Consider the following 48,337-nt stretch of genomic DNA (forward strand, 5'->3'; position numbering starts at 1 on the left):
CACGTCAACACCAGGAGAATCCACTCCCGTGGCAGTCAAGATCAAGCTCAAGCGTCTCGGCAAGATTCGCTCCCCGCACTACCGCATCGTCGTCGCCGACTCGCGCACCAAGCGTGACGGTCGCGCGATCGAGGAGATCGGCATCTACCAGCCGACCTACAACCCCTCGAAGATCGAGGTCGACAGCGAGCGCGCCCAGTACTGGCTGTCCGTCGGCGCCCAGCCGACCGAGCCGGTGCTCGCCATCCTGAAGCTGACCGGCGACTGGCAGAAGTACAAGGGCCTGCCGGCCCCGGCCCCGCTGCTGGTCGCGGAGCCCAAGGTCGAGGACTTCTCGCACCTGTTCGCGAAGGCCGTCGCCGGCTTCGAGGACGCCACCACCGGTGTCGCCATCACCCCGAAGGCCAAGAAGTCGGACAAGGTCGAGGCTGAGGCCGACGCCGCCGTCGAGGCCTGAGCGTGATCGAGGACGCCCTCGACCACCTGGTGAAGGGCATCGTCGAGCACCCCGACGAGGTGCAGGTGCGCTCGCGCAACCTGCGTCGGGGGAACACCATCGAGGTGCGAGTGCACCCCGATGACCTCGGCAAGGTGATCGGCCGGGGCGGCCGCACGGCTCGCGCTCTGCGCACCGTGGTCGGCGCCCTCGGCGGTCGCAACGTCCGGGTCGACCTGGTCGACGTGGACAACATCCGCTGACGTAGCTGCTCGTTCAGCCGTCAGGGCTTGGGGCCGACCGGGACGCATGTCGTCCCGGTCGGCCTTTCTCGTTTCCCGCACCACCCCACTCCCCGCACCGCCCCACCAGGAACTCCAGGAGAACGATCACCGTGCAGCTCGTCGTCGGCAAGATCGGCCGTGCCCACGGCATCAGGGGGGACGTCAGTGTCGAGGTCCGCACCGACGAGCCGGAGCTCCGGCTCGGCCCGGGTGCCGTCCTGCTCACCGACCCCGGATCGGCCGGGCCGCTGACCGTCGAGTCCGGCCGGGTGCACAGCGGCCGGCTGCTGCTGCGCTTCGCGGGCGTCAAGGACCGCAACGCGGCCGAGGCCCTCCGGGGCACCCTGCTGATCGCCGAGGTCGACCCGGAGGAGCGCCCCGACGACCCGGAGGAGTACTACGACCACCAGCTGATCGGCCTGGACGTGGTGCTGCTCGACGGCACCCTGGTCGGTGAACTCACCGAGGTCCTCCACCTGCCGTACCAGGACCTGCTCACGGTGGAGAAGCCCGACGGGACGGAGGTGCTCGTGCCCTTCGTCACCCAGATCGTGCCGACCATCGACCTGGAGAACCAGCGCGCGGTGATCACCCCGCCGCCCGGGCTGATCGACCCGGAGCAGGCCGACGTCGCCGGCACGTCCGCGGCCGAAGGAGCCGAGGGCGCGGAGGGTGCCGAGGGCCCGGAGGAGTCGGAGTGACCGTCGAGGGGAACGGCGGCGTGCAGGGCGACGAGACGCAGGCCGGTGAGGTGCAGGCGGGTGACGCGCAGGCGGGTGGCGTGCAGGCCGGTGGGGTGCAGAGCGGCATGCGGATCGACGTCGTCTCGATCTTCCCGGAGTACCTGGAGCCGCTGAACATCTCGCTGGTCGGCAAGGCCCGGGCGCGCGGCCAGCTGGACGTGCACGTCCACGACCTGCGCGAGTGGACCCACGACGTGCACCGCACGGTGGACGACAGCCCGTACGGCGGCGGCCCCGGCATGGTGATGAAGCCGGAGCCGTGGGGCGAGGCGCTGGACGCGGTGGTCGCCGGCGGGCCCGAGGGTGAACTGCCCACGCTGGTCGTGCCGACCCCGAGCGGGCGCCCGTTCACCCAGGAGCTCGCCCAGGAGCTGGCCGGCCGCCCCTGGCTGGCCTTCACCCCCGCGCGGTACGAGGGCATCGACCGCCGGGTGATCGAGGAAGCGGCCACCCGGATGCCGGTGGTCGAGGCCTCGATCGGCGACTACGTGCTGGCCGGCGGCGAGGTCGCGGTGCTGGTGATGGTCGAGGCGATCGCCCGGCTGCTGCCCGGGGTGCTCGGCAACGCCGAGTCCCACCGCGACGACTCCTTCGCGCCCGGCGCGATGGCCGACCTGCTGGAGGGCCCGGTGTACACCAAGCCCGCCGAGTGGCGCGGCCGGACCGTGCCGGACGTGCTGCTCAGCGGCAACCACGGCCGGATCGCCCGCTGGCGGCGCGAGCAGGCCTTCGCCCGCACCCTGTCCAACCGGCCCGACCTGGTCGAGCGCTGGCAGTACGGCTCCTTCGACAAGAAGGACCGGGAGGCGCTCAGCATCCTCGGTCTCGCCTGGGACGAGCGGCTCGGCCGATTTCGGTCCGCGGCCGGTGATGTGGAAGAATAGGCCGCTGCTGTCTGTCGCTGGTCCCCTCCCGTAGGGGGCACGTGGACCGGCGCCCTCGCCACGGGGGGATCGTCGTCAGCCGATGCGGCCCGCAGCAAACCCCATTGTGACGACTTTCCGTGGGCGGCCCGTGGCGCCTGCGATGGAGAGCACCATGAGCAACAAGCTCGCTGCTGTCGACGCGGCCTCGCTGCGTAGCGACATCCCGGCCTTCCGCGCCGGTGACACCCTGAAGGTTCACGTCCGGGTCATCGAGGGCAACCGCTCCCGTGTCCAGGTCTTCCAGGGCGTCGTCATCCGCCGCCACGGCGCCGGCATCGGTGAGACCTTCACCGTTCGCAAGGTCAGCTTCAACGTCGGCGTGGAGCGCACCTTCCCGGTGCACACCCCGGTCGTCGAGAAGATCGAGGTCGTGACCCGCGGTGCGGTTCGCCGCGCCAAGCTGTACTACCTGCGTGACCTCCGCGGCAAGGCCGCGAAGATCAAGGAGAAGCGCGACCGCTGATCCACCGACCCCCGGCCTCGCCGGGGGACCGGAGTTCTTCGGGGGGCCGAACGGCCGCACGGTAAGCTCACCCCCCGATGAGCACGCACGAACCACCCGCGGACCGCGACGGCAGTCCCGCACCGACCGGTGCGGACTCGCTGTCGCGGTCCGCGGTCGTTTCCGGAGTGGGTTCCGGGGTCGCTTCCGGTGCCGCCGCCGAGAGCCCGGAGCGGGGCCGTGAGCGGGCTGGCGATCGGGACAGTGAGCCGGCCGGCGACCGGACCGGCGACCGGACCGGCGACCGGGCCGGTGATTCCGTTGGTGATCCGGTTGCGGATCCGGTCGGCGATCCGGACGAGGCCGAGGGCCCGGAGCAGGAGGACCAGAAGTCCGGCCGGCCCGGCCACTCGCGCTCGCGTGACCTCCTGCTGTTGGTGGGGATCTGCCTGGCGGCCCTGCTCCTGGTGAACGCCTTCGTCGCGCGCCCGTTCTCGGTGCCCTCCGGGTCGATGGAGGACACCCTGCGTCCGGGCGACCGGCTGATCGCGAACCAGTTGGCGTACGCCTTCGGCGGCCACCCCCAGCGGGGCGACATCGTGGTCTTCGACGGGACGGGCTCCTTCCTGCGGGAGTCGGCGAAGCCGACCGGCTTCTGGGACGGCGCTCGGTCGCTCGCCCGGGACCTCGGGCTGGCCCCGGCCGGGGACACCCTCTACGTCAAGCGCGTGATCGGGGTCGGCGGGGACCGGGTGACCAGCACCGGCCCGGGGGCGCCGATCACGGTCAACGGCGTGCCGGTGGACGAGACGTCCTACCTCTCCCCGGGGGACGACCCGTCGAGCGTCGCCTTCGACGTGGTGGTGCCGACCGGTGAGCTGTGGGTGATGGGGGACCACCGCAGCGCCTCCAGGGACTCCCGCGACCACCTCGGCGAGCCGGGTGGCGGCTTCGTGCCCGAGGAGAAGGTGATCGGCCGGGCGGACTGGGTGGTCTACCCGTTCTCGCGCTGGACCGGTCTGGACCGGCCGGCGGCCTTCGCCGTGACTGCGGGGACGGGTGGTCATGGGGACCAGAGGTAGAGGGCGGCTCGCCGACCGCCCGTCCCGCGAGCCGGCCCGCCCGCGGGCGGGTGGCACGGGGTCGGGTAGCACTGGCGAGGGTGGCACGGGCGCGAGTGGCGCCGATCGCGGCACGGAGGGCGCCGGCCCCGGGGCGGAGGGCACCGGTCCCGCCGCGGTCCCGCCCGTGCGCGGCCGGGCCGATCGTCGTCGCAGCGCCCGACGGGCGGCCCGTCGGCGCAAGCGGTCGCTGGTGCGCGAAGTGCCGCTGATCATCCTGGTCGCCCTGTTGGTGGCGCTGGTGATGAAGACCTTCCTGATCCAGGTGTTCGTGATCCCCTCGGGCTCGATGGAGCAGACCATCCGGATCGGCGACCGGGTGCTGGTGGACAAGTTGACCCCCTGGTTCGGCAGCGAGCCGCAGCGCGGCGACGTGGTGGTGTTCAAGGACCCGGGCGGCTGGCTGGAGAGCGACCGCAAGCGCTCCGACGACGGCCCGGTGCTGGGCGGGGCCAAGCACGTGCTGACCTTCGTCGGGCTGCTGCCGTCCGACAACGAGCAGGACCTGATCAAGCGGGTGATCGGCGTCGGCGGGGACACCGTCGAGTGCTGCGACGCTCAGGGGCGGCTCAGCGTCAACGGCCACCCGGTGGACGAGACCTACCTCGCGCCCGGCAACCCGCCGTCCCGGCAGCCCTTCAAGGTGAAGGTGCCGAAAGGCCGGCTGTGGGTCATGGGCGACCACCGGGACGTCTCCGCCGACTCCCGCTTCCACATGGGCAATCCGGGCCAGGGCACGATTCCGCTGAGCGGCGTGGTCGGTCGCGCGTTCGTCATCGCCTGGCCGCTGGACCGCTTCCATCAACTCGATGTGCCGGGTTCACTCTCCTCTCTCGCCCCGGCTCCGCAGGCCGGTGGAACTGCCGCGGAATCCGTGGGCGTTGGGCCGGTTCCGATGGAACCCCCGCTCGTTATGGGTGTGTTGGGCATCCTTCCGCTTGTCGTACGCCGGCCGGGGCGGCCTCCGGAGTGAGCCTCGCAGGCCGCTGACCGGCCGGGCCTCGCGTGTGGGACCGCGAGCCGGATGCCCTGGAGTGATAGAGAAGTGCAGGTGCGGCCGGGAGTGGTCCCGGCCGTGCGCCGAGGCTGTGCTGGTGTCAGGGGAGCCCGCGGTGGGCAACCCTGATGCGTTCATGGTCGTGGCGAGCGTGGTGCCCGCTGTGCGGCACTCTGAGCGCGGGCGCGCGGGCGTCCGCACAGCAGGGAGGAGACGTTGTGGGGGATTTGGTGATCGGCGCCCGCTCGGGCGCCGGAGAGCCCGAGGGCCCAGGCCGTCGGGCGGCCCGGTCCGCCGAGCCGTCGGCGCCCTCGGCCGCGGTCGACGACGCCGCGGCCCAGACCGCCGACGAGCAGGGCACCGGGGCCGAGGACTCGCCGGAACCCTCGCACCCGGAGACCGGGCCGGCGGACGGGTCGGAGTCGGATGGGCCGGCCAAGCCGCGCAAGCAGCGCTCCTTCTGGAAGGAGCTGCCGATCCTGATCGGCATCGCGCTGATCCTCGCGCTCGTGATCAAGACCTTCTTCGTCCAGGCGTTCTCCATTCCGTCGGAGTCGATGCAGAACACGTTGCAGGTCGGCGACCGCGTCCTGGTGGACAAGCTGACCCCGTGGTTCGGGGCCGAGCCCGAGCGCGGCGAGGTCGTGGTGTTCCACGACCCGGGCGGCTGGCTGAACGACGAGCCGACCCCGCAGAGCAGCAACTCCTTCGTCCGTGGTGTGCAGGACGTGCTCAGCTTCGTCGGCCTGATGCCCTCCGCGAACGAGAAGGACCTGATCAAGCGGGTCATCGCGGTCGGCGGGGACACCGTCGAGTGCGAGGGCGAGGGACCGGTGAAGGTCAACGGCGTCGCGCTCAACGAGCCGTACGTCTACCAGGGCAACACCCCCTGCGGTGACCACCCCTTCGCGCCGGTCAAGGTGCCCGAGGGCCGGATCTGGGTGATGGGCGACCACCGCGCCAACTCGCTGGACTCCCGCTTCCACATGGACCAGCCGGGCGGTGGCACCGTTCCGGTGGACAACGTGATCGGGCGCGCCTTCGTGGTGGCCTGGCCGATCGACCACTGGTCGACGCTGCCGGTGCCGGGCACCTTCGACCAGAAGGGGCTGGCGGCGGCCGCGCCGATGGCGCCCCCCGTGGCCGGTGCGGTGGGGGCCGTCGCGCTGCTCCCGCTGGTGCGTCGGGTGCGGGGCCGGAAGGAGCGCCGGCAGGAGTCCTGAGCTCCACCGGATCGTCCCCGACCCTTGCGCGGGCCGTGGTACCGACGAGTAATCTGCTCGGACGTGCCACGGCCCGTCGGCATTCCCGCCGGTGCCTCCGGCGTGCCAGTGGTGTTCTCCGGTCGGCCAGAGGTGGACGGTGACGATGAGCAGTGTCGTGGAGCAGACGGCCGATCACCCGGTCGCGCCCGCCCGTGAGCGCCGTCGGCCCGCCGCGGTGCTGCAGGGCGTCGCGCTGGCGCTCGGGCTGGTGCTGATGATCGGCGGGTTCGCCCTCATCGCGATCGACTACCGGCCGTACAACATCCCCACCCCCTCGATGCACCCGACGCTGCAGGCCGGGGACACCGTGCTCGCCCGCAAGACCGACGGCGCGGCCGTCGGCCGGGGCGACGTCGTGGTCTTCCGGGACCAGGCCTGGGGCGGCGAGCTCATGGTCAAGCGCGTGGTCGCGGTCGGCGGGGACACCGTCGCCACCAGCGGGGACAACCGTCGGCTGACGGTCAACGGACAGCCGGTCGACGAGCCCTACCTGGCGACGCAGGGCCGCCAGGGCGAGTCGTTCAGCGTGACGGTGCCGCAGGGCCGGCTGTTCCTGCTCGGCGACAACCGGGTCGGCTCGCTCGACTCCCGCACCCACCTGGAGGTCGACGGCGGGACCGTCCCGGCCGACGCCGTCGAGGCCAGGGTCGAGGCCACCCTGAAGCCCTTCGGCCGGACGGGCCTGCTCGACCGGAGCACGGCCTTCGACGCCTTCACGGGGCCGAGGGCGTCGCAGCCGGGCCCGCTGGAACCCGCCGCCTACGCCACCGTCGCCGGTGCCGCCCTGATCCTGCTGACCTCGGCGGTCGGCGGGGTGGCGGGCCTGGCCCGCCGACTGCGCCGGGGGCGCAGCTCCTGAACGGGGCCGTCGCGGCGCGGGCCGCTCTGCCGAACATCGCCCCGGACGGCCGCGCCGGGTGGCAGGATCGGTAGCACCACCGATGCGGACGGAAGGAGCGTGGAGCGCTGCCATGACAGCACAGCGTCGCCGGGCGGCGCGGATCCTGCTGCTGGACGGGCTGGACCGCATCCTCCTCTTCCTGGGCGCCGACCCGGCAGTCCCCGGGGAGACGTGGTGGTTCACGCCCGGTGGCGGCTTGGAAGCGGGGGAGGACGTGCGCGAGGCCGCCGAGCGGGAGCTCGCGGAGGAGACCGGCTTGCGAGGTGTGGACCTGGGGCCCTTGGTGGCGTACGGCACGGTGTCGTTCTCCTTTCGGGGACAGCGCTACGAGCAGGAGCAGTGGTTCCACCTGGCCCGGACCACGGACACGGGGCTGGACCACTCGGGAATGGGCGCGGACGAGCACGCCCAGCTGCTGGCGGTGCGCTGGTGGACGGTCGAGGAACTGAGGGGGACCGCCGAGACGGTCTATCCGGCCGGCCTGGCGGAATTCCTGGAACGGCTGCTGGTCGAGGGCCCGCCGGTGGAACCGGTACGGCTCTGACCGTGGGTGCGGTGGTCCACAATGGGTGGACGTGACAATTGAGGGGACGCCTGGATGAGTGCCGAAGATCTCGAGAAGTACGAGACCGAGATGGAGCTCAAGCTCTACCGGGAGTACCGGGACGTCGTCGGCCTGTTCAAGTACGTGATCGAGACCGAGCGACGGTTCTACCTCACCAATGACTACGAGCTGCAGGTGCACTCGGTCCAGGGCGAGGTGTTCTTCGAGGTGTCGATGGCGGATGCGTGGGTCTGGGACATGTACCGGCCGGCCCGGTTCGTCCGCAAGGTCCGGGTGCTGACCTTCAAGGACGTGAACATCGAGGAACTCGCGAAGAGCGATCTGGAGCTGCCCTCGGACGAGTCCGGCTTCGGGAACTGACGTTGGACGACTCCGTACCGCGTTGTCCAGCCGAATATCGCGGGAGCGGGGTCTCTCACCCCTGCGGGTGACAGAAGTTCTCCGCAGATCCGAGTTATCCACAGGCGAAGGGAATTTCCGGGCCGCGACGTGCGCGGTGGGGCAGCCTCCTCGGCGGAGGTGGTCACCATGCAGCACACCGTCGTGCAGGACCAGGCCGTACCGAACGCGGCCGCGCCGGCCGGTGCAGTGCCGGCCGTGGCAGTACCGGACACGGCCGCACCCGGGAAGAAGCCACGGGCGGTCCCGGACCGCAACACCAGGACCGGGCTCGGCCGCTACGGGGAGCGGGTCGCCGCCCGCCGCCTGACGGAGGCCGGGCTCCGCATCCTGGACCGCAACTGGCGCTGCGTCGAGGGCGAGCTGGACATCGTCGCCCTCGACGGCGACACCGTGGCGGTCTGCGAGGTGAAGACCCGCTCCGAGCGGGGCTTCCAGCAGCCTACCGAGGCCATCGACCAGGCCAAGGCCGCCCGGCTGCAGCGCCTGGCCGAGCGCTGGATGGCCGAACGCTGGCCCGGCCACTTCGCCCGGCTGGCCGGCGCAGACGAGGACGCGGCGCCGACGGATCCGCACTGGCCCCCCGCCCCACCGGGCGGGGTGCGGATCGACCTGGTCGCCGTGGTCAACCGGGCGCGGGGTGCGGCCCTGGTCGACCACCTGCGGGGGGTGGTCTGAGATGGCCTTCGCCCGTACCTGTTCCGTCGCACTGGTCGGTGTCGACGGGGTGGTCGTCGAGGTCCAGGCCGATCTGGAGCCCGGGGTGGCCGCGTTCACCCTGGTCGGCCTGCCCGACAAGGCGCTCACCGAGGCCCGCGACCGGGTCCGCGCCGCACTGGTCAACAGTGGCGAGGTCTGGCCGCAGCGCAAGCTGACGGTCGGCCTCAGCCCCGCCTCGGTGCCCAAGAGCGGCAGCGGCTTCGACCTCGCGGTGGCCTGCGCCGTGCTGGCCGCCGCCGAGCGGCTCGACCCGTCGTCCATCGCCGACCTGCTGATCATCGGCGAGCTGGGGCTGGACGGCCGGGTGCGGCCGGTGCGCGGGGTGCTGCCGTCGGTGCTGGCCGCCGCGGACGCCGGCTACCAGCGGGTCGTGGTCGCCGAGCAGACCGCTCCCGAGGCCTCGCTCGTCCCCGGGGTGACGGTCATCGGCGTCCGCAGCCTGCGCCAGCTGGTCGCGATCCTGACCGGCGCGACGCCGCCGGAGGAACCGCCGGATCCGATCGGCGGCCGCCCGGATCCGCTGATGGCCGGGCTGATGCTGCCCAGCGCGAGCGTGCGGGGTCTGCCCGACGACAAGGCGGCCCGCCTCGACATGGCCGACGTGGCCGGCCAGTACGAGGCGCGGCGGGCCCTGGAGATCGCCGCCGCCGGCGGGCACCACCTCTATCTGAAGGGGCCGCCGGGTGCGGGCAAGACCATGCTGGCGGAGCGGCTGCCCGCGCTGCTCCCGCCGCTGACCCAGAAGGAGGCGCTGGAGGTCACCGCCGTGCACTCGGTGGCGGGCCTGCTCCCGGCCGGGCGCCCGCTGATCGACACCGCGCCCTACTGCGCCCCGCACCACTCCACCACGATGCCCGCGATCGTCGGCGGCGGCAGCGGCCTGCCGAGACCGGGCGCCGTCTCGCTGGCCCACCGGGGCGTGCTGTTCCTGGACGAGGCGCCGGAGTTCCCGGTCCGGGTGCTCGACGCGCTGCGCCAGCCGTTGGAGGCGGGCGAGGTGGTGATCGCCCGCTCGGCAGGGTCGCTCCGGCTGCCGGCCCGCTTCCTCCTCTGTCTGGCCGCCAACCCGTGCCCGTGCGGGCGGTACTCACGGCGGGGCGAGGGGTGCGAGTGCACCCCGGCGATGGTCAGCCGCTACCAGGGGCGGCTCTCCGGGCCGCTGCTGGACCGGGTCGACCTCCAGGTGCAGGTCTCGCCGGTCACGAGGGTCGAACTCATGGAGCGGGACGCCTCGGCGGAGACCACCGAGACCGTCGCGGCCCGGGTGCTGGCCGCACGGGAGCGGGCGGCGGCCCGGCTGGCGAACACCCCGTGGCGGACCAACGCGGAGGTGCCGGGCCACGAGTTGCGCACGCGCTGGCAGCTCGCGTCCGGCGCGCTCAACGACGTCGCGCGCCAGCTGGAGCGGGGGCTGCTGACCGCCCGGGGCCTGGACCGGGTGCTCCGGGTCGCCTGGACGGTCGCCGACCTCGCCGGACGCGACCGGCCGGACCAGCGGGACATGCGCACCGCCCTGGTCCTGCGGACCGGGGTGGAGCACGGGCTGCCGTGGACCGAACGGGTCTTCGGTCGGCTCGGAGGCATCCCGGCCCAGCGCAACGGCCCTCCGGACGACGGTCGGCCGGACGACGGCCGGCCTGGGCGTGACGAACCTGCGGAGAACACGGAGGGCGAGGCATGAACCAGCTGTTGCGGCACCCGCGGACAGACGGTGACGTCGGGGCCGGGGTCGGGCCCGGGCCCGCCGGAGGGCCCGCGGTCGGAGCCGGCACCACCGGCACCACCGGCGCCTCCGCGGCGCCCGACGCCGAGCGCGTCGCCCGCGCGCTGCTCAGCCGTCTCGGCGAGCCCGGGGACGCGGTGATCGGTCGCTGGCTCGCCCGGCTCCCTGCCGTCGACGTGGTCGAGGCGATCCGGACCGGGGCGGTCCCCGACCACCCCGGGCTGGACGCCGCCCGGCTGAGCGGGTACCAGGCGAGACTCCCGGGGCCGGACCCGGAGACGGACCTGAAACGGGTACGGCACGTCGGTGGCCGGTTCATCATTCCGGGGGACACGGAATGGCCCAGCCAACTCGATGATCTGGGCGACGGACGGCCCATCGGGCTCTGGACGGTCGGCACCGGCTCGCTGCGGCTGCTCGCGCTCCGCTCGGTCGCGATGGTGGGCTCCCGCGCCTGCACGGCCTACGGCGCCCACGTCGCCGGGGAGCTGGCGGCCCAACTGGCCGAGCGCGGTTGGGTGGTGGTGTCCGGCGCCGCCTACGGGATCGACGCGGCCGTCCACCGCGGGGCACTCGCCGTCGGCGGGATGACGGTCGCGGTGCTCGCCTGCGGAGTCGACGTCGCCTACCCGAAGGGGAACGCCGAGCTGATCAGGCGGATCGGCGTCCAGGGCCTGCTGGTGAGTGAACTCCCGCCGGGGGAGCACCCGAACCGCTTCCGCTTCGTCCTCCGCAACCGGGTCATCGCGGCGCTCACCCGCGGCACCGTGGTGGTCGAGGCGGCCGTGCGCAGCGGGGCCCTGAGTACGGCCAGACGGGCGCGGGACCTCAACCGCCACACCATGGGTGTCGCCGGCCCGGTGACCTCGGAGCTCTCGGCCGGGGTGCACGCCCTGATCCGCAGCGGCGGCGCCACGCTGGTCACCGACGCGGCCGAGATCACCGAGCTGATCGGGGCGATCGGGGACGATCTGGCCCCGCAGCGCAGCGGTCCGGTCCTGCCGCGGGATCTGCTGGAGCCGCCGGTGGCCAGGGTGCTGGAGGCCGTACCGGCGACGGCGGAGGGTGCGCCGGTCGAGCGGTTGGCCCGACAGTCGGGGCTCCCGCCGGACGAAGTGCTCCAGCGGCTCTACGAGTTGAGCTCGCTCGGCTACGTCGAGCGACACGGCGCGCACTGGCGCATGGTGCGGAGGAGGTGAGTGTCAAGACGGAGAACGAGTGTGCGCCCTGGGAGGGCGTGTCCGGACCGCCCGGCTGACCTGCTGATCCGGTTCTTCCGCTCGCGTGGCCGGATCCGGTGAGTGAACGCCACCGGATCGGGGGACGACCGAGTGGCGGTAGCGCTTTGCAGTGAGTCGGTCACGCTACGCTCCACATGCCTTCCCTATCAGCACATGACTCGGCAGAACGGCGCAGACCAACGCATGCCCACACACATTCCCGGACACAGAGTGACCGGTGGCGCTCGGTCCTCGGGAGGGCCGCGGACCGAGCGGCGCCCGGCAACGGAGTTCCCGCCCAAGCCGGCGGGGACGATGGGCGGCCTGTCGCGCCAGGGCGGCCGGCCGACGGTGGTGCCAGGCCAGCCCGCCGACGCGGCCCGGGGCGCGGAGACGGACGGTGCCGCCGACGCACCGACCGACGCGCACGCAGACGCGCACACCGGCGTGCTCACCGACACGGCGGCGGTCACGGCGGCGGACGCGCCCCCGGCCACCTCCGCCGGCAGGCCTGCCGACCCTTCCGCCGGTACTCCGGTCGGCACCTCCTCGGACACGGCCGCTGGCACCTCCGCCGGCACCTCCGCCAGCACGGCCGCCGGCACACCCGCCGGCACCTCCGCCGACCCGGGGCAGGCCGGCCGGGGCGCCGTGGCCCAGGGGCGCAGCGCGCTCGAAGAGCTCTGGCGCTCCTACAAGGAGACCGGCGACCAGCGGCTGCGCGAGCAGCTGATCCTGCACTACTCACCGCTCGTCAAGTACGTGGCGGGGCGGGTCGGGGTCGGTCTGCCCTCCAACGTGGAGCAGGCGGACTTCGTCTCCTCCGGGGTCTTCGGACTGATCGACGCGATCGAGAAGTTCGACATCGGTCGCGCCATCAAGTTCGAGACCTATGCGATCAGCCGGATCCGCGGCGCGATCATCGACGAGCTGCGCGCCCTGGACTGGATCCCGCGTTCGGTCCGGCAGAAGGCGAAGGCGGTCGAGCGGACGTACGCGACGCTGGAGGCCCGGCTGCGCCGGACGCCGCACGACCCCGAGGTCGCGGCCGAGATGGGTATCGCGATCGAGGACCTGCACGCCATCTTCAGCCAGCTGTCGCTCGCCAACGTGGTGGCCCTGGACGAGTTGCTCCACCCGGTGGGGGAAGGCGGCGACCGGCTGAGCCTGATGGACACCCTGGAGGACCACGGCGCGGACAACCCGGTCGAGGTGGCCGAGGACCGCGAGCTCCGCAGGCTGCTGGCCCAGGCCGTCAACACCCTCCCGGAACGGGAGAAGACCGTGGTGACGCTCTACTACTACGAGGGGCTCACCCTCGCCGAGATCGGGCAGGTGCTGGGGGTGACGGAGAGCCGGGTGAGCCAGATCCACACCAAGTCCGTCCTCCAGCTGCGCGCCAAGCTCTCGGACATCCGGTAGCACGCCGGTCCGGGAGTCGGTAGCCGGCAACCGGCGACCGGCCGTCGACAGCCGGGCGCTCGTCGGCGCGGGCCGGACCCGCCCGGTGGGGCCGTGCTCCCGTTCGGATGCGCGGCGCCGTTCCGGCCGTGGGTAGGGCTCCGTACAGTGGGAGCGTGCCGAAGATCCGAGCGGCCACGGTGGCCGAGCATCGCCAGCTGCAGCGGGCAGCCCTCCTCGACGCTGCCCGCGTCCTGCTCACCGAGGGCGGCAAGGAGGCCTTGACCTTCCCCGCGCTCGCGGCGCGCACCGGGCTGGCGCGCTCCTCGGTCTACGAGTACTTCCGCTCCCGCGCCGCCGTGGTGGAGGCGCTCTGCGAGGTGGACTTCCCGCTCTGGGCGGCCGAGATCGAGGCCGGGATGGCGAGCAGGGACACCGCCGCCGAGCGGATCGAGGCGTATGTCCGGGGCCAGCTGGCGCTGGCCGCCGACCCGCGCCACCGCGCGGTCGTGGCGATCTCGGCGCTGGAACTCGACGAGGCCGCGCGGGAGCGGATCCGGGCGGCGCACGGCAGGCTGGCCGGTCTGGTCGTCCAGGCGCTGGAGGACCTGGGCCACGAGCAGCCCAGGCTCGCCGCGGTGCTGCTGCAGGGGGTCGTGGAGGCGGCGGTCCGTCGAGCGGAGCAGGCGGCCTCGGGTGGCCGGGCAGGCCGGGCCGGCTGCCTGTCCGAGAACCCCGAGGAGGTCGCGGACGCCGCTGTCGCTTTCGCGCTGCACGGCCTCAGTCGGGCGTGACGGTCCGCTCGTCCTCGGCTGGGCCCGGGCCCAGCGGCAGCAGTCGTGCCCGGCCCGCGCCGAACAGGGCCAGCGGGTCCAGGTAGCGGCCGCCGCGCAGCAGCCCCCAGTGCAGGCAGTCGCGCCCGGCGCAGTGCCGCCCGTCCGGGGCGAGCCGTCCGATCACCTGCCCGGCGGCCACCGCGGTGCCGACCGGGAGGACGCCGGTGACGGGCAGGTAGGTGGTCCGCAGCGGGGGAGAGCCCGAGCCCGGGTGGGAGACGGTCACCACCGGGCGCCCCGCCACCTGCCCGGAGAACACGACCACCCCGGCTGCCGCCGCCCGTACCTCCGCCCCGGGAGCGGCGGCGAGGTCCACGCCACGGTGCCCGGCGGCCCAGGGCTTCGCCGGCGGCTCGAAGCGCTCCAGAACCCCGCCGGGCCCACCCACCGGCCAGGCCCGCGCAGCCCCGGAACCACCACCCCCGGACCCGCCCACGCCCACACCGCCCACACCGACGCCGCCCACGCCCACACGGCCCACGCCCACACGGCCCACGCCGGAGGCCCCCGCCGCCCCCGGTGCGCCGAGCGCGCCGACCGCCCCCAGCACCCCCGTCGCCACCCCCACGGCGACCAGCCCCCGAACCCCGACGAACCACGCGCGAGCACCCATGCGCGAAGGCTCGCCGCTCCGGCGCCCCCGCACCACCCACATCGGGACTCCTGTGGACAAACCGTCCCCGCGCCGGAACCCCGTCCCCCGGACGGGTGTACGGGTGCCGCCATCCGGTGTACAAGCGGCATACCGGCGACCGGCCGCGGGCAGGCAGCCCGTCGGAGCCCGCCGCTCCCCAGTCGTCGCCGGGAGCCGCCGCCTCCCCGCCCGTTCCGGCCGTTCCCAGGCTCTTCCCAGGTCCCCGGAGGGTCGCCGGCCGCTCGTGAAGTCGCCCGCCGCTCGGCGCTTCCCGTACACTTCACACGCGACCCGGTCCGCCGGGTCGACTTCGCACGCCCCGCCACCGGTGGTCGGACGCGGTTCGTCCGCAGCCCCGCCAGGTGCGAGTGCCGCTCGGTCCGCCGAGCCCGACCGGCCCCTGGCCGACCGGGCAGAAGCGGCTCGGCACGTTCGGGGCGTCAGGCGTGGCTGTCACCTGGCCGCCACGGACAAACCGAGAATGACCCGGCTGTGAGCGTCGCTCGCAGAGCTGCCGCCGCTGGGCCGTAACACCTGAGGAGCACGGCAATGGCCGTCGTCACGATGCGGGAGCTGCTGGAGAGCGGCGTCCACTTCGGTCACCAGACCCGCCGCTGGAACCCGAAGATGAAGCGCTTCATCATCACCGAGCGCAACGGCATCTACATCATCGACCTCCTGCAGTCGCTGAACTACATCGACCGCGCCTTCGAGTTCATCAAGGAGACCGTTGCCCACGGCGGCAGCGTCCTCTTCGTCGGCACGAAGAAGCAGGCCCAGGAGGCCATCGCCGAGCAGGCCACCCGCGTGGGCATGCCCTACGTGAACCAGCGCTGGCTCGGCGGCATGCTGACCAACTTCTCGACCGTCTACAAGCGCCTGCAGCGCCTGAAGGAGCTCGGCGAGCTGGACTTCTCGGATGTGGCCGGTTCCGGTCTCACCAAGAAGGAGCTCCTGGTCCTCCAGCGCGAGCACGACAAGCTGGAGAAGACCCTCGGCGGTATCCGCGACATGCAGCGCGTTCCCAGCGCCGTCTGGATCGTGGACACCAAGAAGGAGCACATCGCGGTCGGCGAGGCCCGGAAGCTCAACATCCCGGTCGTCGCCATCCTCGACACCAACTGTGACCCGGACGAGGTCGACTACAAGATCCCGGGCAACGACGATGCGATCCGCTCCGTCACCCTGCTGACCCGCGTGATCGCCGACGCCGTCGCCGAGGGCCTGAAGTCCCGCGCCGGTGTCGCCAAGGGCGACGTCAAGGCCGAGCCGGGCGCCGACCAGCCGCTGGCCGACTGGGAGAAGGACCTCATCGAGGGCGAGAAGAAGGCCGAGGAGGCCCCCGCCGCCGCCGAGGCCCCCGCTGCCGCTGAGGCCGCTGCCGAGGCTCCGGCCGTCGAGGCCCCCGCCGCCGAGGCCCCGGCCGAGCAGGCCTGACGTACCAAGGGTGAGGGGCGCCCGCCGGTACGACACCGGTAGGTGCCCCTCTCTCCCGCGCCGGGACCGAACCATCGGTCCCGGCGCATCCCCACGCAGACACGCGAGACGCGAGAAGAGATTCACACCATGGCGAACTTCACCGCCGCGGACGTCAAGAAGCTCCGTGAGCTCACCGGCGCCGGCATGATGGACTGCAAGAAGGCCCTGGACGAGGCCGAGGGCAACGTCGAGAAGGCCGTCGAGCTCCTGCGCATCAAGGGCCAGAAGGGCGTTGCCAAGCGCGAGGGCCGTGACGCCTCCAACGGCGCCGTCGCCGCGCTGATCGCCGAGGACAAGAAGTCCGGCGTTCTGGTCGAGCTGAACTGCGAGACCGACTTCGTCGCCAAGGGTGACAACTTCGTCAAGGTCGCCGACGCCATCGCCGCCCACGTCGCCAAGACCGCCCCGGCCGACCTGGACGCCGCCCTGGCCTCCGAGATCGAGGCCGGCAAGACCGTCCAGCAGTTCGTGGACGAGGCCAACGCGACCCTGGGCGAGAAGATCGTCTTCCGCCGCTTCGCCCAGTTCGACGGTGACGGCTTCGTCGCGGTCTACCTGCACAAGACCAGCCCCGACCTGCCGCCGGCCGTCGGCGTCCTGGTCGAGCTGGACAAGGAGAACGCCGAGGTCGCGAAGGACGTCGCGCAGCACATCGCCGCCTTCGCCCCGAAGTACCTGTCCCGCGAGGACATCCCGGCCGAGGACATCGAGAACGAGCGCCGCGTCGCCGAGGCCACCGCTCGCGAGGAGGGCAAGCCGGAGGCCGCCCTGCCGAAGATCGTCGAGGGTCGCGTCACCGGTTTCGTCAAGGAGTTCTCCGTCCTGGAGCAGGCCTTCGCGAAGGACAACAAGAAGACCGTCGCCAAGGTCCTCGAGGAGAACGGCGTCACCCTCAAGCGTTTCGCGCGTTTCCGCGTCGGCGCCTGAGCCACGTTCCACCTGGTCCCCGGCCCCCTTACGCTGGGAACCGCCCCCGCCCGCTGACCGGGGCGGGAGGAACGCCGAACGGGCTCACCCAGCGCCAACCGTCCACGGGCGGGCTCGCGTCGGCACCATGAACGACGAGGAGGCCATTGCCGTGCAGGACACCGAACCGGTTCCCGCGGCAGTGGCCTCCTCGCGTGTACGCGCAGGCGGGGCATCCGCACACCCACGCCTGTGACCAGTAGGTGCAAAAAGGAGAAGTCCATGCAGGAGACGCAGGAGACCGCGCAGGACCCCAAGGACGGCTCGCGCCGCCGGGTGCTGCTGAAGCTGTCCGGTGAAGCCTTCGCCGGTGGCGGCGGGCTCGGCGTCGACCCGGACGTCGTGCACGCGATCGCCCGGGAGATCGCCACCGTCGTCCGCGCCGGTACCGAGGTCGCGGTGGTCATCGGCGGCGGGAACTTCTTCCGGGGCGCCGAGCTGCAGGTGCGCGGCATGGACCGGGCCCGGTCCGACTACATGGGCATGCTCGGCACCGTCATGAACTGCCTGGCGCTGCAGGACTTCCTGGTCAAGGAGGGCATCGAGACCCGGGTCCAGACCGCGATCACCATGGGCCAGGTCGCCGAGCCGTACCTGCCGCTGCGGGCCGTCCGGCACCTGGAGAAGGGCCGTGTGGTGATCTTCGGCGCCGGTATGGGCATGCCGTACTTCTCGACCGACACCACGGCCGTCCAGCGCGCGCTGGAGATCCACGCCGACGTCCTGCTGATGGGCAAGAACGGTGTGGACGGCGTCTACGACTCCGACCCGCGGACCAACCCGGACGCCGTCAAGTTCGACGCGCTGGAGTACTCCGAGGTCATCGCGCGCGACCTCAAGGTGGCCGACCTCACCGCGATCACGCTGTGCAAGGACAACAACCTCCCGATGCTGGTCTTCGAACTGCTGGCGGAGGGCAATATCGCGCGTGCGGTGAAGAGTGAGAAGATCGGCACACTCATCAGCCAGGATTCCGTCCGGGCCTGAGCCGCAACCAGCCGTACGGAACGGCGCGGGAGCCGCGACCGGCCTCCGCGCCGACACCGGTCGGGACAACAGCAGATGAACCGGACAGGGAGACCACAGTGATCGAAGAGACCCTCCTCGAGGCCGAGGAGAAGATGGAGAAGGCCGTCAGCGTCGCCAAGGACGACCTCGCGGCCATCCGCACCGGCCGCGCGCACCCGGCGATGTTCGCCAAGATCGTCGCGGAGTACTACGGCGCCATCACGCCGATCAACCAGCTGGCCTCGTTCTCGGTGCCGGAGCCGCGGATGGCGGTCGTCTCGCCGTTCGACAAGACCGCGCTGAAGGCCATCGAGCAGGCGATCCGCGACTCCGACCTGGGCGTCAACCCGTCGAACGACGGCTCGATCATCCGCGTGGTGCTGCCGGAGCTGACCGAGGAGCGTCGCCGGGAGTTCATCAAGATCGCCCGTACCAAGGGCGAGGACGCCAAGGTCTCGATCCGTTCGGTGCGCCGCAAGGCCAAGGACGCCATCGACAAGCTGGTCAAGGACGGCGAGGTCGGCGAGGACGACGGCCGCCGCGCCGAGAAGGAGCTCGACGACACCACGGCCAAGTACGTGGCGCAGGTCGACGAGCTGCTGAAGCACAAGGAATCCGAGCTGCTCGAGGTCTGATGAACGACGCCCCTGACGCCCCTGGCTACTGGGGCTCGTCCGACCAGCAGTTCCAGCCCTACCGTCCGGCGCCGCAGCCGCAGCCGCAGCCGCAGCCGCCGCCGCAGGCACCCCGTACCCCGGCCCACCCGGCGCCGGGGTACGGCGAGCCGCCGGCGCCGGTCCAGGGACACCCCGGCCGCCCAGGCGGCCACGCCGTGCCGCCCGGCGCGCCCGGCGGCGTCCCGGGGGAGCGGGGCCTCCGTTCGGATCACCCGCAGCAGCCTCCGGTGTACTGGGGTGGCGACGCGGAGGAGACTCAGGTCATGCCTCCCGTACCGGCCGACCCCGGCCCGCTGCCCGGCGCGCCCGCCCACGGCACGTCAGCTCACGGCGCGTCAGCCCACGGCCCGGCCGACCCCGCCGCGGGACCGGCCCGGGAGGCCGGCCGGCTGAGCGGCCCGCTGTTCCGGGACGAGCAGCCCGGTGCCGCACAGCCCGGTGCTCCTCAGCCCGGTGCCGCACAGCCCGGTGCCCTGCAGTCCGGGAACGCGCAGCCCGGCGTGACGGAGACGGTCGTGTTGCGCGCCATATCCGACGCCGCCGCCCCCGGCCACGGCACCCCGCCGTACTCGGGGGCATCGGTGCATCCCGCGCCGCCGCCCAGCCACCCGGCGGCCGGCCGGCCCCACTTCGTGCCGTCGTCCCATCCAGGGCAGGAGACACCCGTGGCCGCCCAGCCCGACCCGCAACCGCAGCCGCGCAAGCAGCGCGGTGGCCGTAACCTCCAGGCCGCCATAGGCGTCGGGGTCGGCCTCGGGGCGGTGATCGTCGCCTCGCTGTTCGTGGTGAAGGCACTGTTCCTGGTCGTCGTGATGGCCGCGGTCGCGGTGGGCGTCTGGGAGCTGACCAGTCGGCTCGCCGAGCGCAAGCAGATCAAGGCGCCGCTGGTCCCGCTGGTCGTGGGCGGCATCGCCATGGTCGCCACCGGCTACTGGTCCGGGATCCAGTGGGCCGCGGCCTCGCTCGCGCTGACCGGGCTGGCGGTGATGGTCTGGCGGATGGCCGAGCCGCCGGAGGACTACCTGCGGGACATAACGGCGGGGGTGTTCACCGCCTTCTACGTGCCGTTCCTGGCCACCTTCGTGGCGATGATGCTGGCGGCCGACGACGGCCCCCAGCGGATCGTGCTGTTCCTGATCGTCACGATCTGCAGCGACACCGGCGCCTACGCCGTGGGCTACAAGTTCGGCAAGACCAAGCTGGCCCCGACGATCAGTCCCGGCAAGACCCGCGAGGGCCTGGCCGGCGGCATCGCGCTGTCGATGCTGGCGGGCGCGCTGCTGATGCAGCTGATCATCGACGACGGCAGCTGGTGGCAGGGCCTGATCCTGGGCGGCTGCGCGGCGGTCACCGCGACCCTGGGCGACCTGGGCGAGTCGATGATCAAGCGCGACCTCGGGATCAAGGACATGGGCACGCTGCTGCCCGGCCACGGCGGCATCATGGACCGGCTGGACTCGCTCCTGCCGACCGCCCCGGTGGTCTGGCTGCTGCTGGCGGCCTTCGTGGGCAGCTGATCCGCGCGTAGGAACGCAGGGCCCCGGACGTCTGACGTCCGGGGCCCGCGCGCGTCCGGACACCGGAGCACCGGTATCCGGACCGGGGAGGCGCCCCCGGTGGGCGAACCGGCGCCAGCCCCATTCCCACGGGTATTCCGGCGGCCGGCGGTCTTCCTCGTGCCGGCGGTCTTCGTACCGGAACGGTTGCGTCCTGTTTCCGATGGTCTTCGCACGCACGGGAGCGGTCGCGTCCTCCTGCCGTTCGGGGACGTTCCGACCGGCGGGAAACGGCCCGCCGACGGCCTTGGGGACGCGGTCGCGCCCGTCCGGCAAGCACGCGCGAGGAGAGCGGGCGGGGAGCGAACCGGGACGTGAGCTGGGCCGCGGGGCAGCCGGGAACCCGAGCGGCTCCGACCAGGCCCCACCGGGTCCTCGCAGGCCGGAGCGCTGATCGCACCCCCAGGCGTGGCCGGTGAGCGGTCGTCGGGGAGAATCCGCCGGTCCGGTCCGCACGACCGGGCGGCGGTGATCGGCACAAAGGGGACGGGTCCCCAAACGGACGCGTGATCGTTACCTGAACTCAATGAAAAATTCTCCCGGTCGCATACGATCTCCGGCAGCGCAATGGGGCTCCCGTCAGGGGCGATGGGTGGAGAGGAAGCCGGTGAAAACGGACCTTCAGGCATAAGGCACTTTCTCCCCGCCATTTCGCGTCGTCGCCCCTCAGCCCCCCCTCTTGGAGTTTCCGTGTCCGTACGCCCGGCCCGTCTCAGCACCGCGATGCGCCCGTTCGCCGCGCTGGCACGCCGTCGCCGGCCCGCCGCGGGCGAGGGTGTCGGCCAAGGGCCGGTCCAGGAGCGGACCGCGCCGGAAGCCGCGCCGGAAACCGGGCCGGAGGCCGCGGTGGAGGAGCCGCTCGCCGCGATCGAGCGGCTGGCCCAGGAGCGTGCCGCGCGCGAGGCGGAGCTGATCTCCTCGCTCCCAGGGGTGGCCCGCTGCGGCGACCTGCTGGCGGAGCCGCACCGCACGCTCCTGCCGGGGCAGCGCCGGGACGGAAACCTGGCCGAGGTGGCCGGGGTGCTGAGCGGCACGGGCATCGCGCACGGCATCGTGCCCGACCGGCACCCGCGTCACCGGCTGGCGATATCCCCCGGCGACCGGCCGGCGGTCCTGGAGGCGCTGGCCGCCTCGTTCGCCGGGCAGGCCGTCTACGCGGACCTGCTGGAGCACGGGCGCACCCTCGGCACCGTCCTGGCCGAGCAGCTGCCCGCCGCGGTGGCCCTGGTGGAGGACGCGCCGGGCTCCCCGGACGACGCCCCGGCCGGTGAGCCGGACGGGGACCGGGCGCCGGACGGCGAGGCCCAGGTCGGTCCGATCTGGCCGGAGGACCGGGTCAAGGGCGTGCGGATCTACCGGCCCGCCGCTATCGGCACCCTGCTGTACGGCTCCGACACCGGCTGCGACGTCGAGTTCTGGGACTCCGCCGCCCCCTCCGAGGGCGCGATCGCCTCGATCGACGAGACCCCGCTCGGCTGGTGGGTGCCCTCGTTGGAGGCCACCGCCACCACGACCGTCGACGGCCGGCCCTACCCGCTGCTCGACATCTTCGCCACCGACCTGCCGGACCGGGTCACCTTCCCCGTGGACGTCGTGATCACCTGGGTGGACGACGCCGACCCCGCCTGGCAGGAGCGCCGCGCCGCCGCCCGGGCCCGGCTCGCGCACACCGCGGCCCCGATCGCGGAGGAGGACGGCGTCGCGGCCAGCGGCATCGCGGGCGACGCCGACCAGCGCTTCCGCAACCGCGACGAGCTGAGGTACTGCCTGCGCGCCCTCGCCGCGCACGCGCCGTGGATCCGGCACATCCACCTGGTCACCGACGACCAGGTGCCGCACTGGCTGGACACCGACCAGCCGGGCCTGTCCGTGGTCCCGCACCGCGAGCTGTTCGCCGGCACCGACGCCGGGCCGGTGTTCAACTCGCACGCCATCGAGAGCCGGCTGCACCTGGTCCCCGGGCTGTCCGAGCACTTCCTGTACGTGAACGACGACGTCTTCCTCGGCCGCACCCTCGTGCCGGAGGACTTCTTCCTCGGCAACGGCCTGCCGCGCTGCTTCCCCGACAGCCGAATCGTTCCGCCGGGCGCGGCCGCCGCCGACGACTCGGTCTACGTCGCCGCCCTGAAGAACACCCGCGCCACGCTGGCCGCCGCCGTAGGCAAGACCTACCCGCGCACTCTCAAGCACTCCCCGCACCCGCTGCGCCGGAGCGTGCTGGCCGAGAGCGCCGAGCGGTTCGCGGACGAGCTGGACGGCACGGTCCGGTCGGCCTTCCGGGCCGCCACCGACCTCGCGCCGGTCACCCTGGCGGTCCACTACGCCCACGCGACCGCCCGCGCGGTGGAGGGGCACCTCTACGACGGCTACTTCGTCACCGACAGCGCCGAGGACCTCGCCCGGCTCACGGACCTGCTGGACGAGCGCTGGGCGGACCACTTCTGCCTCGCCGACGGCACCCGTGACCACATGCCCCCGCAGGAGCAAGAGGCGGCCGTCACCGCCTTCCTGCGGGCTTACTTCCCGGTGCCCTCCCGCTTCGAGGCCCAGCTGCCCGAGGAGGCCGGTCCGGCCCGCCCGGCGGTCCACGCCTCCGCCGCCGCAGGGGAGTAACGCGGGCCGCGCCGCCTCGACCCGCCGCCCCGCCTCGACCCGCCGCGTCGCACGGGGTCCGCAGAGGCGATCGGGCCGCCCCGGAGCCCGCCCCGGACCCCTCTCCGCACCGCCCCGCTCCCGTTCGCGACCGGCGGTGTCCGCCACGCACTGACGTGGTGTGATAATCCCTTCGGAATCGCCCCAGGGGCGGACGCGACCGGGACGGGCGAAGGGGCGGGTGCGGGGTGGGGCGGGTGACGACCGCCATGGCGGCGCTGGCCTTGGCACTGTCGCAGACGTGGACGGCACCGGCGGCGCTGACGGCCGGACCGAGGCACCGGCCCGCCGTGGCCGACGAGCCCGCGGGGGTCGTCCAGATCGTCGCCCACCAGGACGACGACCTGCTGTTCATGAACCCGGACCTGTCCAACAGCATCCGGGCGGGCCTGAAGGTGACCACCGTCTACGTGACGGGCGGCGCCGCCGGCAGCGGGGCGGCCTTCGCCGCCCACCGGCAGGACGGCGCCCGGCTCGCCTACGCCCGGATGGCCGGCGAGGCCGCCGGGACCGGGGCCGGTGACTGCGCCGACGACCCGGGCCCGGCCTGCTGGGACCGGGACGACTACCGGCCGATGCCGGACGGTCCGGTGGCCGAACGCTTCACCCTCAAGACGAACCGGTCGCTGCAGCTCGTCTTCCTCAACCTCCCCGAGTTCGCCGACTCCGCCTACCTCGGCGGGAACGCCCTGCGCCGGCTCTGGGACACCAGGGCGAGCGCCGAGCCCGCCCGGACCGGGACGCTGGACATGGACGGCCCCGGCACCGTCTGGCCGCAGACCTACGACGGCGCGCGGCTGATCGACATGCTGCACGCGGTGCTCGCCGACCAGGGCCCGACCCTGGTCAGGGTGCAGGACCCGGCACCGGACCCGACGCTGTGGGCCTCCCACGCGGAGCACGACCACGCGGACCATATCTCCGCCGCGTGGTTCGGGGACGCGGCGGCCGCGGCGTACACGGCGGCTGGGCACCGGGTGGTGATCGAGCACTACCGCGCCTACAACATCTGGTCCTCGCCGGCCGTCCTCTCCTCCGAGGAGACCGCCGACAAGTACGCCACCTTCCGCGAGTACGCCGGGCGGGACACCAAGCTGCCCACCGGAGCGGCCTTCGCCGCGGGCGCGTACGCGGGGTGGCTGTCCCGGCAGTACCAGCGCTCCCCACGGTCCACCCAGGTGGTGGCCGCGGACCGGAGCGGGGCCCTGCACGCCTTCGTGGTGGAGAGCGGCTCGCTCCTGGAGTGGGCCGAGGACGAGAACGAGGCGTGGCACGGCCCGGTCGCGCACGACGGCCCGGGCGGGCCGCTGGCGGCCGGCGTGACCGTCACCCGCCGCCCGGACGGCGGGCTCGCGGTGTTCGGCCAGCGCGCGGACACCGGCGTGATCGTCTCCGGCACCCAGGACCCGGCCGGCGGCTGGACCTGGTCCGACCTGGGCAGTCCCGACCCCGTCGCCGCCCCGGCGGTCTCCAAGCTCGCCAACCCCGCGCTCCAGGTGAGCATGCCCGTGGTGGCCGCCGACGGCGAGGGGCGGCTGCACCTGTTCGTCCGCAACCGGGGCGGCGGCGTCAGCGCCCGGGCGCAGACCGGTCCCGACGGGAGGTGGGGCGCGTGGGCCGCGCTCGGCGGTACGGACGTGCAGGGCGCGCCCTCGGCCGTCACCACCGCGGACGGCCGGATCGAGGTCTTCGCCGTCTCCGTGAAGGCCGCCGGCACGCGCCCGGTCGTACTGCACTGGTCCGGGTCCGGGTCCGGGTCCGGGTCCGCCGACGGCGCGCTGCTGCCCGACCACGACTTCCCGGCCGTCTCCCCGTCCGGCGGCATCGGGGTGGGGACGGACCCCGACGGCCGTCCGGTGCTGTTCTACCGGCAGCTCCCGAGCGGCCCGCTGCCCGGGCCGACCACCCGGTCGGCCCTGATGCGCCTCGTCTGGAGCGCCCCGGACGGGCGCTGGGCGCCGGCCGGGCCGGTCGGCGGCGGGGCCGATCCCGGCGGCAGCGGCGAGCCCGCCGCGGTGGCGCCCGCCGCCGCCGGGCACCCGATGGTGGTGGCGGTGCGCAACGGGGACGGCGGCGTCAGCGTGACCCGCCAGGGCGCCGACGGACAGTTCGGCGACTGGAGTGCCCTGGACGGCTTCACCGTCGGCGCCCCGGCCGCCGGGGTCGACCGCGACGGCCGCACGGACCTGGTGGCGCTCGGCGCGGACGGCCGGCTGCGCCACAGCCGGGAGCGGGCGGACGGTTCGTTCGGCGACTGGAGCACCGTCGAGGAGCCGTGACCCGGCCGCGGCCGGACCCCGCCCCGGCCCGGGCGGGGCCGACTCCCGACGTCTGCGACACTGGAACAACCATGCCTAAGCCCGGAGAACTCACCTTTGTCGCGCCGCGCGGCGCCAAGCCCCCGCGACACCTCGCCGACCTGAGCCCCGCCGAGCGCAAGGAGGCCGTCGCCGAGCTGGGCGAGCAGCCGTTCCGCGCCAAGCAGCTCTCCAACCACTACTTCGGCCGGATGTCGAACGACCCGGCGAGCTGGACGGACATCCCCGCCGCCAGCCGGGAGAAGCTCACCGAGAGCCTGCTGCCCGAGCTGATGTCGGTGGTGCGGCACGTCTCCTGCGACGACGACGCCACCCGCAAGACGCTGTGGAAGCTCTTCGACGGCACGCTCGTGGAGTCCGTGCTGATGCGCTACCCGGACCGGGTCACCATGTGCATCAGCTCGCAGGCCGGCTGCGGCATGAATTGCCCGTTCTGCGCCACCGGCCAGGCCGGTCTGACCCGCAACCTCTCCACCGCCGAGATCGTCGAGCAGATCGCGGCCGGGATGCGCTCGCTCAAGTCCGGTGAGTTCGGGGGGCAGGGGGAGTCGTCCTCCGGGGACGGCAGCGGCCCGGGCGGGGAGGCGCGGCTGTCCAACGTGGTCTTCATGGGCATGGGTGAGCCGCTCGCCAACTACAACCGGGTGCTGGCCTCGATCCGCCGGCTGACCGACCCGGCGCCGGACGGCTTCGGCCTGTCCCAGCGCGGCATCACCGTCTCCACCGTCGGGCTCGTCCCGGCGATGCACCGCTTCGCCGACGAGGGCCTCAGCTGCCGTCTGGCGCTGTCGCTGCACGCCCCGGACGACGAGCTGCGCGACGAGCTGGTGCCGGTGAACACCCGGTGGAAGGTCGCCGAGGTGCTGGACGCGGCGTGGAACTACGCGGAGAAGTCCGGCCGCCGGATCTCCATCGAGTACGCGCTGATCAAGGACATCAACGACCAGGCCTGGCGGGCCGACCTGCTGGGCCGGCTGATCAAGAACCACCGGGTGCACGTCAACCTGATCCCGCTGAACCCGACCCCGGGTTCCAAGTGGACCGCGTCCCGGCCCGAGGACGAGCGGGAGTTCGTCCGCCGGCTGCGGTCGTACGGCGTGCCGACGACCGTCCGCGACACCCGCGGCCAGGAGATCGACGGCGCCTGCGGCCAGCTCGCCGCGGCGGGCTAGTCCCGGCCGGCCGGACCCGGCGGGGACCGACCCGCCGCGGCGCCGGCCCTCACCGGGGCCCGGTGGTCACCGCAGTCCGGCGGCCGCCAGTGCGGCGGTCGCCCCGCCGGTCAGCAGCAGCGTGGTGCCGACCGCCAAGGTGCGCAGCGCGACCGCGCCGAAGAGCAGCCGGGGCGAGGTCCCGAGGCGCAGCAGCGCCTCGGCGACGTCCCGGCGGTCGCTGCGCACTTCGGCGAGCCGGACGGCCACCGCGGCGGCCGTGCAGCCCAGCACCAGGCAGGCCTCGACGGCGGGCAGCGCGTCGGCGCTGTCGGGGGTGCCGATCCAGTAGCGGACGGTGGTGAGCACCAGCGCGACGGCGAGGGTGAGGACGGCGAGCGGCGCGCCGAGGCGCGGGGCCTGGGCGGTGAGCCCTCGCCCGGCGAGCAGCCGCAGCGGGGTGGGCCGGCCGAGTGCGAGCAGCCGTCCGGCCCAGGCCAGCAGCGGTCCGGTGAGCAGGGCGAGGCCGAGCGCGCCGGCGGCCCAGCCGCCGAGGGCGGCGGTGCTGGTGGTGCCGAGTCCGGCGGGCAGGTGGACCGGGCGGCCGTCGGCCGCGGCGCCGGGCCGCAGGGCGATGAGTTCGAGCGCGGCGCCGATCACGACCAGTCCGGTCGGCAGGGCGATCCGCCAGGCGGCGAAGCCGGTGCCGTGGGGGGTGCGACCACCGGGCCGGGCCTCGGTGGCGGGCACCGCGCAGGCGGCGGCGAGGCCGGCCGTGAGCGGGACCAGCGCGAGCAGGGTGACCGGGGCGGCGGCCGGCAGCGGCACGCCCATGCCGAGGTCGGGGGCGAGCGAGGGCCCGGCGATGTCGTTGCGCAGCACCAGGAAGACCAGCAGGGTGAGCACGCTGCCGAGGGTGCAGGCGAGGGCGACCTCGCCGGCGATCAGGGTGCGGATCCGGCGGGAGCCGGCTCCGGCGGCGGTGAGGCCGGCGATCCGCTCGGGGCGCCGGGCGGGCACCGCGCGGGCGGCGACGGCCGCGAACCAGGCGACGGCGGCGAGTGGGGGCAGGCACCAGAGCAGCCGGACCAGCGGGTCGGCGTCGCCGATCCGGTCGCTCATCGCCCGGCCGAGGGAGCGCAGCAGGAAGGCGGCGACCACGGCGGCGGCCAGGGCGGTGAGCAGCCAGCGGCCCAGGTCGGGCACCCGGTAGCCCCGGGCCAGGCGGAGATAGAACACGTCGACTCTTTCAGCGGCTGGGCGTCGTCAGCGGCGGACGGCCGTGACGGCGGACGCTCCGGAGGCCGCAGACACGGCGGTGCCGCGCGGGACGGGCGCGGCGGGGGCGGTCAGCCGGCCGTCGACGAGGGCGACGGCGCGGTCCGCGAACCGGACGAGCTCGGGATCGTGGGTGGCCAGGACGAGGGTGAGCTGGTGCGAGCGGGCCGCGCTGGTCAGTATCCGCAGGACCTGGTCGGCGGCCTCGCGGTGCAGCGGGGCGGTGGGGTCGTCGGCGAAGACGACGGGCGGCAGCGGGGCCAGGGCGCGGGCGACGGAGACCCGCTGGCGCTGGCTCTGGACCAGCCGGTCCGGGCGCTGCCTGCCGACGTCGCCGACGTCGAGGCGCTCCAGCCACTCGTCGGCGGCGGTGTAGGCGGCCTTGTTGCCGGCTCCGGCGAGCAGCAGCGGCAGGGCGACGTTCTCCCGGGCGGTGAGCTCGGGGACCAGGTGCGGCTCGGAGCCGACGAAGCCGAAGCGGTCGCGGCGCAGCCGTTCGCGGCCGGCCCGGGTGAGGGTGTGCACGGGGGAGCTGTTGAACCAGACCTCGCCCTCGTCGACCGGGAGCTGGGCGGAGAGGCAGGCCAGCAGGGTGCTCTTGCCGGAGCCGCGCGGGCCGGTGACAGCGAGCACCTCGCCCTCGCGGACGCCGAGCGAGATGCCGCGCAGGGCGGGGGTGCCGTGATGGGACTTGACGATCCCTCGGGCCCACAGCACGTCGTTGTCAGGCGGTGCCGCTGACATGAGGTTCCATCCTGGGGGCCGCAGGGATATGACAGTCGTCAGATTAGAACGACCGGGGCGGGGCGCGGTTGCGGCGCACTGGTCCATCACGGGCAAATCACCCGCATTCAGGCATGTTTGGTCGTTGGACTGTGATGTTGGGGTGACGGGGACGTCGCGGTGCGGGAACGCCGAAGGGCGGCCCCGCGGGAAGCGGGACCGCCCTTCGGCGGAGGGTGGGGAAGAGGGCTCAGGGGATCAGAGCTTCGCCCACGCGTCGGTGAGGCTGGTCCGCAGGATCTGCTCGATCTCGTCGAAGGTCGACTGGTCGGAGATCAGCGGCGGGGCCAGCTGGATGACCGGGTCGCCACGGTCGTCGGCGCGGCAGTACAGGCCGTTGTCGAAGAGGGCCTTCGACAGGAAGCCGTAGAGCACGCGCTCGACCTCGTCGTCGTTGAAGGACTCCTTGGTGACCTTGTCCTTGACGAGCTCGATGCCGTAGAAGTACCCGTTGCCGCGGACGTCGCCGACGATCGGCAGGTCGCGCAGCTTGTTCAGGGTGCCCAGGAAGGCGGCCTCGTTGTCGAGGACCTTCCGGTTGAGGCCCTCGCGCTCGAAGATGTCGAGGTTGGCGAGTGCCACGGCCGAGGAGACCGGGTGGCCGGCGAAGGTGTAGCCGTGCAGGAAGGTGTTGTCACCCTTGTAGAACGGCTCGGCCAGGCGGTCGGAGATGATCGTGGCGCCGATCGGGGAGTAGCCCGAGGTCATGCCCTTGGCGCAGGTGATCATGTCGGGCTGGTAGCCGAACTTGTCGGCGCCGAACATGGTGCCCAGGCGGCCGAAGGCGCAGATGACCTCGTCCGAGACCAGCAGCACGTCGTGGCGGTCGCAGATCTCGCGCAGGCGCTGGAAGTAGCCGGGCGGCGGCGGGAAGCAGCCGCCGGCGTTCTGCACCGGCTCGACGAAGACGGCGGCGACGGTCTCGGCGCCCTCGTTGAGGATGGCGACCTCGACCTCGTCGGCGCACCAGCGGCCGTACGCCTCGGGGTCGACGGTGCCGTCCGGGCCCTCGAGGAAGGCCGGGGCGCGGTAGATGTTGGTGTTCGGGGCCTTGTGGGTGCCCGGCACCAGCGGCTCGAACGGGGCCTTCAGGCCCGGCAGGCCGGTGATGGACAGCGCGCCCTGGGGGGTGCCGTGGTAGGCGACGGCGCGGGAGATGACCTTGTACTTGGTCGGCTTGCCGATCAGCTTGAAGTACTGCTTGGCGAGCTTCCAGGCGGTCTCGACGGCCTCGCCGCCGCCGGTGGAGAAGAAGACCTTGTTCAGGTCGCCCGGGGCGTAGTTGGCCAGGCGCTCGGCCAGCTCGACGGCCTTGGGGTGCGCGTAGCTCCAGATCGGGAAGAACGCGAGTTCCTTGGCCTGCTTGGCGGCGACCTCGGCGAGCTCGGTGCGGCCGTGACCGGCCTGCACGACGAACAGGCCGGCCAGGCCGTCGATGTACTTCCGGCCCTTGTCGTCCCAGATGTAGGTGCCCTCGCCCTTGACGATCGTCGGCACGGGGGAGTTCTCGTACGACGACATGCGGGTGAAGTGCATCCACAGGTGGTCGTAGGCGGTCTTGGAAAGGTCCTTCTGCGCCGGGTCGGCTGTCATCGGGTGCCCCAGGTGTAGGTCTGTTTCCGGAGCTTCAGGTAAACGAAGCTCTCGGTGCTCCGCACGCCGGGAAGCGCGCGGATGCGCTTGTTGATCAGTTCGAGCAGGTGCTCGTCGTCCTCGCAGACCAGTTCGGCCAGGAGGTCGAACGAGCCCGCGGTGCAGACGACGTAGTCGACCTCGTCGAGGGCGGCCAGCGCGTCGGCGACGGGCTCGATGTCACCCTCGACCCGGATCCCGACCATCGCCTGGCGGGTGAAGCCGACGGTGAGCGGGTCCGTGACGGCGACGATCTGCATCACGCCCTGGTCGAGCAGCTTCTGGACGCGCTGTCGCACGGCCGCCTCGGACAGGCCGACGGCCTTGCCGATGGCGGCGTACGGGCGGCGCCCGTCCTCCTGGAGCTGCTCGATGATCGCCTTGGAGGCGGCGTCGAGGGGAACGCTGGCGTTCCGGTCGCGGTTGGCCACGCCGCCACTGTGCCTGATCAGACCCATGTTCGCAAGCTTGGAAACTGCTGATTTCGTCGTGATCTTGGAAATCGCATACGGATTTCATCGCGTACGCCGACTCCGTCTGTCGATAACGGCAGTCGTGCGGCTACCCTGGCACCGTACGCGCGCGGCCCCGCGAGGAGCCGTGCGTACCGCCACCAGTGGACCGCGTCCTCCCGGGCCCGGCCACTCGGCACCCTTCGTGCGTCGGACCCGCCGACGTACCATGGCGCCGGAATCTGCAACGCCGCAGGCTCAGACCGAGGAGAGATCCGTGAGCGACCTTCGTACGCTGCGCAACTACATCAATGGTGAGTTCGTCGACGCGGCTGACGGCCGCACGCTCGACATCGTCGACCCGACCACCGGTGAGGTGTACGCGACGTCGCCGCTGTCCGGTGCCGCCGACGTGGACGCCGCCATGGCCTCCGCCGCCGCCGCGTTCCCGATCTGGCGGGACGCCACCCCGAGCACCCGGCAGAAGCTCCTGCTCAAGATCGCCGACGCGGTCGAGGCCCGGGCCGACGAGATCGTCGACGCCGAGGTGCGCAACACCGGCAAGCCCCGCGCGCTGACCCTCTCCGAGGAGATCGGCCCGATGGTGGACCAGATCCGCTTCTTCGCCGGCGCCGCCCGCCTGCTGGAGGGCAAGGCCGCCGGTGAGTACATGGACGGGATGACCTCGATCATCCGCCGCGAGCCGGTCGGCGTCTGTGCCCAGGTCGCGCCGTGGAACTACCCGATGATGATGGCCGTCTGGAAGTTCGCCCCGGCCATCGCCGCGGGCAACGCCGTCGTCCTGAAGCCCTCGGACACCACCCCGGCCTCCACCGTGCTGCTGGCCGAGATCATCGGCGGCGTCCTCAAGGACCTCGACCTGCCGGCCGGCGTCTTCAACGTCATCTGCGGCGACCGCGAGACCGGCAAGCTGATGGTCGAGCACAGGACCCCGGCGATGGCCTCCATCACCGGCTCGGTCCGGGCCGGCATCCAGGTCGCCGAGTCGGCCTCCAAGGACGTCAAGCGCGTCCACCTGGAGCTGGGCGGCAAGGCCCCGGTCGTGGTCTTCGAGGACGCCGACATCGCCGAGGCCGTCGAGGGCATCTCGGTGGCGGGCTACTTCAACGCCGGCCAGGACTGCACCGCCGCCACCCGCGTGCTGGTGCACGAGTCGATCCACGACGCCTTCGTCGAGGCGCTGGCCAAGGCCGCGGCCGAGACCAAGACCGGCGGCGTGGACGACGAGGACGTCCTGTACGGCCCGCTGAACAACGCCAACCAGCTGAAGCAGGTCAGCGGCTTCATCGAGCGGCTGCCCGCCCACGCCAAGGTCGAGGCCGGTGGCCACCGGGTCGGCGACAAGGGCTACTTCTACGCCCCGACCGTCGTCTCCGGCCTGAACCAGGACGACGAGATCATCCAGAACGAGGTCTTCGGCCCGGTCATCACCGTGCAGAAGTTCACCGACGAGGACCAGGCCGTCGAGTACGCCAACGGCGTCGAGTTCGCGCTGGCCTCCTCGGTGTGGACCAAGGACCACGCCCGCGCCATGCGGATGTCGCGCCGCCTGGACTTCGGCTGCGTCTGGATCAACACCCACATCCCGCTGGTCGCCGAGATGCCGCACGGCGGCTTCAAGAAGTCGGGCTACGGCAAGGACCTGTCGTCGTACGGCTTCGAGGACTACACCCGGGTGAAGCACGTCATGACCGCGATCTAGCGGGTCATGACCGTCGGGCGCAGTATGACCGCGATCTGATGTAGTTCAGGTCGTATGAACTGACCAAGGGTCCGGGGCTTTTCGCCCCGGGCCCTTGTGGCTTTGCACCCTGTCGACGGATCGCGCGACCGGCTGACACGATGGAACTGCACTTCCCGAGCAACTCGCCCTAGCCTTACCGGCATGAGCATCCCCACCGCTGACTCAGCCGCCGGCCAGGCCGTCAAGGCCGCCGACCGCGCGCACGTCTTCCACTCGTGGTCCGCCCAGGCGCTGATCGACCCCCTCGCGGTGGCCGGCGCCGAGGGCTCGTACTTCTGGGACTACGACGGAAACCGCTACCTCGACTTCTCCTCGCAGCTGGTCAACACCAACATCGGCCACCAGCACCCGAAGGTGGTCGCCGCGATCCAGGAGCAGGCGGCGAAGCTCTGCACCATCGCCCCCGGCTTCGCGGTCGAGGCGCGCAGCGAGGCGGCCCGGCTGGTCGCCGAGCGCACCCCGGGCGACCTGGACAAGATCTTCTTCACCAACGGCGGCGCCGAGGCCAACGAGAACGCCATCCGGCTGGCCCGGCTGCACACCGGCCGGCAGAAGGTCCTCTCCACCTACCGCTCGTACCACGGCGCCACCGCCAACGCGATCGCCCTCACCGGCGACCCGCGGCGCTGGGCCAACGAGACCGGCGTCTCCGGCGTGGTGCACTTCTGGGGCCCGTACGCCTACCGCTCCAACTTCCACGCCGAGAACGAGGCGCAGGAGTGCGAGCGCGCGCTGCGGCACCTGGAGGAGGTGATCGCGTTCGAGGGGCCGGGCACCGTCGCGGCGGTCATCCTGGAGACCGTGGTCGGCACGGCGGGCATCCTCGTGCCGCCGCCGGGCTACCTGGCGGGGGTGCGGGAGATCTGCGACCGCCACGGCATCGTGTTCATCCTCGACGAGGTGATGGCGGGCTTCGGCCGCACCGGCGAGTGGTTCGCCGCCGACCACTGGGGCGTCACCCCGGACCTGCTCACCTTCGCCAAGGGCGTCAACTCCGGCTACGTGCCGCTCGGCGGCGTGGCGATCAGCGCCGAGATCGCGGCCACCTTCGACGAGCGGCCGTTCCCCGGCGGGCTCACCTACTCCGGCCACCCGCTGGCCTGCGCCTCGGCGGTGGCGACCATCAACACGATGGCGGAGGAGGGCATCGTAGAGAACGCCAAGCGGATCGGCGAGGACGTGCTCGGCCCCGGCCTGCGTGAGCTGGCCGAGCGGCACCCGTCGATCGGCGAGGTCCGCGGCATGGGCGTGTTCTGGGCGCTCGACCTGGTGAAGGACCGGACGACCCGCGAGCCGCTGGTGCCGTACAACGCCGCGGGCGCCGCCAACGCGCCGATGGCCGAGCTGGCCGCCGCCTGCAAGCAGCGCGGGCTCTGGCCGTTCGTCAACATGAACCGCTTCCACGTCGTCCCGCCGTGCACCGTCACCGAGGAGGAGGCCAAGACCGGCCTCGCGGTGCTGGACGAGGTGCTGTCGCTCACCGACGCGCACACCGTCTGACGTTCCTACCAGGACGGCCCCGGACACCTGTGTGCCCGGGGCCGTCCCACGCTCCGGAAGGCTCGCCATGCCCAGCTCCACCCTGACCCGCCGTTCGTACGACTCCACCGCCGTGCGCCGGCGTTCCGTGCTCGGCGGGGCCGCGCTGCTCGGCGCGGGCACGCTGACCGGCTGCGGGATCCCGTCCGCGTACGTCGCCGAGGACCGCCGGTCGGCGCCGGACCGCTCGGACAGCGACAGGCGGCTCGCCTTCTCCAACTGGACGCAGTACATCGACACCGACGACCAGGGCGGGCGCCCGACCCTGGACGCCTTCGTCGCGAAGAGCGGCATCGAGGTCGCCTACACCGAGGACATCAACGACAACGACGAGTTCTTCGGCAAGATCAGCCCGGTGCTCACCCAGGGCGCGGACCCCGGCCGGGACCTGATGGTGGTCAGCGACTGGATGGCCGGGCGGTACGTCTCGCTGGGCTGGGTGCAGGCCATGGACCGGGCCAACCTGCCCAACGTCACCGCCAACCTGGACCCGCAGCTCGCGAACCCGGCCTTCGACCCCGGGCGCCGGCGCAGCGTGCCCTGGCAGTCCGGGATCACCGGCATCGCCTACAACCGCAAGGCGCTCGGCCGGGAGATCAGGTCCACCGCCGACCTGTGGGCGCCCGACCTCAAGGGCCGGGTCACGCTGTTCGCCGGGCTGGACGAGGCGCTCGGGCTGCTGATGCTCTCCCAGGGCGCGGAGCTCGCGGCGTTCACCGACGACGACGCGCGCAAGGCGATGGACCTGGTGCAGAAGATGGTCGACACCGGCCACGTCCGCCGCTTCACCGGCAACGACTACACCAGCGACCTCGCCTCCGGTGCGGCCCTCGCCTGCCAGGCCTACTCCGGGGACGCCGTCCAGCTCACCGCCGAGAACCCGGACATCGAGTTCGTGGTGCCGGAGGAGGGCGGCGAGCTGTGGGCGGAGAGCCTGATGATCCCCAACCGGGCCACCCACAAGCGCAACGCCGAGGCGCTGATCGACTACTACTACCAGCCCGAGGTGGCCGCCGAGCTCGCCGCGGCCGTCCAGTACATCTGCCCGGTGCCGGCCGCCCGCGAGGTGCTGGCGGCCAGTGGCGACAAGGAGAAGGCCGAACTCGCCGAGAACCCGCTGGTCTTCCCGACCGAGGAGATGCGCGCCCGGCTGCGCACCATGCGCGACGTCACCTCGGCGGAGCGGCCCGGGCTGCACAAGGTCTGGGGCCGCATCACCGGGGTGTGACCCACCGGACGGACTCCGGCTCAGCGCCGTACGGCGTCCAGCGCGAGCAGGGCGACGTGCAGGGAGAGACAGGACTCGACCTGGTCGAGGTCCACGCCGAGGATCCGCTCGACCTTGTGCAGCCGGTCGTAGAAGGACGGCCGGGACAGGTGCGCGGCGTCCGCCGCGGCCGACTTGTTCCGGCCCTGCTCCAGGTAGATCCGCAGCATCTGCACCAACTGGCCGTTGTGCTCGGCGTCGTGGGCCAGCAGTGGGCCCAGCTCGCGCTCCACGTAGGTCTGCAGCCGGGCGTCGTCGCGCAGCAGGTGGAGCAGGCCGCGCAGCCGGACGTCCGGCAGCCGGTAGTAGGAGGCGGTGCGGCCGCCGGGCGCGTCGTGCAGGGCGGCGTCGGCGACCTGGGTGGCCTCCAGCAGGGTGCGCCGGGCGTCGCGCACCGAGCCGACCGAGGAGCCGACCGCGACCACCGGGCCCGCCGGGTCGGCGCCCTCCCGGGCGGCCTCGGCGGACATCCGGCGCAGCGCGGCCGAGAAGGCGTCCAGCGCGGCGTGCTCGTCCTGCTGGGCGCCGAGCGAGATCAGCAGGCCGACCGCCTCGTCGTCCAGGGCGCCGACCAGCGCGGAGAGCCGGCTGGCCCGGACCGCGCCGGCCGCCAGTTCGGTGAAGTCGCGCAGCCTGGCCTGCGCCTCCAGCGCGGCCGGGATCGGCCCGCGCCGCTGCCGCAGCACCACGCCGACCAGTCGGCGGCCCTCCAGCGGGACGCCGAGCGCCTGGGCGCGCAGCGCCGCCTCGGAGACGGTCAGCGCGTGGGTGAGGATGCCGGAGAGCAGGGTGCGGTGGGTCTGCCGCTCCAGGCTCTCCCGGTCGCGGACCACCAGCCGGTTGAGCGCCAGCGCGGACGCCCCGCGCTCCAGCAGCATGCCGTGCGGGTGGGCCTGGCCCTCGGGCAGCGGGCCGGGCTCCTGGACCAGCACCAGCCGGCCCCAGTCCTGGCCGCGGGCGCCGACGGTGGTGACCAGCCAGCCGCTGCGCGGGTCGTGGCCGGTGCGGCCGGGCGGCCGCACCCCGCGCGAGCGGCGCTCCCAGTGCTCCAGCACCTCGGCCTCCGGACGCCCGGCGGTGTCGTGGGCGAGCACCTGGTGGGCGAGGTTCTCCAGGACGACCGGCGCGCCCGCCATCCGGGCCACCTGCCGGATCACCTCGGGCGGCTCGGCGCCCTCCACCACCAGTTCGTTGAACACCTGGTGGACGGACTCGGAGACCCGCAGCTGCTCCAGCTGGGCGTTGACCACCAGGGCGTGCACGGCCTCGGTGACGGCGACGAAGCGCAGCTCGCGGCGGAGCGTGATCAGCGGCAGCCCGCGCTGCTCGGCGGCGTTCACCAGTGCCCGGGGGAGCGTGTCGAAGTAGCGCCGCCCGAACTCGACGACCAGGCCGGCCACCCCGACCTCGTCCAGGTCGCGGATGTAGCGGGCCAGGCCCTCGCGGTCCTCGGGCAGTGCGATGCCGGTGGTCAGCACCAGTTCGCCGCCGCGCAGCATCCCGGCGACGTCGGGCAGTTCGCTGACGTGGACCCAGCGGACGGGCCGCTCCAGGTGGTCGGCGCCGGCCACGACCTGGGGCAGGCCGCGCCGCATCACCTCCAGGTCGAGTACGCGGGCGACGGTGGGGAGCATCGCGGGCCTCCATGGCCGTGGGGCCGGTGCGGGGGATCGGTGCGGGGATCGGTTGTGCGGTTGCGTGGGGAACGGTGTGCGGGGGATCGGCGCTGGTCAGAGTGTCAGGTGAATCATCCATCCTCCCGACGACCTGTCGCCCTGCCGGGACCCTTGCACCCTGTAAGGCCCTTCGTATCGAGATTGCCGCAGTGACCCTTGTCACGCCCCGGCGGCACCGGGCATGGTCAGCGGGTCGGCGCTGTGGCGGAAACCCGACCCCACGCCGGAATCCGTCGCGTTAACGAGAACGCAACCGTGGAATCCCTTGTCCGGAGCGGATCGGACTGTCAGGATCGCGCAACCCCGATGATCGACCGGACGGACTCCCGCACTCCCGCAGACCCCCACCGCGGAGGCGGGCGCTCCGTCGCCCAGTCGTACACCGGCACTTGGAGGAAGCAGATGGACCTGACCGACTTCGGCGCGGGCGCCCAGTACATCGCGGGCCGCCGGACCCGGGGGAGCGGCGCGCCCTTCCAGGTCGTCAACCCCGCCGACGGCAGCGTGGTCCAGCAGGTCGCCCTGGCCACCGCCGGGGACGTCGACGCGGCCGTCGCCGCCGCGAAGGCCGCCCTGCCCGGCTGGTCCTCCGCCACCCCCGGCGCCCGCTCCGAGGCGCTCACCCGGCTGGCCGCCGTACTGGCCGGCGCCGGCGCGGACCTGGCCCGGGTGGAGACCGCGCAGACCGGCAAGCCGGTCAAGCTGGCCACCGAGTTCGACGTCCCCGGCACCGTCGACAACGCGGCGTTCTTCGCCGGCGCCGCCCGCAACCTGGAGGGCAAGGCGGCCGGGGAGTACTCCGGCGACCACACCTCGTACGTGCGGCGCGAGGCGATCGGCGTGGTCGGCTCGATCTCGCCGTGGAACTACCCGCTGCAGATGGCCGCCTGGAAGATCCTCCCGGCGATCGCGGCGGGCAACACCATCGTGCTCAAGCCGGCCGAGCTGACCCCGCTGACCTCGCTGATGTTCGCCGCGGCCTGTACGGAGGCGGGCATCCCGGACGGCGTGGTCAACGTGGTCACCGGCGCCGGCCGCACCGCGGGCGAGCACCTGGTCGGGCACCCGGACGTCGCGATGGTCTCCTTCACCGGCTCCACCGCCGTCGGCAGGCGGGTCGCCGAACTCGCCACCGCGAGCGTCAAGCGCACCCACCTGGAGCTCGGCGGCAAGGCCCCGTTCGTGGTCTTCGACGACGCCGACCTGGACGCCGCCGTGCACGGCGCCGTCGCCGCCTCGCTGATCAACGGCGGCCAGGACTGCACCGCCGCCACCCGCGCGTACGTCCAGCGCCCGCTGTACGAGGCCTTCGTGGCCGGGGTGGCCGAGCTGTTCGCGGCGGTCCGGATCGGCGACCCGCTGAACCCGCGCACCGACCTCGGCCCGCTGGTCTCGTACACCCACCGGGACCGGGTGGCGGGCTTCGTGGAGCGCGCCCGCGGGTACGCCACCGTGGTTACCGGCGGCCGGGTGCCGCAGAAGGGCCACGACGGCTTCGACCTCACCCGGGGCGCGTACTACCCGCCGACCCTGATCACCGGCGCCGCCCAGGACAGCGAGGTCGTCCAGGGCGAGGTCTTCGGGCCGGTGCTGGTCGTGCTGCCCTTCGACGGCGACGACGAGGGACTGCGGCTGGCCAACGACACCCCCTACGGCCTGGCCGCCTCCGCCTGGACGGGCAACGTGCACCGCGCGCTGCGCGCCACCCGGGAGATCGCGGCCGGGTGCGTCTGGGTCAACGACCACATCCCGATCATCAGCGAGATGCCGCACGGCGGCTACAAGGCGTCCGGCTACGGCAAGGACATGTCCCAGTACTCGCTGGACGAGTACACGCAGGTCAAGCACGTCATGTTCGACACCACCGCGGTGGCCCGCAAGGACTGGCACCGCACCGTCTTCGGCGACAGATAACCCCGGACCAGCAACCCCCGGACCCAGGGCGCTTCCCCCACGCCCCTTCTCCCCCAGGAGGCCCGTTCCATGGCGTTCAACGAGCTCACCGACGGTCTGCCCGAACCGGTCCGCAAGGCCTGGGAACGCAGCCTGACCAGCGGCCGGGCCGCGCTCGGCCGCCGCGCCCTGCTGCGCGCCGCCGCCCTGACCGCCGGAGCGGGCACCCTGGCGGCCTGCGGCATCCCGGCGGCGCCCCGGGCGACCGGTGACTCCACCGCGAACGCCGCCAAGGACCTCTCGGACACCGAGAAGGAGGTCTCCTTCTCCAACTGGCCGCTCTACGTGGACACCGACGAGCAGGACAAGGAGAAGCACGGCACCCTGGAGGCCTTCACCGCGACCACCGGGATCAAGGTCAAGTACACCGAGGACGTCAACGACAACGTCGAGTTCTTCGGCAAGATCAAGCCGCAGCTCGCCTCCGGCCAGGACACCGGCCGCGACCTGATGGTGCTCACCGACTGGATGGCCGCCCGGCTGATCCGGCTCGGCTGGGTGCAGAAGCTCAACCCGGCGAACGTCACCACCGCGATCACCAACGTCGAACCGCGCTTCCGCGCCCCCGACTGGGACCCGGGCCGGCTCTACTCCTACCCGTGGGCCGGCATCCAGGTCGTCGTCGCCTACAACAAGAAGGCGACCAAGGGGAAGGAGGTCACCAGCGTCTCCCAGCTGCTGGACGACCCTGACCTCAAGGGCCGGGTCACCTTCCTCTCCGAGATGCGCGACAGCATCGGGATGGTCCTGCTGGACATGGGCAAGGACCCGGCGAAGTTCACCGCCGACGACTTCGAGGCCGCGATCGCCCGGGTGCAGAAGGCCGTCGACAGCAAGCAGATCCGCCGCTTCACCGGCAACGACTACGGCCAGGAGCTCTCCTCCGGGGACATCGCCGCCTGCGTCGCCTGGGGCGGCGACCTGATCCAACTGCGCGCCGACAACCAGGACATCGAGTTCGTCGTCCCGGAGAAGGGCTTCATCTCCTCGACCGACAACCTGCTGGTCCCGGCCAAGGCGCAGCACAAGGCGAACGCGGAAAAGCTGATCGACTTCTACTATCAGCCGAAGATCGCGGCGCAGCTGGTCGCGGGCATCGGCTACGTCTCCGCCGTCACCGGGATGAAGGACGAGCTCACCGCCCTCGCCCCGGACAGCGCGGCCAACCCGCTGGTCGTACCCACCCCCGAGATGGCGGCCAAGGCGCACGTGTTCCGCACGCTCACCGAGAGCGAGGAGACCGACTTCGAGCAGAAGTTCTCCAAGCTCATCGGCGCCTGACCCCCACCCCCGGCAGAGAGACCCAGGAAGACACCACCCCATGACAGACCAGCAGCGCGACGCGGCCGCCGGCGGCGACGTCCGGCTCACCGGCATCGGCAAGACCTACGGTTCCTTCACCGCCGTCCACCCCCTCGACCTGACCGTCCCCCAGGGCTCCTTCTTCGCCCTGCTGGGCGCCTCCGGCTGCGGCAAGACCACCACCCTGCGCATGATCGCCGGCCTGGAGGAGCCCACCAGCGGCACCGTCCTGATCGGCGGCCAGGACGTCACCGCCCTGCCCCCGTACAAGCGGCCGGTGAACACCGTCTTCCAGAGCTACGCGCTCTTCCCGCACCTGGACATCTTCGAGAACGTCGCCTTCGGCCTGCGCCGGCGCGGCAAGAAGGACGTCAAGAAGCAGGTCGAGGACATGCTGGAGCTGGTCGAACTCGGCCAGTACGCCCGGCGCAAGCCGCACCAGCTCTCCGGCGGCCAGCAGCAGCGCGTCGCGGTCGCCCGCGCGCTGATCAACCACCCGCAGGTGCTGCTCCTGGACGAGCCGCTCGGCGCGCTCGACCTCAAGCTCCGCCGCCAGATGCAGCTGGAGCTCAAGCGGATCCAGACCGAGGTCGGCATCACCTTCGTGCACGTCACCCACGACCAGGAGGAGGCCATGACCATGGCCGACACCATCGCGGTGATGAACGGCGGCCGGGTCGAGCAACTGGGCGCGCCCGCCGACCTGTACGAGAACCCCGCCACCACCTTCGTGGCCAACTTCCTCGGTCAGTCCAACCTGCTGCCCGCCGAGGTCACCGGCACCGCCGGCGAGGACCTGCTGCTCAGCGCCGCCGGCACCCGCCTCACCGTGCCGAAGGCCCGCTGCGCCACCGACGCCAAGCGCGTCCACCTCGGCGTCCGCCCGGAGAAGATCACCATCACCCACGTCACCGAGGAGGTCGCCGAGGGCCGCAACGCGCTCGTCGGCACGGTGCTCGACTCCAGCTTCATCGGCGTCTCCACCCAGTACGTGGTGCGCACCGACGGCGGCCAGGAGGTCACCGTCTTCGAGCAGAACATGGAGCGCGACGCCCGGATCGTCCCCGGCGCCGGCGTCCGGCTGCACTGGAACCCGGCGCACTCCTTCGCCCTGGACGCCTCGCAGGCGATCGACGCGGGCACCGGGGAGGAGGCCGCATGACCACCACCACCCCGGCGGCGCCGCCCCAAGTCATCCCGTTGACCCCCGCGGAGGGCAAGCCCCGGCGCAAGCTCACCCCGTACTGGCTGCTGCTGCCCGGCATCGCCTGGCTGGTGGTCTTCTTCGCCGTCCCGATGCTCTACCAGGCGTCCACCTCGCTGCAGACCGGCTCGCTCGAAGAGGGCTTCAAGGTCACCTGGCACTTCTCGACCTACTGGGACGCCCTGGTCGAGTACAAGTGGCACTTCGTCCGCTCGTTCTCCTACGCGGCCGTGGCCACCGTGCTCTGCCTGGCCGTCGGCTACCCGCTCGCGTACACGATCGCCTTCAAGGCGAGCAAGCGCTGGCGCAACGTCATCCTGATCCTGGTCATCGCGCCGTTCTTCACCAGCTTCCTGATCCGCACGCTGGCCTGGAAGACCATCCTGTCCGACGGCGGCCCGGTGGTCGGCGCGCTGAACGCGCTGCACGTCCTGGACCTCACCAACCTGGTCGGCCTGACCTCCGGCGACCGGGTGCTGGCCACGCCGCTCGCGGTGGTCTGCGGCCTGACGTACAACTTCCTGCCGTTCATGATCCTTCCGCTGTACACCTCGCTGGAGCGGATCGACCCGCGGCTGCACGAGGCGGCCGGCGACCTCTACGCCCGCCCGTTCACCACCTTCCGCAAGGTCACCTTCCCGATCTCGCTGCCGGGCGTGGTCGCGGGCACCCTGCTGACCTTCATCCCGGCCTCCGGCGACTACATCAACGCCCAGCTGCTGGGCTCGCCGAGCGAGCAGATGGTCGGCAACGGCATCCAGAAGCAGTTCCTGAACGTGCTCGACTACCCCACGGCGGCCGCGCTGAGCTTCATCCTGATGGCCCTGATCCTGGGCATGGTGACGGTCTACATGCGCAAGGCCGGGACGGAGGAACTGGTCTGATGTCCCGGATTCTGAAGTGGGTCCGCGCCCACCTGGTGGTGCTGGCCGGACTGCTGGCCCTCGCCTACCTGGTGCTGCCCAACCTGGTCGTGCTCGCCTTCTCGTTCAACAAGCCGGTGGGCAAGTTCAACTACGAGTGGAACGAGTTCTCCACCGACGCCTGGACCAACCCCTGCGGCGTGGCCGACATGTGCCAGTCGCTCTCGCTCAGCCTGCAGATCGCGGTGCTCGCCACCATCGGCGCCACCGTGCTCGGCACCATGGTCGCCTTCGCACTGGCCCGCTACCGCTTCCGCGGCCGCTCCGCCACCACCGCGATGATCTTCCTGCCGATGGCCATGCCCGAGGTGGTCATGGCCGCCTCGCTCGGGACGCTCTTCCTCAACATGCGCATCCCGTTCGGCTTCACCACCATCCTCATCGCGCACATCATGTTCTGCCTCAGCTTCGTGGTGACGGCGGTCAAGGCCCGCGTGATGAGCATGGACCCGAGGCTCGAACAGGCCGCCCAGGACCTCTACGCGACCCCCGTCCAGACCTTCCTCCGGGTCACCCTGCCGCTGGCGGCACCCGGTATCGCGGCGGGCGCGCTGCTCAGCTTCGCGCTCTCCTTCGACGACTTCATCATCACCCAGTTCAACTCGGGCCCGACCACGGTCACCTTCCCGATGTTCGTCTGGGGCGCCTCGCAGCGCGGCATCCCGGTGCAGGTCAACGTGATCGGCACCGCGATGTTCCTCGCCGCCGTCGTGCTGACCGTCGCCGGCCAGTGGCTCGGCAACCGCCGCAAGGCCACCGCCTGACGTGCCGCACGGCCACCGCCTGACGTACGGTCGGACGGCGGTGGCCCGTAATGTCATCTATCCGTGGAAAGTGGCTGATAATGCATGGACTCCGCCCGCGCGCTCAGTGACGCCAGGCCCACCCCCTTCTGGCTGGAGGACCCCGGCCGGCCGGCGGCGCTGCCCGCCCTGGTCGGCGACACCACCTGCGACCTGCTGGTCGTCGGCGGCGGCTACTCCGGTCTGTGGACCGCCCTCATCGCCAAGGAACGCGACCCCTCACTGGACGTCGTCCTGGTCGAGGGCAACGAGGTCGGGTGGGCCGCGTCGGGGCGCAACGGCGGGTTCTGCGCGGCCAGCCTCACCCACGGCTTCGGCAACGGCCTGGAGCGCTGGCCCTCCGAACTCGCCCAGCTGGAACGTCTCGGCGCCGCCAACCTCGACGGCATCGAGGCGACCGTCAAGCGCTACGGCATCGACGCCGAGTGGGAGCGCACCGGCGAGATCGACGTCGCCACCCAGCCCCACCAGGTCGAGGAGCTGCACGAGGTCGCCGAGGCGGTCGCCCGCTACGGCCTCGACATCACCGTGCTGGACGCCGACCAGCTGCGCGCCGAGGTGAACTCGCCGACCTTCCTCGGCGGCCTCTGGGACAAGGAGGGCGTGGCCATGGTCCACCCCGCCAAACTCGCCTGGGGCCTCAAGGCCGCCTGCCTGAGCCAGGGCGTGCGCGTCTACGAGCACACCCGCGCCACCGACCTGCGCGAGTACGGCAGCGGCATGGCCGCCCGCACCACGTACGGCCGGGTCTTCGCCCGCCGGGTCGCGCTCGGCACCAACGTGTTCCCGTCCCTGCTCAAGCGGGTCCGCCCGTACATCGTGCCGGTGTACGACTACGCGCTGATGACCGAACCGCTCGACGAGGCGCAGCTCGCCTCGATCGGCTGGCGCGGGCGCCAGGGGCTCGGCGACAGCGCCAACAAGTTCCACTACTTCCGGCTCTCCGCCGACAACCGGATCCTGTGGGGCGGCTACGACGCGGTCTACCACTACGGCGGCCACGTCCGGCACGAGTACGACCAGCGGCCGGAGACCTTCCGCACCCTGGCGAACAACTTCTTCCGCTGCTTCCCGCAGCTGGAGGGGGTGCGCTTCACCAACGCCTGGGGCGGCGCGATCGACACCTGCAGCCGGTTCTCGGCCTTCTTCGACACCGGGTACCGGGGCAAGGTCGCCTACGCGGTCGGCTACACCGGGCTCGGCGTCGGCGCGACCCGCTTCGGCGCCGAGGTGATGCTCGACCTGCTCGCGGGCGAGCGCACCGAGCGCACCTCGCTGGAGATGGTGCGCAGCAAGCCGCTGCCGTTTCCGCCCGAGCCGGTCCGCTGGGCCGGGATCGAGATCACCACCCGCTCGCTGGAGCGGGCCGACCGCAACGGCGGCCACCGCAACCTCTGGCTGCGCACGCTCGACCGGCTGGGGCTGGGCTTCGACAGCTGACCCCGCGCGAGCAGGTCCGAAGCTTCCCCGGACCCGTGTAAGAGGGACCCGCCGTCCGCCTCTCCTTGGTGGCGGCGGGTCTCGGTCCTTCCCGCCGCCGCCCGAACAGTACGAACGGCGAGAAGCGGGGACAGACATGGAGAGCACCGGACTGCACTGGCTCGCCCAGGTGGCACCGGACCCGGAGTCCTTCCGGAAGCAGTGGGAACGCACCGGGCTGGGCCTGATGCTGCTACCGGCCGGCCGCCGCTGGGACGTCCTCTCCGTCCCCGGACGGCTCGGGCACCCGGCCCTGGAGCTCCTCGACGGCGGCCTCCGCGGCCCCGTCCTCACCGACTTCGGCGCGGAGCACGTCAGCTTCCTGGTGCCGGTCGGCACCGCCGCCCGCTGGGTCGGCACCGGGGTGCGCGGCGCGGGGGAGGGCACCTGGATCGTCGTCCCGCACCCCGAACGCACCAGCCGCGGCGTGCGCTGGCTCGTCCCGCCGGACGGCTCCGGGCGGCTGAACGACCCGGTACTGCTGGAGCTCGCCCTGCACGAGGCGGCGGCCGGACTCGGCGGGTGGTGACCGCATCGGCGGTGGCGCGCCGAGCGGGCGGCCGGGTCAGACTGGAGGGGTGACCAGCGCCCCGCACACCGTCGACGCCTCCCTCCGGCCGGGCCGCGCCCAGCTGCGCCTGGCCGGTCTGGCCGCGCCGGTCTGCGACCGGTACGGGCTCGCCCTCGCCGGCGGGCACGCGCTGCGCGCCCACGGCATCGCCGCCTGCGCGCAGGACGGGCTCACCCTGGCGACCGGCGGCGCCGACCTGCCGGAGGTCGCCGACGCCCTCACCGAGGCGTACCGCGCCGCGGGCGGCGGGGTGGCCGAGCGGCCGGGCACCCCCCGGCTGGAGCAGCTCACCGTACGGCTCGCGCTGGGCGGCCGGACGCACTCGGTGGAGCTGCGCAAGGAGCCGCTGGCCCACCGGCCGGTCCGGCTCGACCTCGGTGCGCCCGGGCCGGACGAGCCGCCGGTGGTCCTGCCGGTCGTCGCCCTGGAGGACGCGGCGGCGCTGACCACCGTGCTGCTCGTGGACCGGGGCATGCCGCGCGACCTGATCGACGTCCACGCCCTCACCCGCTTCTACCGGGAGGGCGAACTGATCGCCCTGGCAGGTGAGTTGGACCCGGACTTCCAGCCGGCGGCGCTCGCCGACCGGCTGGAGACGCTCGCCGAGGCGGCCGACGGGCGGTTCCGCGCCCGGGGCGTGCCGGCCGGAGCCGTGGGTGAGCGGAAGCGGTGGGCGCTGGCGTGGGCGCAGGACCTGCGGCTGGACCTGCTGGAGACCCGGGAGGCGGCGGACGGACTGCACGATCCGTACCTGGAGGACCCGTACCTGGAGGGCCCGTACCTGGAGGAGTCGTCCCCGGAGGACGAGGAGGCCTGAGGAGGCCTGAGGAGTCGCGGCTGGGCGGGGGCCGGGGGCCGGGGGAGCAACACGTTCGGAGTAGCGACCGGACGACCTGTAAGGCTGAATCCGAGATCCCCGTCAGCCTGTTCGTTGAGCCCGGCCCGGTCGGGGACCAGACTGGGAGACGAGCGCGGTAGCCCCGTGAATTTCCGTCGCCCGGCCCACTCGCGGGCGGCGCCAGACCGGACCGGTGGCAGGACGCCGCCCGGGACTTCGGAGGCAGACGGACCTTGAGCAAGCACATCATTCACTGGATCTCCGGCAAGCCGGTCGCCACCGCCGGTGCGGCGCCCCGCCGCGGTGACATCTTCGACCCGGCCACCGGACAGGTCGCCGGCCAGGTCGACTTCGCCGGCATCGCCGAGGTCGACCAGGCCGTGGCCGCCGCCGCCTCGGCGTTCACCGAGTGGCGCACCGCCTCGGTCGCCAAGCGGTCGACCGTGCTCTTCGCCTTCCGCGAGCTGCTGAACGCCCGCCGCGAGGAGCTGGCCTCGATCATCGTGTCGGAGCACGGCAAGGTCCACTCCGACGCCCTGGGCGAGATCGCCCGCGGCCTGGAGGTCGTGGAGTACGCCTGCGGCATCCCGCAGCTCATCAAGGGCGGCTTCACCGAGCAGGCCTCCACCGGCATCGACGTCTACTCGATCCGCCAGCCGCTCGGCCCGGTCGCGATCATCTCGCCGTTCAACTTCCCGGCCATGGTGCCGATGTGGTTCTTCCCGATCGCGATCGCGGCCGGCAACACCGTCGTGGTCAAGCCCTCGGAGAAGGACCCGTCCGCCGCCAACTTCCTCGCCGGACTGTGGAAGGAGGCAGGCCTGCCGGACGGCGTCTTCAACGTCGTGCACGGCGACAAGGTGGCCGTCGACCGCCTGCTGGAGCACCCGGACATCAAGTCCGTCAGCTTCGTCGGCTCCACCCCGATCGCCCGCTACGTCTACGAGACCGGCACCCGCTACGGCAAGCGCGTGCAGGCCCTGGGCGGCGCCAAGAACCACATGCTGGTCCTGCCCGACGCCGACCTGGACCTCGCCGCCGACGCCGCCGTCAACGCCGGATTCGGCGCGGCCGGCGAGCGTTGCATGGCGGTGTCCGTCCTGGTCGCGGTCGACCCGATCGGCGACGAGCTGGTCGAGAAGATCAAGCAGCGGGTCGCCGGCCTCAAGGTCGGCCCGGGCTGCAACGGCGACTCCGAGATGGGCCCGCTGGTCACCGGCCAGCACCGGGACAAGGTCACCTCCTACGTGGAGTCCGGCATCGCCGACGGCGCCGAGCTCGCCGTGGACGGCCGCAAGCACCCGATCGCCGCCGAGGACAAGGACGGCACCCCGACCACCGACGGCTTCTGGCTCGGCCCGACGCTGTTCGACCACGTGAAGCCCGGCATGTCCGTCTACAACGACGAGATCTTCGGCCCGATCCTCTCGGTCGTGCGCGTCGCCTCCTACGAGGAGGGCCTGGAGCTGATCAACGCCAACCCGTACGGCAACGGCACCGCCCTGTTCACCAACGACGGCGGCGCCGCCCGGCGCTTCCAGTTCGAGGTGGAGGTCGGCATGGTCGGCATCAACGTCCCGATCCCGGTGCCGGTCGCCTACTACTCCTTCGGCGGCTGGAAGGCCTCGCTCTTCGGCGACGCCCACGCGTACGGCCCGGACGGCGTGCACTTCTTCACCCGCGGCAAGGCCGTGACCCAGCGCTGGCTGGACCCGTCGCACGGCGGCATCAACCTCGGCTTCCCCACCAACAGCTGAGCCCGCGCTTCACCGACCCGTCGACCGGACCCCATCTCCCCGGGGCCCGGTCGACGGGCGTTTGCCTGCCGTTTGCATCCGACCGCAGGAGAGCGTAGAGTTCTTCGAGCTGCCTGGCAGGGAGCACCGGACACGCATCTGCGCGGACGGTTCCGGGGCGGCCAATCCTCTGAAACACCACTTCCCAGTTCGGGCTGGGTCGCGTTCGCATTTCCGCGTCGTGGCTCGGTTCTTATTCGGCGTGCTCGTTTTAATGGGTTGCGGTCGATTCGCTTTTCGGAGCGGGGATCGGCTAGAGTTTGAAACGTCGGACGGGGCGTCAAGCCGCAGAAGACACCGGCGAGTTGGATGAGGAAGCCCGGAAACGGGGCGGAAAACATCTGATAAGCTGGAAACACGAAAGAACGAAGCCCGGAGGGCCTGCTGGAAGGCAGTCCGAAGGAAGCGTCCGTTCCTTGAGAACTCAACAGCGTGCCAAAAGTCAACGCCAGATATGTTGACATCCCCGGCCTCAGATTGTTCTGGGGTTGGAGATTCCTTTTGAAGTAAAACACTAGCGAGGACGCAGTGCGCGGGATCACCCTATTCCGGTGGTTGCCGTGCCGCTCAACGCGGGTGTCGACCCGATTACGGGTAAACATTCACGGAGAGTTTGATCCTGGCTCAGGACGAACGCTGGCGGCGTGCTTAACACA

Annotated in this window: 42 protein-coding genes; 36 read left to right on the forward strand and 6 right to left on the reverse strand. The window is 72.4% G+C overall.

Features of this window, described 5'->3' with window-relative positions:
* The first annotated feature begins 28 nt into the window (after positions 1-28).
* The 16 genes from rpsP (at position 29) to IE332_RS32665 (ending at position 13,937) form a co-directional block, all read left to right on the forward strand.
* The gene (gene rpsP, locus IE332_RS32590) at positions 29-457 is read left to right on the forward strand and encodes a 30S ribosomal protein S16 (protein ID WP_189923540.1); all 429 of its coding nucleotides are present in this window, start codon (positions 29-31) and stop codon (positions 455-457) included.
* A 2-nt stretch (positions 458-459) separates the two neighbouring features.
* Positions 460-699, forward strand: coding sequence for an RNA-binding protein (locus IE332_RS32595; RefSeq protein WP_030056773.1), 240 nt, complete (start codon positions 460-462; stop codon positions 697-699).
* Between the two features lie 131 nt (positions 700-830).
* Positions 831-1,421: a ribosome maturation factor RimM gene (rimM, locus tag IE332_RS32600; RefSeq protein WP_189923542.1), complete on the forward strand. Its 591-nt coding sequence runs from the start codon at positions 831-833 to the stop codon at positions 1,419-1,421.
* 107 nt (positions 1,422-1,528) lie between these two features.
* Positions 1,529-2,347 carry a tRNA (guanosine(37)-N1)-methyltransferase TrmD gene (gene trmD / locus IE332_RS32605; RefSeq protein WP_189923621.1) on the forward strand — a complete coding sequence of 273 codons (819 nt, stop codon included), beginning with the start codon at positions 1,529-1,531 and terminating at the stop codon, positions 2,345-2,347.
* Positions 2,348-2,501: 154 nt separating this feature from the next.
* The gene (rplS, locus tag IE332_RS32610) at positions 2,502-2,852 is read left to right on the forward strand and encodes a 50S ribosomal protein L19 (RefSeq protein ID WP_030306736.1); all 351 of its coding nucleotides are present in this window, start codon (positions 2,502-2,504) and stop codon (positions 2,850-2,852) included.
* Between the two features lie 413 nt (positions 2,853-3,265).
* Positions 3,266-3,913: a signal peptidase I gene (gene lepB / locus IE332_RS32615; protein ID WP_308437640.1), complete on the forward strand. Its 648-nt coding sequence runs from the start codon at positions 3,266-3,268 to the stop codon at positions 3,911-3,913.
* A 232-nt stretch (positions 3,914-4,145) separates the two neighbouring features.
* Positions 4,146-4,925: a signal peptidase I gene (lepB, locus tag IE332_RS32620; protein ID WP_308437641.1), complete on the forward strand. Its 780-nt coding sequence runs from the start codon at positions 4,146-4,148 to the stop codon at positions 4,923-4,925.
* A gap of 242 nt (positions 4,926-5,167) precedes the next feature.
* Positions 5,168-6,172, forward strand: coding sequence for a signal peptidase I (gene lepB / locus IE332_RS32625; protein WP_189923548.1), 1,005 nt, complete (start codon positions 5,168-5,170; stop codon positions 6,170-6,172).
* 145 nt (positions 6,173-6,317) lie between these two features.
* The gene (gene lepB, locus IE332_RS32630; protein ID WP_189923550.1) at positions 6,318-7,073 is read left to right on the forward strand and encodes a signal peptidase I; all 756 of its coding nucleotides are present in this window, start codon (positions 6,318-6,320) and stop codon (positions 7,071-7,073) included.
* 112 nt (positions 7,074-7,185) lie between these two features.
* Entirely contained in the window at positions 7,186-7,659 is a 474-nt protein-coding gene (locus IE332_RS32635; RefSeq protein ID WP_189923553.1) for an NUDIX hydrolase, read from the forward strand.
* Between the two features lie 54 nt (positions 7,660-7,713).
* Positions 7,714-8,040 carry a DUF2469 domain-containing protein gene (locus IE332_RS32640; RefSeq protein ID WP_030056781.1) on the forward strand — a complete coding sequence of 109 codons (327 nt, stop codon included), beginning with the start codon at positions 7,714-7,716 and terminating at the stop codon, positions 8,038-8,040.
* Between the two features lie 168 nt (positions 8,041-8,208).
* The gene (locus tag IE332_RS32645; protein WP_189923555.1) at positions 8,209-8,757 is read left to right on the forward strand and encodes a YraN family protein; all 549 of its coding nucleotides are present in this window, start codon (positions 8,209-8,211) and stop codon (positions 8,755-8,757) included.
* A gap of 1 nt (position 8,758) precedes the next feature.
* The gene (locus tag IE332_RS32650) at positions 8,759-10,480 is read left to right on the forward strand and encodes a YifB family Mg chelatase-like AAA ATPase (protein WP_189923557.1); all 1,722 of its coding nucleotides are present in this window, start codon (positions 8,759-8,761) and stop codon (positions 10,478-10,480) included.
* Positions 10,477-11,721, forward strand: coding sequence for a DNA-processing protein DprA (gene dprA / locus IE332_RS32655; protein WP_189923565.1), 1,245 nt, complete (start codon positions 10,477-10,479; stop codon positions 11,719-11,721). The genes IE332_RS32650 and dprA overlap by 4 nt, the downstream gene beginning before the upstream one ends.
* A gap of 672 nt (positions 11,722-12,393) precedes the next feature.
* The gene (whiG, locus tag IE332_RS32660) at positions 12,394-13,164 is read left to right on the forward strand and encodes an RNA polymerase sigma factor WhiG (RefSeq protein WP_189923623.1); all 771 of its coding nucleotides are present in this window, start codon (positions 12,394-12,396) and stop codon (positions 13,162-13,164) included.
* Between the two features lie 179 nt (positions 13,165-13,343).
* Complete coding sequence (locus IE332_RS32665) at positions 13,344-13,937, forward strand: TetR/AcrR family transcriptional regulator (protein ID WP_189923625.1); 594 nt, start codon at positions 13,344-13,346, stop codon at positions 13,935-13,937.
* Here IE332_RS32665 and IE332_RS32670 read toward each other — a convergent pair.
* A complete protein-coding gene (locus IE332_RS32670; RefSeq protein ID WP_189923567.1) occupies positions 13,924-14,592 on the reverse strand; it encodes a peptidoglycan DD-metalloendopeptidase family protein in 669 nt (222 codons plus the stop codon). The two genes, IE332_RS32665 and IE332_RS32670, sit on opposite strands and share 14 nt — an antisense overlap.
* Positions 14,593-15,162: 570 nt before the next feature.
* Between IE332_RS32670 and rpsB the strand changes: the two genes are divergently transcribed.
* The 8 genes from rpsB to rlmN all read left to right on the forward strand — a co-directional run bounded on the left by rpsB (position 15,163) and on the right by rlmN (position 26,441).
* Complete coding sequence (gene rpsB / locus IE332_RS32675) at positions 15,163-16,050, forward strand: 30S ribosomal protein S2 (protein WP_189923569.1); 888 nt, start codon at positions 15,163-15,165, stop codon at positions 16,048-16,050.
* Positions 16,051-16,179: 129 nt separating this feature from the next.
* Positions 16,180-17,019, forward strand: coding sequence for a translation elongation factor Ts (gene tsf / locus IE332_RS32680; RefSeq protein WP_189923571.1), 840 nt, complete (start codon positions 16,180-16,182; stop codon positions 17,017-17,019).
* A 261-nt stretch (positions 17,020-17,280) separates the two neighbouring features.
* A complete protein-coding gene (gene pyrH / locus IE332_RS32685) occupies positions 17,281-18,045 on the forward strand; it encodes a UMP kinase (RefSeq protein ID WP_189923573.1) in 765 nt (254 codons plus the stop codon).
* A 98-nt stretch (positions 18,046-18,143) separates the two neighbouring features.
* The gene (gene frr, locus IE332_RS32690) at positions 18,144-18,701 is read left to right on the forward strand and encodes a ribosome recycling factor (protein WP_189923575.1); all 558 of its coding nucleotides are present in this window, start codon (positions 18,144-18,146) and stop codon (positions 18,699-18,701) included.
* Positions 18,702-19,006: 305 nt separating this feature from the next.
* A complete protein-coding gene (locus IE332_RS32695) occupies positions 19,007-20,260 on the forward strand; it encodes a phosphatidate cytidylyltransferase (protein WP_229929091.1) in 1,254 nt (417 codons plus the stop codon).
* Between the two features lie 729 nt (positions 20,261-20,989).
* Positions 20,990-22,912 (forward strand): stealth family protein, encoded by a 1,923-nt coding sequence (locus tag IE332_RS32700; RefSeq protein WP_189923577.1) that lies wholly within the window; start codon positions 20,990-20,992, stop codon positions 22,910-22,912.
* A gap of 236 nt (positions 22,913-23,148) precedes the next feature.
* Positions 23,149-25,230, forward strand: coding sequence for a DUF8189 domain-containing protein (locus IE332_RS32705; RefSeq protein WP_189923579.1), 2,082 nt, complete (start codon positions 23,149-23,151; stop codon positions 25,228-25,230).
* Between the two features lie 71 nt (positions 25,231-25,301).
* Positions 25,302-26,441 carry a dual-specificity RNA methyltransferase RlmN gene (rlmN, locus tag IE332_RS32710; protein WP_189923581.1) on the forward strand — a complete coding sequence of 380 codons (1,140 nt, stop codon included), beginning with the start codon at positions 25,302-25,304 and terminating at the stop codon, positions 26,439-26,441.
* A gap of 66 nt (positions 26,442-26,507) precedes the next feature.
* On the opposite strand, the gene IE332_RS32715 is transcribed toward rlmN, so the two are convergent.
* The 4 genes from IE332_RS32715 to IE332_RS32730 all read right to left on the reverse strand — a co-directional run bounded on the left by IE332_RS32715 (position 26,508) and on the right by IE332_RS32730 (position 30,571).
* Positions 26,508-27,659: a hypothetical protein gene (locus IE332_RS32715; protein WP_189923583.1), complete on the reverse strand. Its 1,152-nt coding sequence runs from the start codon at positions 27,657-27,659 to the stop codon at positions 26,508-26,510.
* Between the two features lie 27 nt (positions 27,660-27,686).
* Positions 27,687-28,442 (reverse strand): ABC transporter ATP-binding protein, encoded by a 756-nt coding sequence (locus IE332_RS32720; RefSeq protein WP_189923584.1) that lies wholly within the window; start codon positions 28,440-28,442, stop codon positions 27,687-27,689.
* Positions 28,443-28,679: 237 nt separating this feature from the next.
* Positions 28,680-30,074, reverse strand: coding sequence for an aspartate aminotransferase family protein (locus tag IE332_RS32725; protein ID WP_189923586.1), 1,395 nt, complete (start codon positions 30,072-30,074; stop codon positions 28,680-28,682).
* Positions 30,071-30,571 carry an Lrp/AsnC family transcriptional regulator gene (locus IE332_RS32730; protein WP_189923588.1) on the reverse strand — a complete coding sequence of 167 codons (501 nt, stop codon included), beginning with the start codon at positions 30,569-30,571 and terminating at the stop codon, positions 30,071-30,073. Before IE332_RS32730 ends, IE332_RS32725 begins: the two co-directional genes overlap by 4 nt.
* A 223-nt stretch (positions 30,572-30,794) precedes the next feature.
* On the opposite strand from IE332_RS32730, the gene IE332_RS32735 reads away from it, so the two are divergent.
* From IE332_RS32735 to IE332_RS32745, 3 genes are all read left to right on the forward strand, one after another.
* Positions 30,795-32,288: a gamma-aminobutyraldehyde dehydrogenase gene (locus IE332_RS32735; RefSeq protein WP_189923590.1), complete on the forward strand. Its 1,494-nt coding sequence runs from the start codon at positions 30,795-30,797 to the stop codon at positions 32,286-32,288.
* Positions 32,289-32,471: 183 nt separating this feature from the next.
* A complete protein-coding gene (locus tag IE332_RS32740; RefSeq protein ID WP_189923592.1) occupies positions 32,472-33,830 on the forward strand; it encodes an aspartate aminotransferase family protein in 1,359 nt (452 codons plus the stop codon).
* Between the two features lie 67 nt (positions 33,831-33,897).
* Positions 33,898-35,097 (forward strand): polyamine ABC transporter substrate-binding protein, encoded by a 1,200-nt coding sequence (locus IE332_RS32745; protein WP_189923594.1) that lies wholly within the window; start codon positions 33,898-33,900, stop codon positions 35,095-35,097.
* Between the two features lie 20 nt (positions 35,098-35,117).
* On the opposite strand, the gene IE332_RS32750 is transcribed toward IE332_RS32745, so the two are convergent.
* Positions 35,118-36,770, reverse strand: coding sequence for a PucR family transcriptional regulator (locus IE332_RS32750; protein WP_189923596.1), 1,653 nt, complete (start codon positions 36,768-36,770; stop codon positions 35,118-35,120).
* Positions 36,771-37,214: 444 nt separating this feature from the next.
* On the opposite strand from IE332_RS32750, the gene IE332_RS32755 reads away from it, so the two are divergent.
* The 9 genes from IE332_RS32755 to IE332_RS32795 all read left to right on the forward strand — a co-directional run bounded on the left by IE332_RS32755 (position 37,215) and on the right by IE332_RS32795 (position 47,642).
* On the forward strand, positions 37,215-38,726 hold the full coding sequence (locus IE332_RS32755) for a gamma-aminobutyraldehyde dehydrogenase (RefSeq protein ID WP_189923598.1): 1,512 nt from the start codon (positions 37,215-37,217) through the stop codon (positions 38,724-38,726).
* A gap of 69 nt (positions 38,727-38,795) precedes the next feature.
* Entirely contained in the window at positions 38,796-40,046 is a 1,251-nt protein-coding gene (locus tag IE332_RS32760) for a polyamine ABC transporter substrate-binding protein (RefSeq protein ID WP_189923600.1), read from the forward strand.
* 40 nt (positions 40,047-40,086) lie between these two features.
* On the forward strand, positions 40,087-41,229 hold the full coding sequence (locus tag IE332_RS32765; RefSeq protein ID WP_189923602.1) for an ABC transporter ATP-binding protein: 1,143 nt from the start codon (positions 40,087-40,089) through the stop codon (positions 41,227-41,229).
* Positions 41,226-42,155, forward strand: a complete 930-nt coding sequence (locus tag IE332_RS32770) for an ABC transporter permease (RefSeq protein ID WP_189923604.1) — start codon at positions 41,226-41,228, stop codon at positions 42,153-42,155. Before IE332_RS32765 ends, IE332_RS32770 begins: the two co-directional genes overlap by 4 nt.
* On the forward strand, positions 42,155-42,958 hold the full coding sequence (locus IE332_RS32775; RefSeq protein WP_189923606.1) for an ABC transporter permease: 804 nt from the start codon (positions 42,155-42,157) through the stop codon (positions 42,956-42,958). The genes IE332_RS32770 and IE332_RS32775 overlap by 1 nt, the downstream gene beginning before the upstream one ends.
* An 84-nt stretch (positions 42,959-43,042) precedes the next feature.
* The gene (locus tag IE332_RS32780; RefSeq protein ID WP_189923609.1) at positions 43,043-44,437 is read left to right on the forward strand and encodes an NAD(P)/FAD-dependent oxidoreductase; all 1,395 of its coding nucleotides are present in this window, start codon (positions 43,043-43,045) and stop codon (positions 44,435-44,437) included.
* Between the two features lie 136 nt (positions 44,438-44,573).
* Positions 44,574-45,005: a hypothetical protein gene (locus IE332_RS32785; RefSeq protein ID WP_189923611.1), complete on the forward strand. Its 432-nt coding sequence runs from the start codon at positions 44,574-44,576 to the stop codon at positions 45,003-45,005.
* Between the two features lie 49 nt (positions 45,006-45,054).
* Entirely contained in the window at positions 45,055-45,864 is an 810-nt protein-coding gene (locus IE332_RS32790; RefSeq protein WP_189923613.1) for a nucleotidyl transferase AbiEii/AbiGii toxin family protein, read from the forward strand.
* 254 nt (positions 45,865-46,118) lie between these two features.
* A complete protein-coding gene (locus IE332_RS32795) occupies positions 46,119-47,642 on the forward strand; it encodes a CoA-acylating methylmalonate-semialdehyde dehydrogenase (protein ID WP_189923615.1) in 1,524 nt (507 codons plus the stop codon).
* The last annotated feature ends 695 nt before the right edge of the window (positions 47,643-48,337 follow it).

The sequence above is a fragment of the Kitasatospora xanthocidica genome, from assembly GCF_014656195.1.
Classification (GTDB): domain Bacteria; phylum Actinomycetota; class Actinomycetes; order Streptomycetales; family Streptomycetaceae; genus Kitasatospora; species Kitasatospora xanthocidica.

What these genes read in the sequence shown, in the direction of transcription:
- IE332_RS32695 (WP_229929091.1), top strand. Translation starts at nt 19,007, where the DNA reads ATGCCTCCCGTACCGGCCGACCCCGGCCCGCTGCCCGGCGCGCCCGCC.
- IE332_RS32745 (WP_189923594.1), top strand. Translation starts at nt 33,898, where the DNA reads ATGCCCAGCTCCACCCTGACCCGCCGTTCGTACGACTCCACCGCCGTG.
- IE332_RS32670 (WP_189923567.1), bottom strand. Translation starts at nt 14,592, where the DNA reads ATGGGTGCTCGCGCGTGGTTCGTCGGGGTTCGGGGGCTGGTCGCCGTG.
- IE332_RS32760 (WP_189923600.1), top strand. Translation starts at nt 38,796, where the DNA reads ATGGCGTTCAACGAGCTCACCGACGGTCTGCCCGAACCGGTCCGCAAG.
- IE332_RS32775 (WP_189923606.1), top strand. Translation starts at nt 42,155, where the DNA reads ATGTCCCGGATTCTGAAGTGGGTCCGCGCCCACCTGGTGGTGCTGGCC.
- IE332_RS32735 (WP_189923590.1), top strand. Translation starts at nt 30,795, where the DNA reads ATGGCGCCGGAATCTGCAACGCCGCAGGCTCAGACCGAGGAGAGATCC.
- rplS (WP_030306736.1), top strand. Translation starts at nt 2,502, where the DNA reads ATGAGCAACAAGCTCGCTGCTGTCGACGCGGCCTCGCTGCGTAGCGAC.
- IE332_RS32635 (WP_189923553.1), top strand. Translation starts at nt 7,186, where the DNA reads ATGACAGCACAGCGTCGCCGGGCGGCGCGGATCCTGCTGCTGGACGGG.
- rpsB (WP_189923569.1), top strand. Translation starts at nt 15,163, where the DNA reads ATGGCCGTCGTCACGATGCGGGAGCTGCTGGAGAGCGGCGTCCACTTC.
- IE332_RS32750 (WP_189923596.1), bottom strand. Translation starts at nt 36,770, where the DNA reads ATGCTCCCCACCGTCGCCCGCGTACTCGACCTGGAGGTGATGCGGCGC.
- trmD (WP_189923621.1), top strand. Translation starts at nt 1,529, where the DNA reads ATGCGGATCGACGTCGTCTCGATCTTCCCGGAGTACCTGGAGCCGCTG.
- pyrH (WP_189923573.1), top strand. Translation starts at nt 17,281, where the DNA reads ATGCAGGAGACGCAGGAGACCGCGCAGGACCCCAAGGACGGCTCGCGC.
- IE332_RS32650 (WP_189923557.1), top strand. Translation starts at nt 8,759, where the DNA reads ATGGCCTTCGCCCGTACCTGTTCCGTCGCACTGGTCGGTGTCGACGGG.
- IE332_RS32725 (WP_189923586.1), bottom strand. Translation starts at nt 30,074, where the DNA reads ATGACAGCCGACCCGGCGCAGAAGGACCTTTCCAAGACCGCCTACGAC.
- lepB (WP_189923550.1), top strand. Translation starts at nt 6,318, where the DNA reads ATGAGCAGTGTCGTGGAGCAGACGGCCGATCACCCGGTCGCGCCCGCC.
- dprA (WP_189923565.1), top strand. Translation starts at nt 10,477, where the DNA reads ATGAACCAGCTGTTGCGGCACCCGCGGACAGACGGTGACGTCGGGGCC.
- tsf (WP_189923571.1), top strand. Translation starts at nt 16,180, where the DNA reads ATGGCGAACTTCACCGCCGCGGACGTCAAGAAGCTCCGTGAGCTCACC.
- IE332_RS32640 (WP_030056781.1), top strand. Translation starts at nt 7,714, where the DNA reads ATGAGTGCCGAAGATCTCGAGAAGTACGAGACCGAGATGGAGCTCAAG.
- IE332_RS32765 (WP_189923602.1), top strand. Translation starts at nt 40,087, where the DNA reads ATGACAGACCAGCAGCGCGACGCGGCCGCCGGCGGCGACGTCCGGCTC.
- IE332_RS32740 (WP_189923592.1), top strand. Translation starts at nt 32,472, where the DNA reads ATGAGCATCCCCACCGCTGACTCAGCCGCCGGCCAGGCCGTCAAGGCC.
- IE332_RS32720 (WP_189923584.1), bottom strand. Translation starts at nt 28,442, where the DNA reads ATGTCAGCGGCACCGCCTGACAACGACGTGCTGTGGGCCCGAGGGATC.
- IE332_RS32755 (WP_189923598.1), top strand. Translation starts at nt 37,215, where the DNA reads ATGGACCTGACCGACTTCGGCGCGGGCGCCCAGTACATCGCGGGCCGC.
- IE332_RS32770 (WP_189923604.1), top strand. Translation starts at nt 41,226, where the DNA reads ATGACCACCACCACCCCGGCGGCGCCGCCCCAAGTCATCCCGTTGACC.
- rlmN (WP_189923581.1), top strand. Translation starts at nt 25,302, where the DNA reads ATGCCTAAGCCCGGAGAACTCACCTTTGTCGCGCCGCGCGGCGCCAAG.
- IE332_RS32645 (WP_189923555.1), top strand. Translation starts at nt 8,209, where the DNA reads ATGCAGCACACCGTCGTGCAGGACCAGGCCGTACCGAACGCGGCCGCG.
- IE332_RS32730 (WP_189923588.1), bottom strand. Translation starts at nt 30,571, where the DNA reads ATGGGTCTGATCAGGCACAGTGGCGGCGTGGCCAACCGCGACCGGAAC.
- IE332_RS32785 (WP_189923611.1), top strand. Translation starts at nt 44,574, where the DNA reads ATGGAGAGCACCGGACTGCACTGGCTCGCCCAGGTGGCACCGGACCCG.
- IE332_RS32780 (WP_189923609.1), top strand. Translation starts at nt 43,043, where the DNA reads ATGGACTCCGCCCGCGCGCTCAGTGACGCCAGGCCCACCCCCTTCTGG.